Here is a 56230-nt window from a genome sequence, read left to right as displayed (position 1 = left end):
CCGCCGAGCACCGCGCCGCCGACGCGGGAGGCGTTCGCGCCGAGGCCGAGCAGGGCGTTGCCGGACTGCAGCCGGTCGGGCGGCACGACGTCGGGGATGATCCCGGTGAGCGCGGGCAGCGCGAGCGCCGTGGCGACGCCGGTGAGCGCCGCCGCCGCCAGCAGCGCGGGCATCGGCGTCCATCCGGCGAGCATCATGGCCCCGAGCGCGAAGTAGCCCGCGGCGGCCAGGAACTCGCCGGTCATCATCACCCGCTGGCGCGGCAGCCGGTCCGCGATCACCCCGCCCACCAGCATGAACGCGATCATCGGCACCGAGGCCGCGGCCATCACCATCGACAGCGTTCCGGCGCTCGCCCCGGGCAGTTCGAGCACGCCGAAGGCCAGGGCCACCGGGGCGAAGGCGCTGCCGAGGACGGAGATGGTCCGCCCGGACAACAGCAGCGCGAAGCGGCGGTCCCGGAGCAGGCCGAGATCGCGTGCGTAACCGTGCACCAAGAACCCCCTACAAAACGGTCAAAGCCTGCCATCCGGGCCCGTGTCTTGTCACTCGATAAAAAAGACGGGGCGCGGAATGTGCAGGGGTTTGGCAAGAATCGCGGCCCGTTCCTCCCGTAATTTGCTAGGTCCCTCCAGCGAAGGGGACGCGGGCATGCCGGACGAGATGTTGATCACGCGGGTGGCGCGGTGGGCGCGCGAGGTCCCGGACGCGCCGGCGTACACGTTCGTGGACCACCTCGGGGACGGCTCCCGGCGGACGTACACGTGGGCGCGGGCCGACCTCAAGGCCAGGGCGCTCGCCGTACGGCTGCGCGAGCTGGCCCGCCCCGGCGACCGGGCCGCCGTGCTCGCCCCCTCCGGACTGGACTACGTGGTCGCCGTGCTCGGCACGATGTACGCCCGGCTGGTCGCGGTCCCGCTGTTCGCCCCCGGCCTGCCCGGGCACGGTGAGCGGCTGGAACGGGCCTTCGCCGACGCGGCACCGGCAGTCGTGCTCACCACCACGCCCGCGCGGCCCGCCGTGACCGCCTTCCTGGGAGCGGCCGGGCCGCCGGTCGTCGCCGTGGACGCCGTCTCCGACCTGCTCGCCGACGAGTGGGAGCGCGAGCCGGTCGCCGCCGGCGACCTCGCCTACCTGCAGTACACCTCCGGCTCCACCCGCGCCCCCGCCGGGGTCGAGATCACGCACGGCAACCTCACCGCCAACGCCGCCCAGCTCTGGGAGGTCTTCCGCGCCCGGCCCCGCGTCTCGGCGGCGGTGCTCTGGCTGCCGCTCTTCCACGACATGGGGCTGGTCGCCACGGTCGCCATGCCGATCATGGGGGCGAACCGGGCGGTGTTCATGGACCCGGTGGCGTTCGTCATGAGCCCGGTGCGGTGGCTGCGGCTGCTGTCGGAGGAGGCCGACGCCTACACCGGCGCCCCCAACTTCGCCTACGAGTACACCGCCGCCCGCGTCCGGCCCGAGGACAAGGACGGGCTCGACCTGTCCGGGGTCCGGGTCATGCTCAACGGCGCCGAGCCGGTCAGGCCGGGCGCGTTCGCCGCCTTCGACGCCGCCTTCGCCGGGTGCGGGCTGCGGCCCGAGGCGCACACGCCCGCGTACGGGCTGGCCGAGGCCACCGTGTTCGTCGCCGCGACCGACCGCGACGAGCGGCCCGTCGTGACCGCCTTCTCCCGCGACGCCCTGCGCGAGGGCCGCGCCGTCCCCCGCGCCGAAGGTCCCGTCAGTCACCTCGTCTCCTGCGGCCGGCCGCACGGGCAGCGGGTCAGGATCGTCGGCGACGCGGGCGACCAGCCGGACGGCCACGTCGGCGAGATCTGGGTGCGCGGGCCCAACGTCGCCCGCGCCTACTGGCGCGACCCCGCCCGCACCGCCGAGGTCTTCGGCGCCGACGGCTGGCTGCGCACCGGCGACCTCGGCGTGTGGCACGACGGCCGCCTCTACGTCACCGGCCGCATCAAGGACCTCGTCATCGTGGACGGCCGCAACCACTACCCGCAGGACATCGAGGCCACGGTCCAGGAGGCGCACGAGGCGGTGCGGCGCGACCGGGTGGCGGCCTTCGCGGTGCCCGGCGAGGACACCGAGCGGCTGGTCGTGGTGGCCGAACGGTCCCGGCGCGGGCAGGGCGCCGACGCGGCCGAGGTCGAGCGGGCGGTGCGGGCCGCCGTCCGGGCCGGGCACGACCTCGCGGTGCACGACTTCGTGCTGACCGAGGCCGGGACCGTGCCCCGCACGTCCAGCGGCAAGCTCGCCCGGCGCGCCTGCCTGCGGGCGTACCTGGAGGGCGCCCTTGTTTGAGCGCGCGGGCCGCCTGGTCTACCGCGGCAGGTGGACGCTGCTGGTCCTGAGCCTGGCGGTCGCCCTCCTCGTCGCGCCGCTCGGCATGGAGCTGTTCGGGCGGATGGCCGACGGCGGCTTCGAGGACCCGCGCGCCGACTCCACCACCGCCGCCCGCTGGAACGACGACTGGTACGGCGGGCACGCCCCCGACGTCGTCGTCCTCTACCACCACCCGACCGTCAAGGCGCGCGACCCCCGCTACAGGAAAGCGGTGCACGACGCGCTGCGGGCGCTGCCGGCCGCGCACGTGGAGGCGCTCGCGACGTACTGGACGACCGGGTCGAAGCTGATGGTGTCGGAGGACGGGCGGTCGACGTACGCGCTGGTCACGCTCAAGGGCGACAAGCAGGCCGGCTATGCCGCCGTCGAGGACCGGCTGCGGCGGGCCACGAACCTCCAGGTCTCGATCGGCGGGCCGGTGCCGCTGCTCAAGGAGCTCAACGACCAGACCGCCGCCGACCTCGCCCGCGCCGAGGCCATCTCCATGCCGGTGCTGCTGGTGCTGCTGGTCGTGGTGTTCGGCAGCCTCGTGGCGGCCGGGCTGCCGCTGCTCGTGGGGGCGTTCGCGGTGCTCGGCGCGCTGGTGCTGCTGCGGCTGCTCACCGAGGTCACCGAGGTCTCGGTCTTCTCGCTCAACGTCGTCACCATGCTCGGGCTCGGGCTCGCCGTGGACTACTCGCTGTTCGTGCTCAAGGCGTTCCGCGAGGAGATCGCGGCCGGGGCGACGAGCGAGCAGGCCGTGGTGCGGACCATGGCCACCGCCGGGCGTACCGTCGCCTTCTCCGGGCTGACCGTGGCGACCGCGCTGCTCGGGCTGCTGGTGTTCCCGCAGATGTTCCTGCGCTCGATCGGGCTCGGCGCGGCGGCGGTGGTGCTCGTCGCGATGGGCGCGGCGCTCGTCGTGCTGCCCGCCGCGCTCGGCGTGCTCGGGCGGCGGGTGAACGCGCTCAGGCTCACCCCCGATCTCGGGACCGGCGGGCGCGGCGGCGGCGTGTGGCACGCCGTCGCCTCCAGCGTCATGCGCCGGCCCGTGCTCTACCTCGTCGCCGTGGCCGCCGTGCTGGTGGCGCTGGCCGCGCCGTTCCTGCACGTCACGTTCGGCAACGTGGACCACCGCGTGCTGCCCGCGGGCTCCGAGAGCCGCCGGGTGGCCGAGATCGTCGACCGGGACTTCGGGCGCAACTCCATGGCCGCGGTCGACGTGCACGTGCTCGTCGAACGCTCCTTCACCGAGGCCCCCGCCCGCCCCGGGCCGCTCGGCCAGGGGCACGCCGCGATCAGCGCCGTCACCCCCGTGACGCCCGACGACGCCGACCCCCTCGCGGCGCGGCTGCGCCGGCTGCCCCACGTCACCGGCGTGGACGTCGCCGGGCTGTCCCAGGACAACGGGGCCGTCCGGCTCGCCGTCCGCTACGACGTGGACCCCATGTCGGCGGAGGCGCAGCGCCTCGTCACCGCCATCAGGACGTTGTCGCCGCCCGAGCCGAACGTGCGGCGCGTCGTCGTCGGCGGGCCCACGGCCGCGCAGATGGACCTCATGGACAGCCTGGCCGGCCGGCTGCCGTGGATGGCCCTGGTGGTGGGGTCGGTGACCGCGGTGCTGCTGTTCGCCGCGTTCAGGTCCGTGGTGCTGCCGGTCAAGGCGCTGCTCATGAACGCGCTGTCCATCGGGGCGTCGCTCGGGGTGATCGTGTGGGCGTTCCAGGACGGGCACCTCGCGTCCGTGCTGACCTTCACCTCCACCGGGACGGTCGAGGCGACCGTGACCGTGCTGATCCTCGCCGTGGTGTTCGGGCTGTCGATGGACTACGAGCTGTTCCTGCTGTCGCGGGTGCGGGCCGAGTGGCTGCGCACCGGGGACAACACCGCCGCCGTGGCCGCCGGGCTGCAGCAGACCGGCGGGGTGATCACCAGCGCGGCGCTGCTGCTGCTCGTGGTGATCGGGGCGTTCTCGACCGCCGGGATCACCGTCGTGAAGCTGCTCGGCGTGGGGTTGTTCGTGGCCATCGTGGTGGACGCGACCCTGGTGCGGGCGCTGCTGGTGCCGGCGACGATGCGGCTCATGGGCGGGGCCAACTGGTGGCTGCCCCGGCCGTTGCGCGCCCTGCACCGGCGCGTGGACCTCCACGAGCCCGGCGGGTCCGCTGGGTCCCGGGGAACCCCGGCCCTTCCGCTGCCCGCGCCCGCCCCTCCCGCGCCCGTGCCCGCCCCGCGTGGGCACTCCTGCGACGAAGGCGGGCGGGCCCGGCCCAAGGGGGAGGGCGGGCCGCGGTGGGAGCGCATCAGCCGTGAGCGGGACCGCGTGGTGCGGGCCACCCCCGACGGGGCCGGCTGGACGTGGGTGGAGGTGGACCGGTGACCGGCCTCGCCGTGGCCCGCCCGGCGACCGGCCGGTGGCTGCTGACCGCCGTCGCCCTCGCCGGTTTCCTCACCACCCTCGACAACACGGTCGTCACCGTCGCGCTCCCCAGCATCCAGGGCGACCTCGGCGCGAGCCTCGCCGCGCTGGAATGGGTGGCCACCGGCTACCTGCTGACGTTCGCCGGGCTCATGCCCGCCGGCGGGCGGCTGGCCGACGTCTGGGGGCACCGCAGGACGCTGCTGACCGGGCTCGCCCTGTTCACCGCGGCCTCGCTCGCCGCCGGGCTGGCCGGGACGATCGGCCTGCTGGTGGCCGCCCGCCTCGTCCAGGGGGCGGGCGCGGCGCTGGTGCTGCCCGCGACGCTCGCCGTCCTCGCCGCCCAGGACGAGCGCCGGCGCTCGACCGGGGTGGCCGTCTGGATGGCGTCCGGCGCGGCCGCGCTGGCGCTCGGGCCGGTGGCCGGCGGGTACCTGAGCCAGCACGCCCACTGGAGCTGGGTGTTCCTCGTCAACGTGCCGCTGGGTGCGGCGGTCGTCGCGCTCGCCGCGGTGGCGGTGCCCGCGTCGCGGCCGGTCCGGCGGGCGCTGGACGTGCCCGGCGTGCTGGCCTCGGTGGCGTTCCTGGCCTCGGGGACCTTCGCCCTGATCCACGGCGGCGAGCACGGGTACGGCTCCCCGGCGGTCGTCGCCGCGCTGGCGGTCTGCGCGGGCAGCGGGGCGGCGTTCGCCGTGGTCGAGCGGCGGGCCGCCGATCCGATGGTGGACCTGCGGCTGTTCACGGTGCGGGCGTTCGCGGGCGGGGTGGCGGCGCAGGTGCTGTGGGGGCTCGGCGTGAACGGCGTGTTCTTCTACACGGCGATCTTCCTGCAGGGGGTGCTCGGGTTCACGCCGACCGGGTCGGGGCTCGCGTTCGTGCCGCTGGCGCTGCTCGTGGTGGTGGTCACGCCGCTCGCTCCGCTCCTGGAGCGGCGGGTGGGCGCGGGGCGTACGGTGGCGGCCGGGCTGACGCTGGTCGCGGGCGGGATGGCGGTCGCGGCGACGCTGGAGGCGGGCGACGGGTGGGGGCGGCTGCTGCCCGCCGTGTGCGCGATCGGGATCGGCTCGGCGCTCACGATGCCGCTGGGCTCGGCCGTGCTGGGCGCGGTGCCGCAGGAGCGGGCGGGGGTGGCGGGCGGGGTCTTCTCGGTCAGCAGGGAGGTGTCCGGGCTGTTCGGGATCGCCGCCGTCGGCGCGGTCGTGCAGGCGGCCGGGAGCTTCGCCACCGGGTACGCCACCGGGTTGCTCGCGGCGGCCGGGCTGGTGCTGGCGGGCGCGCTGATCGCCCTGAGGACGCTGAAGTGACGAGAGCGCGGACATGAAGGTCGCGGTGCTGGGGTTGGGGTCGCGGGGGGACACGCAGCCGTCCGCGGCGCTGGCGCTGGAGCTGGCCGGGCGCGGGCACGAGGCCGTGCTCGCGGCGCCCGCCCGCTACGCCGCTCTGGCGGGTCCCGGGGTGCGGTTCGTCCCGCTGAGCGTGGATCCGGCGACCGTCCTCGACGGCGAGGAGGGGCGGGCGTGGCTGGGCAGCGGGCCCCTGGGGTTCGTCCGCGGGCTGAGGACGGTCGTCGAGCCGCTGGCCGCCAGGCTGGTCGCCGAGGTGGACGCCGCCTGCGCGGGCGCGGACCTGGTGCTCGCCCCCGCGCTCGGCGCGTTCGGCCGGCACCTGAGCGAGCGGCACGGGATGCCGTACCGGATCCTGCAGTTCCAGCCGGGCGAGCCGACCGGCGAGTTCCCCAACCCGCTGGTGCCGCTCGCCACCCTGGGGCGGCTCGGCAACCGGGCGTCGTACGCGCTCGTGGAGCGGGCCGGCCTGCTCGTGCTCGCCCGCCTGGTGAACCGGCTGCGTGCCGAGGTGCTGGGGCTGGGGCCGCTGCGGGGGAGTCCGTTCGCGGCCGACCGCCGGGAGCGGGTGCCGGTGCTGTGCGGGGTCAGCCCGCTGGTGGTGCCGCGCCCGCGCGACTGGCCCGGGTACGTGCACCTGACCGGCTACTGGCGGCTCCCCGGCACGGGCGGAACCGCGGAGATGGAGGACTTTCTCGCGGCCGGCCCGCCGCCGGTGTTCGTGGGGTTCGGCAGCATGCCGTGCCCGGAGCGGGCGGCCGAGGAGGTCGTCGCCGGGCTGCGGCTGGCCGGGCTGCGCGGCGTCGTCCAGGGGCTGCCGGTGGCGGCGGGCGACGACCTGCTGCCGGTGGGGGAGGTGCCGCACGACCTGGTGTTCCCGCGCATGGCGGTGGTCGTGCACCACGGCGGGGCCGGGACCACCGGGACGGCGCTCACGGCCGGGGTGCCGAGCGTCGTCTGCCCGTTCTTCTCCGACCAGCCCTTCTGGGGCCGCAGGGTCGCGGCGCTCGGCGCCGGCCCTCCGCCGCTGCCCATCCGCCGGCTCGACCGGCGGGAGCTGGCGGACCGGCTGCTGGCCGCGCCCCGCCACCGCGAGCGCGCCGCCCGACTGGGCGGGAAACTGGCGGTCGAGAACGGAGTACGGACCGCGGCCGATCTCATTGAACGTCATTGATCAGCCGGATATGGTGCATATGGCCACGATCACCCCCAGGAAGTCAGGTGCCATGCGAAAGCGGCTACGGCAGCTCCTCGTCCTCGGAATCGCCCTGTCGTTCCTCGGGGTCGGCGTCCCGGCCTGGTCGGCCGACGATCCGCGGAGCTGCAACGACCTGCTGGCCGCGGACACCCCCGCGTACGTGGTCTGCACGTGGATGGCCACCCCGGAGGAGGCCGCCGACATCGCCAGGTTCTGGCTGGAGAACGACGGCCAGAACATGATCGACTCCGGCCCGCAGGGCACCGTCCGCCTCGACTGCGCCGACCCCGCCAACACGTGCCCGGTGAACGAGGACAGCGGCGGCGACGGCGAGGCCCACGACCCGGGCGACCCGGACGTCGACGGCGCCGAGGACGGCGGCACGCCGGAGTGCCAGAACGGCGAGCAGTGCTACACCGACGGCAGCGACATCAGCGCCGCCGACAAGGCCGCCGCCAGGAAGACCGCCGCGGGTCAGGCCGCGACCGCCGCCACCCCGACCGGCCTGCGCCTGTGGATCGAGACCGAGCTGGCCGACGACTACCAGGCCGGCAAGCTGGACGAGGCCGTCAAGAAGGTCGCCGCGCTGGCCGCCGCGCAGCCCGGCGTCGCCGGCATCCGCTTCACCTCGCAGCTCGGCTTCAACGAGACGTTCTCCACCGCCGACGAGATCGACACGTTCGTCGCCAAGGCCGCGACCGCGCTGCGCGCCGCCGCGCCGGGCCGCAAGCTGTCGGTGCACACGGTGGCGCCGGTGCTCGGCTGCGGCGCGAACGACGCCTGCAAGGCCGAGATGAGCAAGAAGTACCCGCTGCTCGACCCCGACCGCGTCGGCGCCTGGCTGACCAAGGGGTACGCCGACCAGCTCGCCCTGGACAACGTCCTCTTCGCGAGCGGGTACGCCACCTGGAAGATCGACGCCGCCGAGGCCCAGCGCAACCAGTCGATCCAGATCCGCGGCCGGGCCTGGGACGCCTACGCCCAGATCGCCGTCGAGGACGCCACCATCACCGGCGCGCTCACCGCCGAGCAGGTCACCCAGGTCCTCACCGAGCGCGTCGCCGCGCCGCTCCAGGAGGACGCCGCCGAGACCGTCACCCTGTGGACCCGCTGGTCGAACCCCGAGGGCCAGGTCGTCCGCGTCTACGGCGACAAGTGGGCCGCGACCCCCGCGTGGGAGCAGCTCAGGAAGCTCGGCTCGCTCCGGGCCCGCCTGGCCACCTTCTACGACCCGGCCCACCCCGAGGTCGACCTCGCCACCGACCTGAAGCGGCTGTCGGAGGCGTTCGGCCAGGTGTACCTGCACGTCGCCTGATCCGCCTCGCCCGCCGCAGTCGTTGCCCGGACGGGGCCGGCGTGAGAGTTTCGGTAACCAACGGGGGTTGACCATCTCACGCAAGGGGGCTCCGCCATGACGGAGAACTTCGCCGAACTGCCCGCGTCGCAGTCCGTGCGGCTGATCGACTTCGAAGAGGCGCGGGTGGTGCCGGGGATCGTGCCGAACACCTTCATCCTGGTCGTCAACGGCACGAAACCGTACCTGACCATGCAGGTCGAGCTGTCGCCGCTCGTGTACGTCCAGCAGCCCGACCACTGGGGGATCGAGGTCGTCGGCCGGCTGCGCGGCATCGGGCTGCCCGCGACCGCGCCCTACTCGGTGTCGCTGCCGCTCGACGGCATCCTCGGCGCCAAGGGGATCGAGGTGATCGGGGCGGGCGGGCGCAAGACGTTCGACGTCCCGTAGGCGGAGGACGCGGCGGGCCGGGGAGCGCGGTGACCGGCGCTCCGGCCCGCGTCATCCGCGCCGCAGCCCCAGCGCGCGCACGATCATCGGGTACGACCTCTTGAACTCGCGCGTCCAGTACGGCCAGGTGTGCGTGCCGTCCCCGTACAGGTGCAGGGTGTGCCTGATGCCGAGCCGCTTCAGCCGCTCACTCAGCGCCCGCGCGGTGTAGGCGGAGATCGGTTCGCCCAGGTGGGCGGGGTTCCAGGCGGCGCCGGGCGTGTCGAGCGGGCCGTTGAGCGACGTGCTGCCGCTGGAGAGGTAGAGGGACGTGCCGCGGAGGCCGGCGGCGAGCGCCAGGGGGTCGTTGGCGGCCCACACCTTCGCGTCGCGTCTCGGGTCGCCCCAGAGCGCGAGCGGGTCCTGCTTCTCGCTCGCCTGGGCGTTCATGACGACCGCCGGGATGCCCGGCAGGCGGGTGGCCATGATCCCGCTGTACGCGCCCGCGAAGCGGAACATGCCGGGGTTGGCGGCGGCGTACTTGACCGCGCCGTACGCGCCCATCGACAGCCCGGCGACGGCCCGCCGCGTACCGGCGCGGTAGCCGGCCTCCAGCAGCCGCCGCACCTCGGAGGTGTGGAACGTCGCCCACTTCGGCGGCCCGCCCCGGCCGGCGTTGTGCCAGTCGGAGTAGTTGCCCGCCCGGCCCGCCTCGGGCATGACGACGAGGGCGTCCAGGTTCGCGGTGAACGTGGCCACGTCCGTCATCCGGGTCCACGAGGTGTAGTCGTCGGCGCCGCCGTGCAGCAGGTAGAGCACCGGCCAGGTGCGCCCGGCCGTCCGCGACCAGCCTCGGGGCAGGAGCAGGCGGACCGGCGTGAGCTTGCCGATGGACGGCGAGGAGACGAGCAGGTCCAGGGTGCGCGCGTCGATCCGGCGCTCGGCGACCACGCGGGCGGGGCCGGGCAGCGCGGGCCGGCCGGGGGCGTAGCCGCCGGTGGCCGGCTCGGGGCGCGTTGGCTCGCTCTCCTCGGCGAACGACCAGTCGGGGTCGGCGGAGGCAGGGGGCGCGCAGGAGAGCAGCAGCGCCGTCGCCGCCGCCAGTGACGCCAGGGCGCGCATGGGGGCCTCCTTCGCTCGGGGTGCAGGCGACGGTAGGGGGCCGGTGAGCTCACGGCTATGAGGTGGCGCAACGAAATCGGCCGCCCGCTTGTGGCCTGACGGACAAATCCGACCGGATTGTCACGGGCGTGACAAAACACGACCGAGGAATGTTCCGTACGGTCGTGCCGCCCCTCCGGCGCTCCTCAGTAGGGTGGCCGATCACCCCGGCCCCGGCGCACTCGGGAGTGTTTCGTGGACGTACCCGATGAGAGCGAGATCCGGCGCTTCCTCATCGAGCGGCTCGGCGGGCAGGTGGATCCCGGCCGGCCGCTGGAGGAGCACGGGCTGTCCTCGCGCGAGGCCGTCGCGGTGGCGGGCGAGCTGGGCGAACTGCTGGGCCGCGAGCTGAGCCCGACGCTCGTGTGGGAACACCCGACGATCGACCGGCTCGCCCGCGCGCTGTCCGCACCCCAGCAGCCGCCCGAGGCCGCGGGGACGGCGGGGGAACCGGTCGCGGTGATCGGCGTCGGCTGCCGCTTCCCCGGCGCGCACGGCCCCGAGGCGTACTGGAAGCTGCTCGCCGACGGCCGGGACGCGGTCGGCCAGGTGCCCGAGGGGCGCTGGGAGGCGTTCGACGACGGCTCCGCGCGCACCCGCGCGGCGCTGGCGGACGCCACCAGGCACGGCGGGTTCCTCGACGACGTGGCCGGGTTCGACGCGGAGTTCTTCGGCATCGCGCCCGGCGAGGCCGCCACCATGGACCCGCAGCAGCGGCTGCTCCTGGAGACCGCCTGGGAGGCGCTGGAGCACGCCGGCCACGCCCCGCGCACGCTCTCCGGCAGCCGCACCGGCGTCTACGCCGGGCTCTCCGGCACCGAATACGCCCACCTGACCGGCGCCGACCTCGCCGCCGTGGACGCCTGGACGGCCACCGGGGCCGCGCTCAGCATCGCCGCCAACCGGGTGTCGTACCTGCTGGACCTGCGCGGACCCTCCCTGGCCGTGGACACCGCCTGCTCCTCCTCCCTCGTCGCCACCCACCTCGCCGTCACCGGCCTGCGGGCCGGGGAGTGCGACCTGGCGCTCGCCGCCGGGGTGAACCTCCTGCTGTCGCCGCTGATCACCGTGGCCTTCGACCGGGGCGGCGGCACCGCCGCCGACGGCCGCTGCAAGGCGTTCGACGCGGCGGCGGACGGCATGGTGCGGGCCGAGGGCTGCGGCGTCGTGGTGCTGAAGCGGCTCGCGGACGCCGTACGGGACGGCGACCGGGTGCTCGCCGTGATCAGGGAGAGCGCCGTCGCCCAGGACGGCCGCTCCAACGGCCTGGTCGCCCCCAATCCCGAGGCGCAGGAGTCCCTGCTGCGGCAGGTGTACGCCCGGCTCGGCCGCGGGCCCGACTACATCGAGGCGCACGGCACCGGGACCTTGCTCGGCGACCCCATCGAGGCCAGGGCCATCGCCGCCGCCGTGCCGGGGCCCGTCCTGCTGGGCTCGGTCAAGACCAACCTCGGGCACCTGGAGGCGGCGGCGGGCGTCGCCGGCCTCATCAAGGCCGTGCTCGCCCTGCACCACGGGGTGATCCCGCCCAGCCTGCACTTCCGCGAGCCGAACCCGCACATCCCGTGGGAGCGGCTGCGCGTCGTCACCGCGCCCACGCCGTGGCCGCGCGGGGAGGGCGGCGATCCGCCGCGGGCGGGGGTGTCGGCGTTCGGCTTCGGCGGCACGAACGCCCACGTCGCCCTCGACGCCTTCCCGGCCGCTTCCCAGGTCCCGGCGGCCGGCGCCAAGCACGTCTTCCTGCTCACCGACGTGACCGCGCGGCGGGTCGAGCGCCACGCCCGCGTCCTCGCCTCCTGGCTCCCCTCCGCCGCCGACCTGGGGGACGTGGCGCACACCCTCGCCAGGCGGGCCGGGCGCGGGCGGGTGGCGGCGGCCGTCGTGGCGGGCGACGCCGCCGAACTGGCCGCCGGGCTGCGCGAGGCCCGCCCGGCCGGGCCCGTCACCCCAGCGAAGGGCCCCGTCTGGGTGTTCAGCGGCTACAGCCCGCACCGGCCGTCCCTGGAGCTCTACGCCGCCGAGCCCGCCTACCGCCGCACCCTCGACCTGCTGGCCCCCATGCTGCGCGACGAGGCCGGCATCGACGTCCACGACCCCGAGGCGGCCGGCGTGGCGGTGCTCCAGCCGATCATCTTCGCCGCGCAGCTCGCCCTGGCCGAGACCTGGCGGGCCTACGGCTTCGAGCCCGCCGCCGTGATCGGGCACTCCATGGGCGAGGTGGCCGCCGCCGTGGTGGCGGGCGGGCTCGGCGTCGAGGACGGCGTACGGGTGATCTGCGCGCGGGCCCGGCTGCTCGGCGGCCTCGGCGGCGGCGGGGCCATGGCGGTCGTCGAGACCGGGGCCGAGGAGGTGCCGGACGACCTGCACGTGGCCGTGTACGCCTCGCCGGCGCAGACCGTGGTGACGGGGGAGCCTGAGCGGGTGGCGGAGTTCGCGGCCTCGGTGGCGGCGCGGGGGCTGCTCGCGCGGACGCTGACGGCCGAGGGCGCGGGGCACTCGCCGCAGGTGCGGTCACTGGTGCCGGTGCTGCGCGAGGAACTGCGCGCCCTCGCGGGGGGCAAGCCCGGCATCCCGTACTATTCGCCGGTCTTCGAGGATCCGCGCGAGGCCCCCGCGTTCGAGGGGGCGTACTGGGCGGCCGGGCTGCGCCGGCCCGTACGGCTCATGCAGGCCGTAAGGGCCGCCGCCGAGGACGGGCACACCCTCTTCACCGAGCTGGGGCCCCGCCCGCTGCTGTCCGGGGCGCTCCGCGACACCCTGCCCGCGACCGCCCGCGTCACCGAGGGGCCCTTCCACGACCAGCTCGCCGCCGTCGCCGTGGCCGTGCCGCCCCGGACGCGGGGGCGGCTCGCCGACGTGCCGCACTCGCCTTGGGAGCACGTACGGCACTGGGCCGAGCCGAAACGGCCCCCGGCCGGGCACCCGCTGCTCGGGGCGCACGTCGAGACACCGTCCTGCCACTCGTGGACCACCACGCTCGACGACCTCGCCGACGCCCCCTGGCGGCTGCCCCCGGAGGAGTGGCACCGGGACGGCCGTCCGGTGCTCACGCCCGCCGTCCTGGGCCGCCTCGCCCGCGCGGCCGTCGCAGAGGCGTATGGGGAGGCCCCCGGCGGGGCCGGGCTCCGGCAGGTGACCCTGCACGCCCACCTCCCGCTCCCCGCCCAGGTGACGCTCACTCTCGCGGACGGGCGCATCGAGCTCGCGGCGAAGAACGCCGCCGGCCGGTGGACCGTCCACGGCACGGCCGTCCTCGGCCCGGCCGGCGGGATCCCCGAGATCACCGACCTGCCCCCGGGGCCCGTCCCGCTCACCCTGGAGGCCAAGCTGCTCGGCCGCACGTGGGTGAGCGTGCCGCCACCGGGGGCGGGCCCGTCCCGCCGCGCGTGGCGCATCCTGGCCGACGAGGGGGACGCGCGGGCCGCCCGCCTCCGCGCCCTCCTCCCCACCCCTCCGGGCGAGGGGGCTCCGCCGGGGAGCGGGGCGGACGCCGGGGTCGTGGTTCTGGTGCCTCCGGGGCTCGGGCCGGCGGGGACGCAGCGGGTCGTGCTCCGGGTGGCCGAACTGGCGCGGCGGGGCGCGCGGATCGTGATCGCGACCGAGCGCGCCCAGTCCGTACGCGACGGCGACCTCGCCGACCCCGGCCCCGCCGCCCTCCGCGCCCTGGTACGGGTCCTCGCCCTGGAACATCCCGAGGTCCGGGCCCGCCTCGTCGACCACGATGACCTCGGCGCGCTGGCCAGGGAGCTGTCCGGCGACGCCGAGGACGACGAGGTGGCCTGGCGGGCGGGCGCCCGCTACGCCGCCCGCCTCCGCCCCGTGGCCCTCCCGCCCCTCCGCCACCCTGTTACCGTCCCGCCCCTCCGCCACCCTTCCACCCTCCCGCCCCTTCGCCACCCCGTCTCCGTGGCCGGTCCCGGCGCGTACATCGTCACCGGCGGCCATGGGCACCTCGGCCGCCTCACCGCCCGCCGGCTCATCGAACGCGGCGCCACCCGCGTCGTCCTGAACAGCCGCACCGCCCACCCGGAGGACACCGAACCTGCCCTCAGGACGGTCACCGGCGACCTGGCCGCGCCGGGGACGGCCGGGCGGCTGGTGGCCGCCGCCACCGAGGGCGGGCTGCGGCTGCGCGGCGTCGTGCACGCCGCCGGGGTCCTCGACGACCGCCTCATCGCCGACCTCGAACCGGACGGACTCGCCCGCGTCTGGGCCGCCAAGGTCGTCGGCGCCCAGCGGCTGCACGACGCCACCAAGGACCTCGACCTCGACTGGTGGGTGGCGTTCTCGTCGGCGGCGTCCCTGCTCGGCTCGCCGGGCCAGGCGGCCTACGCCACCGCGAACGCCTGGCTGGACGCCCTGTGCGAGCGCCGCCGCGCCGAGGGCCTGCCCGCCCTCGCCGTCAACTGGGGCCCCTGGGCGGGCACCGCGGCGCCGGCCACGCCGGGCGTCGAGCCGCTGACGGCGGCCGAAGGGCTGGAGGCGCTGGAGGCGCTGCTGCAGCGCGACCTCTCTGCGGGGGTGGTCAGGCTCGACGCCGCTCGGGCGGTCGCGCTCTTCCCGTCCCTCGTCCGGATCCCGTACTTCTCGGAGGTCGCCGAGGCTCCGCCCCTGGCTCCGCAGGACCTCGCGGGGCTCGCGCCGGACGAGGCCCTCGCGGCCGTGTCCCGCAAGCTGGGGGAGCGGGCCGCCGCCGTGCTCGGGGTGGAGCCGTCCCGGCTGGGGGACGACGTCGTCCTCACGGACCTCGGGCTCGACTCCCTGGCCGCCACCCGGCTGCGGGGGCTGATCGAGCACGACTTCGGCGTACGGGTGGCGGCGGCTCCACTGCTCAAGGGCGGCACCCTGGGCGCGCTGGCGCGGTCGGTGACCGAGGGTCTGGGCCTCGCGCCCGCTGCCGTGCCCGCTGCCGCGCCCGCTGCCGTGCCCGCTGCCGTGCCCGCTGCCGTGCCCGCCGCCGCGCCCGCCGCAGGGGTCGTCGTCGGGCCCCGGGACGCGGCCGAACGCCAGGTCACCCGCGTGCTCGCCGGTCTCCTCGGCCGCGAGCCCTCCGTCACCGAACCCCTGCCCCCCGACCTCCTGCCCAAGGCCCTGACCCTCCTCGGCCAGGACCTCGGCCAACTCCCCAGACAAGCCCCCAGCCAACCTCCAGGGCAGGAGGGCGTCACCCCCGCTGACCTCGCCGCCGCGATCAGGCGGGTGGACGAGGCCGAGGCGCGGCGGGGGGTCGTCCGGCCGCTGACGCCGGGCGCTTCCTCCGGTCCGCCGCTCTTTCTCGCTCACCCTGCGGGTGGCACCACCGGCGTGTACGCGCAGCTCGCCGCCCGCCTCCCCGTCCCCGTCCTCGGGCTGGAACGCCTGGACCAGCCGGACATCCCGGACCGCGCGGCCCGCTACGCCGAAGCCGTCCGCGCGGCCGCGAAACCCCCGTACCGGCTGGGCGGGTGGTCGTTCGGCGGGATCCTGGCGTTCGAGATCGCGCGGCTGCTCGGCGAGGACGACGTCGAACTGCTGGCCATGATCGACTCGGGCCTCCCCGACGAGGTCCAGGAGCCGGACCGCCGCCGGCTCGCCGCCCGCCGCTACGCCGCCTTCGCCGCCTACCTGACCAGGACGTACGGCACCCCGATCCCGCTGGACCGCGCCGAGCTGGAGGCGCTGGACGAGCCGGCCCAGCTCGCCCTCACCGAGGCCAGGATCGCCGGATCGGGCGTGCTCGCCACCCTGCCGCCCGCGATCCTCCGCCACCAGCTCACCTCGCACGACGACACCCGGGCCATCGAGCGCTACCGCCCCGCCGGGCCGTACCACGGCCGTGCGGTCCTCTACCGCTCCACCGAGCCCGCCCCCTGGGCCGTCGAGGACCCCAGGTACGCCCACGACGGCGACCCGGCCAGGGGCTTCGCCGCGTACGCGCCCCGCTTGGAGGTCGTCGGGATCCCCGGCTCGCACCACCTCAACCTGCTCGACCCGCCCCACGTCGAGGTCATCGCCGAGCACCTGAAGGGACTACTCCTGTGAAGACGACAGCACTCGCCGAGGCGGTGGTGGCCGGAGCCGAGCCGGCCGAGCTGGAGCGCCTGGACGTGCCCTCCGTCTACCGCGCCGCCCACCTGCGCAAGGACGAGGTCGGCAGCTTCGACCAGGACGACGAGGACAAGGACGTCCGCCGTACGCTGCACGTCGGCGAGGTGCCGATGCCGGAGCTGGCCGAGGACGAGGTGCTGGTCGCGGTCATGGCGAGCGCGATCAACTACAACACGGTGTGGTCGGCGATGTTCGAGCCGGTGCCGACGTTCGCGTTCCTGGAGCGGTTCGGGCGCAGCGACGCCCGACACGACCTGCCGGTGCACGTGCTCGGCTCGGACGCGGCCGGCGTGATCGTCAGGACCGGCCGCGCGGTCCGCCGCTGGCGGGTGGGGGACCGGGTGGTGACCAGCCCCGCGTACGTGGACGGCGAGGACCCGGTCGTCCAGCACGACGGGATGCTGGCCGGGGACCTGCGCGCCTGGGGCTTCGAGACGAACTTCGGCGGCCTCGCCGACTTCGCCGTGGTCAAGGCCACGCAGCTGCTCGCCAAGCCCCGGCACCTGAGCTGGGAGGAGGCGGCCTGCAACATGTTGTGCGCCTCGACGGCGTACCGGATGCTGGTCGGGGAGCGCGGCGCGCGGATGAAGCAGGGCGACGTGGTGCTGCTGTGGGGGGCGACGGGCGGCCTCGGCGGGTACGGCGTGCAGCTCGTCAGGAACGGCGGCGGCATCCCGGTCGGCGTCGTCGGCACCCAGGAGAAGGCCGAGCTGCTGCGCCGCATGGGCTGCCCGTACGTCGTGGACCGCTCGCAGCTCGACGGCGGCCTCGCGGACGAGAAGGGCTGGCGGCGGCTCGGCGCGGAGATCAGGCGGCAGGTGGGTGAGGACCCGGCCATCGTCTTCGAGCACACGGGAAGGGAGACGTTCGGGGCGTCGGTGTACGTCGCCAAGCGCGGCGGCGCGGTCGTGACCTGCGGCTCGTCCAGCGGCTACGCCCACGAGTACGACAACAGGCACCTGTGGATGAAGCTCAAGCGCATCATCGGCTCCCACGGCGCGAACTACCAGGAGTGCCACGAGGTGAACCGGCTGATCTCGCTCGGCATGGTCCATCCCACGCTGTCGGCCGTCTACCCCCTGGAGGGGGCGGCGGAGGCGGCCCGCGCCGTCCAGCTCAACCAGCACGTCGGCAAGGTCGGCGTGCTGGCCCTCGCCCCGTCGGAGGACCTGGGCGTCGAGGACCACGCGCTGCGCGCGCGGATCGGCGAGGACCGGCTCAGGCTCTTCCGCCGGCCCCTCTGAGGTCCTTGTTCATGGCCTGGCGGGCGCGGAGCGCGATCTCCAGCTCGAACCGGACGTCCGGGTCGGCGAGCTGGTCGCCGTACAGCTCTTCGAGCTGGCGTAACCGGTAGCGCACGGTCTGGGGGTGTACGTGCAGGCGGGCGGCGACCTCGCCGGCGCCGCGCCCGTGGCGCAGCCAGGCCAGCAGCGTCTCGGCGAGGCGGTCCTGCTGGGCGGGGCGGAGGTGGGCGAGGGGCGCGAGGCGCGCCTCGGCGAGGGCGTTGACCAGCTCCTCGTCCTTGAACACCACGAGCGTCGCCATGTGCTCCTCGCAGCGCGGCAGCCCGCGCGGCAGCACCCCGCGCCGCGACAGCTCCAGCGCCTCCCGGGCCCAGCGCAGGGACGTCGCCGCGGCGGCGAGCGGCACCGCGGGCCCGATCGCGCCCCAGTAGCCGCGCAGCCCGTGCTCCAGCATCTGCGCCTGCCCCGGGCCGCTCGGGTCGGGCACCAGCAGGCACGGCGTGGTCCGCTCCAGCCCGGCGAGCACGTCGGGCGGCAGCGCCGGCATCCGGTACGCGGCCCCCCGCCGCGCCTGCGCGGGCCCGCTGCCTCCGGGCCCGCTGCCTCCGGGCACGCCGCCTCCGGGGAGGTCGTCGAGGGCCACGCAGGCGACCGTGCGCGGCAGCCGCCATCCGGCTGCCTTGGCCAGGTCGGCGATCGCGTCGGGGCTCGCGGCCGGCTGGCTGAGCAGCAGGTCGAGCAGCCGGCCCCGGCGCCGTTCGATCTCGCCGGCGGCCCGCGCCCTGGCCTCCTCGAACCCCTCGGCGGCGGCGTCGGCGAGCTGGTCGAGGTAGACGAAGATGGTCTCGCCGAGGTCGTACAGGCATTGGGGGGACAGCCCGAGCGGGTCGGCGATCTCCGTGAGCCGCCGCCAGCCCACCCGCGCGCCGAGCCGGAGCGCGGTCTGGAGCGGCTCCAGGTTGCGGCCTTCGGCGGCCTCGCCCTTGCCGACCATGCGGAACGGCTCGGGGTCCCAGGCGGCGTCGGGGTTCTCGACGCGGTCGAGGAAGCCCTCGATGGCCTGTTCGACCGCCGTGCGCAGGACCTTGATGTAGAGCTCGTCCTCCCGCCTGGCGTACTCCGGGATGCGGTTCTGGATCTCCTCGATCACCTCTTCTGAGACCCGGCCGATGCCTGACCTGAGCGTTCTCACGAGGCCCGCGGGCGCCCGGCTTTCGCGTGCATCACTGCTGTTGGCCATCGTCCCTCCTGTCGCCATTGTGACCCAGGCGACAGGAGTTTTGTAGCAAATGCTTGCTTTTATCACATCCGGCTATGCCGGCGACGGACCGCTCACGGGGTGACGAAGGCGCCGAACTCCTCGACGTCGATGAGCCCGTCTCCGTCCTTGTCGAGCCTGCGCACGCCCTCCTGCGCCGCCTCCAGCGTCACCGGCTGGCCCAGGATCTCCATGAGCCTCACGAGCTCCTCGGCCGAGATCCGGCCGTCCTTGTCGACGTCGATGAGATCGAAGGTGATCGCGTAGTCGCTCATATGGGGGGCCTTTCTGAGTTGTCGTCGCGTTCGAACCTTAGTGGCGCGGATCGCGGCCCGTCGATGGAACGCCATTCCCCCACAAACGCCGCCCTAACGGACCTGGTCGGGGCTCTGGAGCTCGTCGAAGAAGGCGATCGCGGCGGCCGGGTCGGGGCCGACGATGCGGTCGAGCCCGGCCGCGGCGGCGTCGCCGAGCAACGTCACCCCGGGGACGTGGGCCCAGGCGTGCGGCACCGGCAGGGCGTGCAGCGGGCGGTGCGTGACGGCGTCACCGCGCCTGAGCAGGTCGAGCAGGGGTTCCGCCCAGCCGTGAGCGCGCCACGGGGCTGTCCGAGCACGACTGGCAGCGCGCCCACGGCGCCTACCTGACGCGGATGCTGGACACGGGCCGCTATCCGGCCCTGGCCAGGTTCGTCCGCGAGGGCACGGAAACGGACCCGGGCACCTCCTTCGACATCGGTCTCGACTGGATACTCGACGCCATCGCCGCCAAGCTCGCCTGATTCGCCGGAGCAGGGGTAGTCGGGGAAACCATGCGACTGACGTACACCTCTGACGTCTGGTGGAAGAACGCCGTCGTCTATTGCCTCGACGTGGAAACCTTCAAGGACGGCAACGGTGACGGCGTCGGCGACTTCCGCGGGCTCACGCAGCAGATCGACTATCTCGCCGGCCTCGGCGTGACGTGTCTGTGGCTGATGCCGTTCTTCCCGACCCCCAACCGGGACGACGGGTACGACATCACCGACTTCTACAGCATCGATCCCCGCCTCGGCACGCTGGGTGACTTCGTGGAGTTCATGCGCACCGCCCACGACCGCGGCATGCGCGTCATCGCCGACCTCGTCGTCAACCACACCTCCGACCAGCACCCCTGGTTCAAGGAGTCGCGGAAGAGCAAGAACTCGCCGTTGCGCGACTGGTACGTCTGGTCCGACAAGCCGGAGCCGGACGACCCGAGCAAGGTGGTCTTCCCCGACAAGGAGAACTCCCTCTGGGAGTGGGACAACCGTTCCAAGCAGTACTACCTGCACAGCTTCTACAAGCACCAGCCCGACCTCAACGTGGCCAACCCCGAGGTCAGGGACGAGATCACGCGCATCCTCGGGTTCTGGATGGAGCTCGGCCTGTCGGGCTTCCGGGTGGACGCCGTCCCGTTCCTCATCGAGAACGTCGACCCGAAGCTGCCCGACCCGCACGAGTTCCTTCAGGACATGCGGGCGTTCATGACCCGCCGCAAGGGCGGCTCGATCCTGCTCGGCGAGGTCAACGTGCCGTACTCGGAATTAGTGCGGTACTTCGGCGACGGTCTCGGCGACCAGGTCACCATGTGCTTCGACTTCATCAGCATGCAGAAAACCTGGCTGTCGCTGGCCCGCCAGGAGGCCGCCCCCCTCGCCGACGCCCTCCGCGAGCGCCCCAAGCCGCCGAAGGACGGCCAGTGGGCCATGTTCCTCCGCAACCACGACGAACTCACCCTCGACAAGCTGACCGACGAGGAGCGGCAGGAGGTCTTCGACGCCTTCGGCCCCCACAAGGACATGCAGATCTTCGGCCGGGGCCTGCGCCGCCGGCTGCCGACGATGCTCGGCGGCGACCTGCGCCGCGTCAAGATGGCCTACAGCCTGCTGTTCTCCCTCCCCGGCACCCCCGTCATCTTCTACGGCGAGGAGATCGGCATGGGCGAGAACCTTGAGGAGGAGGGCCGGCTCGCGGTCCGCGTCCCGATGCAGTGGTCGGAGGACGGCGGCTTCAGCCCGGCCGATCCGGTGCGCGAGATGCCGGAGGGCGCCTTCGCGCCCGACCGGGTCAACGTCGCCGACCAGAAGCGGGACACCGCCTCGCTGCTGCGCTGGTTCCAGCTCCTCATCGAGCGTTACCGGGAGTGCCCGGAGCTGGCGTGGGGGACGTACACGGTGCTGGACGCCGGGCACCACGCGGTCTTCGCGCACCGTTGCGACGCCGACGGCGCCACGGTCGTGGTCGCGCACAACCTGTGCGACACGGCGGTGGACGCCGAGCTGGAGCTGCCGGGGCTGGAGGGTCAGCAGCTCACGGACCTGCTGGTGGACGGCACGCTCGACGTGTCGGCCGACGCCAGGGTGAAGCTGCCGCTGGAGCCGCACGGCTGCCGCTGGCTGCGCGCCTCGCCGCCGGAGGTCGCGCCCGAGGACGCAAGCGTCATGTCGCAGTAGCGGGACCAGTAGTGGGATAGGCCGCCATGGCGAGGGCGGCGATCCGCCGCAGTTCGGCGGGTCCCGCCCCGTCGCGCGACTGCGTCGACATGCCCTGGATGACGCAGGCGTAGAAGGCGGCCAGCCCGGCCGTGTCGGTGCCGGCCGGGATGCGGCCCGCCGCGAGGTCGTCGTCGATGCGCCGTTTGAGCGCGGCCTTGGCCTCCTTCCTGTGGTCGCGCAGCAGCTCCTCCACCTCGGCGGACTCCGGGCCGCAGTTGACCGCCGAGGAGACGATCATGCAGCCGGGCGGGTGCCCGGCGTCGGCGTACTCGGCCGCGGCCTCCCGCAGCACGCGCTCGATCGCCTGCCGCCCGGTGGGCTCCTCGGCCAGCGCGCGGGTGGTGAAGGCGCCGTAGGTGCGCTGGTAGCGGGCGACGACCTCCTCGAACAGGCGGCGTTTGTCGCCGAAGGCGGCGTACAGGCTGGGCGGTTTGATGCCCATGGCGGCGGTGAGCTCGGCGATCGAGGTCGCCTCGTAGCCGCGCCGCCAGAACGCGCGCAGCGCCTGCTCCAGCGCGAGGTCCCGGTCGAATGTCCGCTGCCTGGCCATGCCGTCATTCTATAGCGATCGCTATGTTATGGTTCTTTTCTGTAGCGATCACTACAGAAAGGGTGAGGAGAACGATGCCCATCGCGCAGCACCCCGCGGGCCCCGTCCACTACGGCCGCGCCGGCGACGGGCCCGGGCTGGTCCTGGTGCACGGCACCGGCGGCGACGCCGCCACCAACTGGGCCCACCTCGTGCCCGGCCTGAGCGACGTCCGCACCGTCATCACCCCCGACTACGCCGGCAGCGGGGCCACCGCCGACCTCGGCGGCGAGCTCACGCTGGACCTGCTCGCCGGGCAGGTCGCCGCGGCCTTCGAGGGCCCGTCCGACCTGGTGGGGTTCTCCCTGGGCGCGGTCGTGGCCGCCGCCGTCGCCGCCGAGCGGCCCGAGCTGGTCCGGCGGCTGGTGCTCATCGCGGGCTGGACGCACCTCGCCGACGACCGGCTCGAACTCGGCCTGCGCACCTGGGCCAGGCTCGCGCGCACCGACCCCGAGAGCTTCGCCGCGTACGGGCCGCTGGTGGGCTTCAGTCCCGAGTTCGTCCGCGAGGCCGGCGTCGCGGCGCTCATGGGTGAGCCGCCGCGCGGCACCCTCCGCCAGATCGAGCTGGACCTCAGGGTGGACGTCCGCGACCTGCTCCCCAAGATCACCGCGCCCACGCTGGTCATCGGCAACACCCGCGACTACCTCGTCCCGGTCGAGCACGCCCGCGCGATGCACGCCGCCATCCCCGGCAGCGAGTACGCCGAGCTCGACAGCGGCCACGTGGTCCTGCACGAGCGCCCGGCCGAGATCACCGCGCTGATCCGCGCGTTCGTGACGCGGGAGCTTCCCGGCGCGTCGGGGGAATCGTAACCGCTGAGTAATTTGTCCCGGTTACTCTCCAGGCACATGCAGACCAAGAAGCTCGCCCTCGCCGGGGCCGCCGCGCTGACCGCGCTGGCCCTGGCAGCGCTCCCCGCCCAAGCCGGGGCCGCTCAGGCCGGGCCCGCGAAGACGGTCACCGTCACCGTCATGGGCACGTCCGACCTGCACAGCAACGTCCTCAACTGGGACTACTTCAAGGACACCGCCTACGCCGACAGCGCCGGCAACAGCGTCGGCCTGGCCAAGGTGTCCACGCTGGTCAACACGATCAGGGCCGAGCGCGGGCCGGGCCACACGCTGCTCTTCGACTCCGGCGACACCATCCAGGGCACCCCGCTCGCCTACTACTACGCCAAGATCGAGCCGATCACCGAGACCGGCAGCACCCACCCGATGGCCAAGGCCATGAACGCCATCGGCTATGACGCCGTGACCCTGGGCAACCACGAGTTCAACTACGGTCTGCCGCTACTGGCCACCTGGATCAGGCAGATGAAGGCCCCGGTGCTCGGCGCGAACGCCGTGCACGCGACGTCGGGGCTGCCCGCGTACCAGCCGTTCGTCATCAAGACCATGAAGGTCCCAGGGGAGAAGCCGATCAAGGTCGGCGTGCTCGGCCTCACCAACCCCGGCGTGGCCATCTGGGACAAGGCCAACGTCGAGGGCAAGCTGCGCTTCACCGACCTGGTCGACTCGGCGAAGAAGTGGGTGCCGGTCATCCGCGGCCTCGGCGCGGACGTGGTCGTCGTGACCGCGCACGCGGGCGACAACGGCATGTCCTCCTACGGGGGCGACCTGCCCGTCGAGAACGCCTCCGCCCTGGTCGCCGAGCAGGTGCCGGGCATCGACGCGGTGCTGTTCGGGCACGCGCACAACGACGTGCCGCAGAAGTTCGTCACCAACAAGGTCACCGGGCAGCAGGTGCTGCTCACCGAGCCGGGCCGGTGGGGGCAGCGGCTGTCCCGGCTGGACTTCCAGCTCACCAAGCAGCGCGGCAAGTGGACGGTGACCGGCAAGTCGTCGGCCACGATCAACACCAACACGGTCGCCGAGGACCCGAAGATCGTCTCGCTGCTGAAGCCGCAGCACGACACCACCGTCGCCTACGTCAACAAGGTCGTGGCCAAGTCGGCGCAGGAGCTGTCGGCGGCCGAGTCGCCGTACAAGGACACGCCGATCCTCGACTACATCCAGCAGGTGCAGACCGAGACGGTCAAGCAGGCGCTGCCGGACAACACGCTGCCGGTGCTGTCGATCGCGGCCCCGTTCAGCCGCTCGGCGGTCTTCCCCGCCGGTGACATCCGGGTCAGGGACGTCGCGGGCCTCTACGTCTACGACAACACGCTGCTGGCGATCAAGCTGACCGGCGCGCAGATCAAGGACTACCTGGAGTACTCGGCGAAGTACTTCAACCAGCTCGCCCCCGGGGCGCCGGTGGACGTGGCCACGCTCACCAACGCCTCCGGCACCCCCGACTACAACTACGACCAGCTCTCCGGCGTCTCGTACGACATCGACATCAGCAAGCCGGTCGGGCAGCGCATCGCGAACCTGACCTACGACGGGCAGCCCGTCCCGGCGGACAAGGAGTTCGTGGTCGCCATCAACAACTACCGGCAGTCGGGCGGCGGCGGCTTCCCGCACGTCACCAGCGCCCCCGTGCTCTACAACGCCCAGGTGGAGATCCGCCAGGCGCTCATCGAGCACGCCACCGCCAAGGGCACCATCGACCCGGCCGACTTCGCCGCCCCGAACTGGAAGCTCACCAGGGAAGGGGTGCCCGTCTTCTAGAGGCTTCTAAAGGTACGAAGGCCCGGTGACCCGGTGCCGGAAGGTCCACCACACCCACGCCTGGGACGCCACCAGGAACGGGAGGAGCGCCAGGACCACCGGCACCAGCACCGGGCCCGACGTGCCCGGATGCAGGGGGAGGCGCAGCCCCGCCAGCACCCCGACGGCCAGCAGCGCCGCCGCGGTCAGCGCGTACGCCCGCGCCTCCCCGCTCCCGCCCGTGAGCACGCCCGCCCGCTCGCGCAGCCTGCCGCGCAGCCGCAGCGCCGCGAACGTCAGCCCGTGCGTGCCGAACAGCGCGGCCACCACCAGCGCGGGCAGCACCGCGATCGGCCCCTCCAGCCCGAGCAGCACGCCGCTGAGCAGCAGCCCCCAGGTCAGCGCCAGCCCCCAGCTCCCGGCCACGGTCGCGCCGTCCCAGAACGCCTGCCAGCCGGGCCGCGGCAGCCGCCCGCGCAGCCACAGCCCCATGTCGCGGACCACCCAGGCCAGCACGAGCGCGACCACGAGCGTGTAGTTGCCGCTCAGCAGCTCGCCCTCCAGCTCCGGGAACAGCCCGGCGAGCACCCCGGCGGTGGCCACCAGCCACACCTCGTTGCCGAGGAAGAACGGCGCGATGGCGGCGATCACCTCGCGCCGCTCGGCCGCCGAACGCCCCAGGTACGGCAGCGCCATGCCCACCCCGATGTCGGCCCCGGCCAGCACGAGGTAGCCGAGGGCGAAGAAGGCCAGAACGAAGATCTCCATGACGGCTCCTCTAGAACGCGGGGACGGGGGCGGGAGCGGGCTCGGCCGGCCGGGCGCCGAGCGCGACCGCGCCGGGACCGCGCCGCGCGTGCCGGGCCAGCAGCCAGTAGTTGACCGCGACGAGCGCCGCGAACACCGCCGTGAACGCGGTCAGCGACAGCCGCACCTGCCCCGCCGTCAGCGGCGACATGGCCTCGGCCGTGGTGAGCAGGCCGTACACCGCCCACGGCTGGCGTCCCATCTCCCGGAACACCCATCCGGCCAGCATCGTGACGAACGGCACCGGGATCATCAGCGTCAGCAGCCAGTGCCAGAGCCGGAAGGACCGCACGGCCGGCCGGAACGCCATGAGCAGCACGCTCAGCCCCGCCACCAGGGTCATGACCAGCCAGAGCGCCATCATCAGCACGCCCGCCACCCGCACCGCGCCCACCGGCGGAAGGTAGTCGCCGGGCCCGTGCAGGGCGGCCATCGCCGCCTGCGTCTCGGCCATCAACTCCGGCCGGTCCGCCCACACCGCGTTCTTCGACGGCTGCAGGTAGGCGAACTGCATCCCGCCGAACGCCACCGTGAACAGCGCCGCCGGCAGCGCCAGCCCGAGCCCGAGCCGCAGCGACTTGCGGAAGAGGTCCTGCTCGGCGGTCCGCCGCCGCAGGTGGTAGGCGCTCACCCCGGCCATGAAGAACCCGCCGGTGACCAGCGCCCCGCCGAGGACGTGCCAGAACGCGAGCTGCGCGGCCGGGTTGCCGACCATCGCCCCGAAGTCGGCCAGCCGCAGCGCCCCGCCTTCCAGCACGTGGCCGACCGGGCGCTGCAGGAAGCCGTTCGCCACCATGATCCAGAACGCCGAGGCGTACGCGGTCAGCGTCACCACCCAGATCAGCGCCAGGTGCGCCCACCGGTTCAGCCGGTCCCAGCCGAAGATCCACAACCCGAGGAACGTCGACTCGACGAAGAACGCCACCAGCGTCTCAAGGGCCAGCGCCGAGCCGAACACGTCGCCCGCGTACTCGGCGAGCCCGCTCCACGCCAGCCCGAGCTGGAACTCCATGACCAGGCCCGTGACGATGCCCATCGCGTAGTTGATGAGGTAGAGCTGGCCCCAGAACCGGGTCATCCGCAGATGGATCGGGCTGCCGGTCACCGTCGCCCGGGTCTGGAGCACGGCCACCAGGGTCGCGAGACCCAGGGTGAGCGCGACGAAGAGAAAGTGCGCGCCCGCGGTGAGCGCGAACTGCAGGCGAGCGAGATCCACCGTTTCCATGCCGGCAAGCCTCCGGTCACGGCACCGGCCGCCGCGTCACGCCGGGGCTGGATCTCCGTGTACGACACGGGATGCAGGCGGGTCCCTTGGCGTACCTCTCAGGTGGTAAGCCAGCCCGGCGTGATCATCCCGGCTTCGTAGGCGAGCACCACGAGCTGCGCCCGGTCGCGCGCCGCCAGCTTGGTCATGATGCGGCTGACGTGCGTCTTCGCCGTCGCAGGGCTCAGCACCAGCCGGGCGGCGATCTCGTCGTTCGACAGCCCGGCCGCGACCAGTGTCAACACCTCCCGCTCGCGCTCGGTCAGCGCGTTGAGCCGGGGGCCGGGGTCGGGCCGCTTCACCCGGCCGGCGAACTCGGCGATCAGCCGCCGGGTCACCGACGGCGAGATCAGCGCGTCGCCCCTCGCCACCACCCGGACCGCGTGGATGAGCTCGGCCGGCTCGGTGTCCTTGACGAGGAAGCCGCTCGCGCCCGCCCGCAGCGCCCCGTAGACGTAGTCGTCCAGGTCGAACGTGGTCAGGATGATCACCTTGACGCCGTCGAGCCGGGGGTCGCCGGCGATCCTGCGGGTGGCCTCCAGGCCGTCCAGCTCCGGCATGCGGATGTCCATGAGCACGACGTCGGGCCGGTGCTCGCGGGCGCCGGCCACCGCGACCTCGCCGTTGGGGGCCTCGGCGACGACCTCGATGTCGTCCTCGTCGCTGAGAATGGACCGGAACCCCGCCCGTACCAGGGTCTGGTCGTCGGCGAGCAGCACGCGGATCATCGGACTCCCTCGATCGGCAGGCGGGCTTCCACGCGGAAGCCGCCCTCGGGGCGTGGGCCGGCCTCCAGGGTGCCGCCGAGCGCGGTGGCGCGCTCGCGCATGCCCCGGAGGCCGAAGCCGCTGCCTCCGTCGTACGTGACACCGGGGCCGTCGTCCTCCACGCGGACGACGAGCTCCCCGTCCCGGCAGACGGCCGAGAGCCGGGCCTCGGCCGCGCCGGAGTGGCGGGAGACGTTCGTGAGCGCCTCCCTGATGATGCGGGCGGCGGCGAGGTCGACCTCGGTGGGCAGCGCGTCGAGCGGCCCGGCCAGCTCCGTGCGCACCGTCAGGCCCGAGGCGGCGACCAGCGCGTCCATCCTGGCCAGGCTGTCGGCCGGCGCGGTCGGCACGCCCTCGTCCACCTGCCGCAGCACCCCCAGCGTGGTCCGCAGCTCCCGCAGCGTCTCCTTGCTGGTGTCCTTGATCGTGCGCAGCGCCCGCTCGGCCTCCTCGGGCCGCTTCTTGAGCCCGTGCAGCGCCGCCGCGGCCTGCACGTTGATCATGGAGATGTTGTGCCCGAGCACGTCGTGCAGCTCCCTGGCGATGCGCAGCCGCTCCTCGCTCGCGCGCCGCCTGGCCTCCTCCTCCTTGCTGTGCTCGGCGTCGGCCGCCCGCCGCTCCGCCTCCAGCAGGTATGCCCGCCGCGTCCTCGTCACCCCGCCGAACGCCACCGCCGCCACCACCCAGCCGCCGATCGCGACGAACATGGAGTCGTCCACGTGCCGGGTGCCGCCGGCCTCGCCGAGCCCCATGGCCAGCAGCAGCGTGCCCCCGGTGGCGATGGCCGCGGTGAGGTGCCCGAGGTCGGCCGCCGTGTAGAGCGCCACGAACGCCAGCACCAGCAGGGGCCCGTCGAGCCGCCCCCACGGGTAGTAGACGGCCACGCAGAGCGCGACCACGATCAGCGCCGCCACCGGGAACCTGCGCCTGGCCAGCGTCGCCGCGCTCGCCACGAGCGGCAGCAGCACGTCCAGCGGGTTGGGCGGCCGCGGCGGGGAGAGCAGCGCCGTGATCACGGTGCCCGCCGCCACGACGCCGACCGCCGCGAGCGACGCCATCGTGCTGGTGGAGGGCTTTCGCATGCCTCCCATTCTGTACGGGTACCGTCCGTGGATGAGCACTAAGGATGAGTTGCGCCGGCTCGACGAGGACCTGGCCCGGCTGCGCGCCGAGAACCAGGACATCCGCGCGCAGATCCGGGACATGGGCGCGACCGACCAGATCGAGAAGGCCGCGGTCATCAGCCAGGCGGACGAGCAGGTCGAGCTGATCGCGGAGCTGGAGCGCCGCCGCGACACCCTGGTCGCCCGTCTGGAGGAGGAGGGGTCAGCGTAGCGAGGCGCCGACCTCGTGCAGATGGCCCAGCGCCTGCCGGTAGGAGGCGAACAGGCCGGTCTGCAGATAACTGACGCCGATCTCCGCGCAGTAGCTCTCCACGATGGGCTGGGCGTGGCGCAGGTTCGGCGCGGGCATGTTCGGGAACAGGTGGTGCTCGATCTGGTAGTTGAGCTGGCCGAGCAGGACGTCGCGGACCGGACCGCCCCGCACGTTGCGCGAGGTGAGCACCTGCTTGCGCAGGAAGTCGAGCTTGTCCTCCTTGGTGAGCACGGGCATGCCCTTGTGGTTCGGCGCGAACGTGCACCCCAGGTAGAGCCCGAACAGCCCCTGGTGCACGGCCAGGAACGCCAGCGCCTTGCCCGGCGGCAGCATCGCGAAGACCGCGCCGAAGTAGGCCGCGAAGTGCGCCGCGAGCAGGCCGAGCTCCTGCCAGCGCCGCCGCGCCCCCGGCTTGAGCAGCGCCTTCACGCTGGCCACGTGCAGGTGCCAGGCTTCGAGCGTGAGCAGCGGCAGGAACCAGAACGCCTGGCGGCGGGCGATGAACCTGGGCAGGCCGCGGCTCCTCTCGACCTGGTCCGCCGAGAACACGATGACCGCGGGCGAGACGTCCGGGTCGAGGTCCTCGTGGTTGGGGTTGGCGTGGTGGCGGTTGTGCTTGCTGTTCCACCAGCCCCAGCCGAGCCCGACCGCGAGGTTGCCGAACAGCAGGCCGGCGAGGTCGCTGGGCGGGCGGGTCCGGAAGACCTGCCGGTGGCCGAGATCGTGCGCGAGGAAGCCGAACTGGCTGAAGACCACCGCCAGCAGCGCCGCCACCAGCAGTTGCAGCCACGAGTCTCCCACCAGGACGAACAGCGTCCAGGAGGCGACGTAGACGGCGACCAGGACGCTCATCCGGACCGCGTAGTAGACGGGACGCCGGTCCAGCAGACCGGCGTCCGCTATGCGACGGGCTAGTCGGGCGAAGTCGCTTCCCCGAGTGTCCAGCGTGCCAGGACTGGCCACAGGTCTCCCTTCACATGGGTTGGTTGCTGCCACCCTGACGTATCGGACACCAGGAGGGAAGCCGGGCAGAGCCTAGGAGCCGGCGGAGAGCCGGTCGAAGAGCTGGAGCGCGGCTTCGCGTACCTCCTCCGGGGAGAGCCCGTCCAGGGTCTCCCTGGCCTGCGTGATGTCGCGGGTGGTGGCGAGCGTGATGGCCACGGACGAGGCTGCGGCGCGGTCGATCGATCCCGTCGGGGCGGCGTCGGCCAGTTCCTGGGCGCTCGCGGCGAGGTCGAGGTTGTCTCTCAACGGATCTCCTCGGATGGACGAAGACGGTCGCGGATGGACGCGGACCCTTCGGTAGATTCCCGGCTCGCCCATTCTTGCAGTGCGCGCCCCCGACGGGTGGTCAGCCTCGCAGCGGGTCGTGGCCTACGGTCATCTGCGTGCGCCGTGACTCGTCGTCGGTCCGGTCGCCCATGGTCTCGACCAGCTCGACGACCTGCCGCATCACGTCGAGGTCGGCCCTGGTGAGATCGCCCTTGCGCTTGCCCAGGACGTGCAGCACGCCCCGCCCGAGCTCGTCGATGCCGAGGTCGGGGTCGGGCGGGAAGCCCTCCTCGTCCGAGGCGGCCGTCAGCAGGTAGGAGCGCAGCTCCTCCGAGTTCATGTTGACCGCGCGGTGGAACTCTTCCCAGAGCAGATCGGTGTCAACGCCTTCAGTCATGTCGGCCGCCTACCCCGCAGACCTGGCGTTACGCGCCTCGGAAAATCGTCCGGATTCATTCCGGTACGGAGGTATTCGACCGCGGGCCCGCGCGCTCTGTGTGGTCGGACTGCCGCGAAGGAGGGGGCGGCACGTGTCGCGGACCCCGGCCGCGCGGTCTGCCAGCCGCAGGACCGGCCCGCGACACGTGCCGGGACGCACCGGAACGCTACACAGGGGCCGGGCCGGTGCTCCCACGCGGCGTCAGCGCGGCCGCCTGGTCCTCGTACGGAGGGACGCTCTCCCCGGCGATCAGCGCGAGCAGCCGCTGCGCCGCGTGCGCCCCGTAGGCCGCGATGTCGCGGGTCAGCGCCGTCAGCGGCGGCCGGACGACCCGCGACAGCGGCGAGTCGTCCCAGGCCACCACGGACAGGTCGCGCGGCACCTCGACCCGCATCTCCTGCGCCACCGAGAGCCCGGCCACGGCCATGATGTCGTTGTCGTAGATGATCGCCGTCGGCCGCTCGGGCGAGCTGAGCAGGCGGCGGGTGGCGCGGGCGCCCTCCTCGCCGGTGTAGTCGGTGTGGACCGTGACCGGCTCGGCGACCCCCTCGCACGCCTCGGCGAAGGCCCGGTCGCGCAGCGCCGTGTGGACCAGCTCGGGCAGCCCCGCCACCCGGGCGATGCGCCGGTGGCCGAGCGCCACGAGGTAGCCGACGGTCTCGCGCACGGCCTGCCCGTCGTCGGACCAGATCGCCGACAGCGAGCCCGACTCCGACGGATGCCCGATGACCACGGCCGGCATGCCGAGCCGCTCCAGCTCGCCGACCCGGGTGTCGGAGGTGTGCAGGTCGACGAGGAAGACGCCGTCGATGCGGCTCTCGCCCCACCAGCGCCGGTAGACCTCGCTCTCCTGCTGGTGGCTGGTGACGACCTGGAGCAGCAGCGCGTACGACCGGTCGGCCAGCACGCCCTCGATGCCGCTGATCAGCTCCATGAAGAACGGCTCGACGCCGAGGACGCGGGCGGGACGGCAGAGCGCGAGCCCCACGCAGTCGGCGCGGGCCCCGTTGAGCGCCCGCGCGGCGCTGTTGGGCCGCCAGCCGATCTCCTCGGCGATGGCGACGATCCTGGCCCGTGTCGCCTCCGACACGCCGGGCTGCCCGTTGAGCGCGTAGGACACCGCCACTTTGGAGACGCCCGCCCTGCTGGCGATGTCGGCGATCGTCGGTCGCTTCACGGACTCCCTCTCTTGACCTGGCTCCCGCTCTGAACCGGGTAACCGCCTCTACTGTAGGCCACCCGGCGCAGACCCCCGTTAACCGGTCAAGCCATATGCCAGGGCCGCGCGTCCTGCGTCTCCTGCGCCTCCGCCGCCACCCGCAGCGCGAACGTGGGCCGCTCGGCCCCCTCGACCGGCCCGAGGTAGACGTGCCCGGTCAGATGACACCAGGCCGGCAGGTCGACGGGCGCGGCCGGATCGGTGGCGATCACATGGATCACGGCCCCGGGGCCCGCGCGGCGCACGTGACCACGCAGCTCGATGAGAAGCTGCACGCACAGCTTGCCACTGCCGTCGACAACGAGATCAGCCATACCTCCAGCAAACCATCCCCCGAGACCGGTGCACGCCCACCGCAGAGTCCGTCCGCCTCCATCGCGGGGAGCTCTGACCCGCCGGCACCGCGAGCGGGCGATGTCGAGGACCGGCTGCGCTCACTGAGGCCGGCGTGGGTGCGGGACATGACCAGGCCGACGCCCCCATCAGTCGATGTCAGGAGCGCGATGTGATTTGATGGCGCCAGAGCCTGGGTCAGAGGCTCTTACGCGCTAGTTACTTGCACGGAACGGGGTATGACCTCAGAATCCGGGAGGTGATCACCTATGCTGCTGAGCTTTCGCTTCGCCAACCACAGATCATTCAGAGATGAGCAACAACTCAATCTTCTCCCGGTTTACGAGGAAGAGAGTGTCAAGAAATTCCCGTTTCTCCCGGTAATGGCGATCTTCGGGGCCAACGCATCGGGTAAGTCCAACGCGATCACCGCTTTCACCTACATGCGACGTATGGTTACTTCGTCCGATCGTGACTCGGAGCCGGACACGGGAGTGGACAGGTCGCCCTATCGCCTTGATCCCGAAATCGCCCTGGAGCCCTCACGATATGTGATCGACATATCGCTGAGCGGAGTGCGCTACACGTACGGATTCACTGTCGACGATGACGAAGTTCTTGAAGAATGGCTTTACAGCTATCCGCTGAGAAGACGACGTGTCGTTTTCGAGCGTACCGGTCAGGATTATCGTTGGGGCGAGGAGTCGGAGAAGACCCCACTCGTTCAGCTGCCGAAACTGACAGCACCCAACGTGCTGTTCCTGACCTTCGCGGCACGTGCCCGGCAGGAGCTCATTCTGCCGATCTATAACTGGTTCTTGCGTGACGTCAGGACAAGTTTCCAGCAGCAGCGCCTGGTGACGAGCCGAAGTCTCATGAACTACATCGATCGACTGGATGACCCGACGCGCCGGGACATCATCGTCGGCTTGGTGAAAGCGGCCGACCTGGGTCTTCAGGACATCACGCTCAGCGCGCTCACTGATCCGTCGCCGGAGCAGCTCGACCTGGATCTCTTCAGCGACGCCGAGATCGCGCGGGTCTTCCGGCCAGAAAGAGAGGCGAGACGCATCCTGTTCAGTCACGCCGGAGCGCGTGGAAACGTCCTGCTCGAATGGGGTGAGCAGTCGACCGGGACCCACCAGCTTCTCGACCTGGCGCTGAAGGCCGAACAATCCCTGCGCAGCGGCTCCTTGCTGCTGGTGGACGAGATCGACTCGAGCCTCCACCCCGTGCTGACCGCGAGCCTCATCAGACTGTTCCAGAATCCGGCGGTCAACAAAAGCGCCGCGCAACTGATACTCACGACGCACGACGCCACTCTGCTCGGTTCCATCCAGGGCGGTGAGGTGCTTCAACGCGATCAGATCTGGTTCACCGAGAAGGGTGGCGACGGCGCCTCGACTCTGTTCCCTCTGACCGACTTCCATCCGCGCAAGCAGGAGAACAGGCAGCGAAGGTATCTCAACGGTAGCTACGGGGCCATTCCGGTCATCTCCGACGAGCTGTTCGTGAAGGCGCTCACATCCCGGGGGGACATGGGTGAGACAGAAGGAGACACCTAAGTCTCCCCGCCAGGGCGTGCAGCTGGGACAAGGGCGCGAAACTACCCTGAGAAGGCGGAAAGCTTACCGGAACAGTGCCCTGACCGTGCTGATACTCACCAACGGCGTCAAAACCGAGAAGCAGTACTTCGACGCCCTCAGGAAGCATGCATGGGGTAATCCGTTCCATGTGAGCGTCAAGAATTGTGCTCCGATCGCACTGGTCGAGTCCGCGATGGCCGAGAAGTCCAACGCCTGTGGGATCGGGATGGCTCTGTCGCAACCGTGCTTCGAAGTCTGGCTGATCCTGCACAAGAAGGACTTTCGGAAGAGTGCTCACCATGCCAAAGAGGTCGAAGCCGAGCTGAGCAAGATCCTCCCTCGCTGGGACAAGTCGACTCTGCGTATGGAAGATTTCTGGGAAGGCATAGAAGACGCGATACGCCGGGCCAAGGCCCTGGGCGAGCCTCCGGAGAGCAATCCGTCGACCGCGGTCTGGGAGGTCATGGAGGTTCTGCGGGCCTCAGCCGAGGAGCCGTCCTCGTCCTGAGGCGGCTGCTCGGCGCGGCGTTACTCAAAGGATCACCCTGTTGCCGACAGGCATGGACGAAGGACGCGTGTTCGCGTTCCTGGCCGAGCATCGGGGGTGTTGCTTCCGGCGTCGGCGGCTACACGGGACGAGGCCGCCAGGCACATGATCGGCCCGCTGGCCCTCATCGCCGGCCAGGACGCCGAACCCGCCGACGGCACCGGCGGGCGGTGACGTATCGCCCGCCGCACCGCACCTGATCGGATCATCTCCACCGCCGATGTGGAGGCGCGCCACATTCAGTAGAGGCCACAGCATGGAGGTGCTCCAGCCGGCCGCTGCCCGCAGCAGGCCGGCGACGCATACGGAGAACTGCGACTACCAGCTGGAAGAACCGCGAGATCCGAGGCCCGCGCGCTGCCCCGGCGCTTCAGCGACGCCGGCAGGTGACTGACCAGGAAGAACACCAGTACGCCTTATCGGCCGGGATCGAAGACGGCCGGCCCGCGCAGCGCGCCCGACCAGGCCAGGCGCTGGGCATGCGGCGAAGCCGGTCCGTGAGATGAGCGAAGAGTATCCGGACATCGTAGTAAGAAATACTATTGACAATTCTTCTGTCGCCTTAAGCGCTCATACTGCTCGGTGCGACGTTTCGGGATGCCGTCTTCCCGGTGTTACTGTCCGTTCGAAACGGTTCGGCATTACGGGGAGCGCATGTGCAGCCGTACTATCAGCCTGGCCCGCCGCGCCCGTCACGACGCAGGCGCACGCTCCTGATCATCGGCGTGGTGACGGTGGCCGCTCTGCTGCTGTTCGCGGGCGGCACCGTCGTCGCGCTGCGCGTCTTGACCGCGCTGCCGTTCTTACCGAGGCCCGCCCCCACCGGTGAGGCCGGTGGGAACGAGGCCGACGCCGTGGCTGAGGCGCAGCTCGCCGACGCCGTGGCGAGGACCGCCGGCCTGCCGGGCGTCAGGTACAAGGGCAAGATGGGCGACGGCACATCCGTGGACATCACGGTCAGCCATGGGGGGTCCAGCCGCGGCACGATGACCGTCGGCGACGACAAGGTGCAGTTCCTGGTGGTCGACGGCAAGACGTTCATCAAGGCGAAGGCGAAGCTCTGGCGTTCCAGCGGCGCCTCGCCGGAGTCCGTCGAGAAGTTCGCCAAGAGCTGGGTCCAGGTGCCGAAGAACAGGTTCCCGCTGCACCCGATCGGCACGCCCCAGGCGTTCGCGAAGGACATGGCCCGGGCGCGGGTCGTCGGGGTGCCGACCACGGTCGGTGGCGTGCCCGCGCGCAGAATCGTCAGCCCCTCAGGGAACGTCTACATGTCCACGTCCGAGCCGCCCCGGCTGCTCAGGATCGAGCTGGGCGGAGGAGTCCTGGACCTGGTGCCGCTCGACGGCGATCAACTGGAGGACTTCCTCGACGGGCTCAAGAAGGACGTGCGCGGGCTGAAGAAGGCGGTCAACTCGCAGGTACGCTTCAATGCCCGCTCCGCCGCGCGGTTGTCGCCGTGCAACAATTTCGGCTGCACCGCGCACGTCACCATCAGCAACTCCCTCACTGTGCCCCAGGGCGCGTCCAGGGCGCGGATCACCGCGGACATCACGATCAGCTTCGCGCTGGACGGCCGGCCGGTCGGCTCCTGCACCAGATCGGTGTCCATGCGAGCGAACGGGCAGGCCACCGTCTCCTGCGGAGTGACCTACTCGGCCAGGACGGACCGCAACCACACCGTGCGGGCGGTCGCCCGCGGGCTGGCCCGGGCAGTGGTCGCAGCCGACCTGCGGCGCATGGCCGACGGGCTGGACAAGGAGCGCGACGAGAGCCCGGCGGCCTGTGACCTGGCCTCCAGCCTTTTCGACGGGCCGGTCACGGCGCCCGCCGCCTTCACCCTGCACGACCCCAGGCCGGCCGAACGCTGCGGTTACAAGGGCAAGCTCAAGGACGAGAACCTCCCGGTCTCGGGGAAGGTCCGCTACATCCCGCGTCCCGACTACCCGCTCAGCCGCGTACGTTCCGAGGGCCTGCCCAAGGGCCCCAACGGCCGAGGGTTCCGCGACAAGTTCGACAACGTCTGGGTGAAGGGCCCGGCCCGCAGCCGGCGGGCCCTGTCCAAAGGCGCGACATGGGAGTGGGACGTCCAGCTCACCAAGGAGAACAGGCGTCGCTACAGATGGCTGTGCGAGCAGGAACGCAAGAAGAACATCACGCACCTGAACGTCACGCCGGACGGCGAGATCTCCCATGTCGTGTGTGAGTGAGCGGCACGTCGAGCGACGCCGTCGCGCTTCCGGCGCGTCCCGATCATCCGCTGTCCGCGCCGGTGCTCCGGCGCGGACAGCCCCGGCTGTTTCGAGGACTGGGCCCGCCCTGATGCCGCGGTCAGGCGCACCACCAGCGGATGCCCTGGTACTGGCGGCCGAAGCGCTGCCACCACGAGGTTCTGCTTGAGTGCGCGGACACGGTCAGGCAGTCGGAGTCCGGGCCGCGCCGCTTGATCTGGTAAGTGACGGCGTAGCCGCAGTTGTTGGTGACCCACAGGTTGTGGGTCACCTTGCCGGTCCAGTGGTGGGTGCTGACGCACCAGGAAGCGGCGGCGGCCGTGCTGCCCTCAGCGGGGGCGGCGGTCAGGCCGCCTACGGTGATGGCGCCGGCGACCACGGCTGTACCGAGCTTGGCTGGGATGTTCATGGCCTTCCTCCCTCATCCGTTCATCGATGAGGGGAAGGTATGCCGCTGTGTGTTGAGGATCCGCTGACGCCCGCGGAGGGCAGGCGCTGGGTAGGTCACTCAGGCCGAGCCCGCTCAGGGGTCAGGAGACGCCGGGTGGGGAGGTGGAGTCGCGGATGACGAGTTGGCAGGGCATCTTGTGGACGCCGGGCGTCGCCTTGCCGTCGATCGCGGCGAACAGGTGCTGGGCCGCCGTCCGGCCCAGTGACTCCAGGTTCATGTCCACGGTGGTCAGGGCCGGGCGGGTCTCGGTGGAGAGGACCTCCCAGTTGTCGTAGCCGACGACCGCGATGTCGTCGGGCACCCGCCGGCCGCGTTCGCGGGCCGCCTCGACGAAGCCGGCGGCGATCTGGTCGCTGCCGCAGAAGACGGCGTCGATCTCGGGCTCGGACATCAGCAGCATCTCGGCGGCGTGCCGGCCCCAGCGTTGCGACCACGGGCCGGAGAGGGTCTGGCCGGCCTGGGGGATGCCCGCCGCCTCCAGGGCGAGGCGGGCGCCCTCCTCGCGGTCGCGGGCGGCCTTGTAGTGGGTGGGGCCGGTGACGTGCGCGACGCGGCGGCGGCCGAGGGCGAGCAGGTGGTTGACGGCCATGGTGGCGGCGCCGACGTCGTCGGGCACGAACGAGACGTCCTCCGGGTCCTCCGACGGCCCGTAGGCGTAGACGACCGGGACCGGCAGGTCCTTGCTCACCGACGGCCGCGGGTCGGTGCTCTCGCCGACCACGATGAGCCCGTCCACCCGGCGGGAGAGGAGGGCCCGCAGGTGGTGCTGCTCCCTGATGGCGTCGCCGCGGGCGTCGCAGAGCAGCACGGCCATCTCGCCGGCGCCGAAGGCGTCCTCGGCGCCGAGCAGCACCGGGATGCCGAACCGGCCGACGCTGTCGGAGGTCAGCAGCCCGACCGTGCGCGTCTGGCCGGACAGCAGCCCTCTGGCGAGGGCGTTCGGCTGGAAGGAGAGCTGGGCCGCGGCGGCGAGCACCCGCTCGCGCGTGGCGGCCCGTACGTCCTGCCGCCCGTTCAGCGCCTTGGACGCCGTGGCGATCGACACCCCCGCCAGCGAGGCCACATCGTTGATGGTCGCCCGCTTAGTCGCCATGCTTCGAAACCCTTTTCGATCGCTGTGAACTGCTTAGCACCCTAGCACCCATTGACAGAGGTCCGTGTTTCTTCTACGTTTCCGAAAACCTTTAAGTCCAGGAGCACATCATGAGACGAAGCCTGGCCGGGATCTCCCTTCTCGGTGTGTTAGCGCTCACAATGGCGGCCTGCGGAAACAGCGGGAACGGCGACGGCGGGGGCTCCCAGGCCGGCGCGGGCCCCGTCACGATCACCATGTGGACCCGCGCCGCCACGCAGACGCAGAGCGAGCGGCTGGTCCAGCAGTACAACAAGACCCACAAGAACCAGGTCAAGCTCACCGTCATCCCGACGGACAACTACCAGCCGCGCATCGCCGCCGCGGCCGGCGCGAAGCAGCTCCCCGACGTGTTCGCGGCCGACGTCATCTTCGTCCCGAACTACACCTCCCAGGGCCTGTTCCTGGACATCACCGACAGGGTGGCGGCCCTGCCGTTCAAGGACAAGCTCGCGCCCTCGCACATCAGGCTCGGCACGCTCGACAACCGCATGTACACGCTGCCGCACACCCTCGACCTGTCGGTCTGGTTCTGGAACAAGGACCTGTACGAGAAGGCCGGCCTCGACCCCGAGCAGGGCCCGAAGTCGCTGAGGGAGTTCGCCCAGCAGGCCACCGCCGTCCAGGAGAAGCTGGGCGGGGACGGCAAGGTCCACGGCACGTTCTTCGGCGGCAACTGCGGCGGCTGCTACGTCTTCACCTTCTGGCCGTCCGTCTGGGCCGCCGGCGGCCAGGTCATGAACGCCGAGGGCACCCAGTCCCTCAACGACCAGCCCGCCATGACCGAGGTCTTCAAGATCTGGCGCGAGCTGTACGAGAAGAAGGTCACCGGCCCGACCGCCAAGGAGGAGCAGGGCCCGACCTGGACGGGCTTCTTCCCGAAGGGCGAGATCGGCGTCATGCCGATGCCCTCGACCACGCTCGGCCTGATGCCGAAGGAGATGAAGATCGGCGTCGCCCCGATCTCCGGCCCCGACGGCGGCGAGTCGACGTTCGTCGGCGGCGACTCGATCGGCATCAGCTCCACCACCAAGAACGCCGACGCCGCCTGGGAGTTCCTGTCCTGGACGGTCGGCGACGAGGCCCAGGTCGAGGTCATGGCCAAGAACAAGGACGTGCTCGCCCGCACCGACCTGGCGGAGAACACGTACTCGGCCGAGGACCCGCGCGTGGTGCTGATCAACTCGCTGGTGGCCAAGGGCCAGACCCCGTACGCCCTGCGCTTCGGCCAGACCTTCAACGACCCGCAGGGCCCGTGGCTGCGCTACGCCCGCGAGGCCGTCTTCGGCGACGCCTCCAAGCTCCCGCAGCTCAACGCCGAGATCACGAAGTCGCTCCAGCAATGACGCTGACGATGACCCGTTCCGGGCGGCGGGCGGCCCGCGGCGCGCCCTCCGCCCGGTGGCGGAGCAGGAGGATCCAGGGCTGGCTGTACGCGGCCCCGACGGCCGTCATCGTGGGCGTGCTCTTCCTCGCGCCCCTGGTGCTGGTGGTCTGGATGTCGCTCAACCGCTGGCCCCTGCTCGGCGACCCGGCGTTCAACGCGCCGGACAACTACACCAAGATCGCCGACAATCCGCTCTTCGCCGACGCCGTGGTCTTCACGCTGAAGTACACCGTCCTCACCACCGTCCTGCTGTCGGCGGTGGCGCTCGGCCTCGCCCTGCTGGTGCAGGACCGCAGGCCCGGCATCGGGTTCTTCCGGACCGCGTTCTTCCTGCCGGGCGCGGTCGGCTTCGCCGCGGCCGGCCTGCTGTTCTACGGCATGCTGAACAACGACTTCGGCCCCATCGACCCGATGCTCCAGGCCGTCGGCCTCACCAGCGAGCCGGTCAAGTGGATCGGCTCGCCCAACATGGCGCTGTTCTCCACGATCACGCTGGTGATCTGGCGCTTCGCCGGGTTCAACATGCTCATCCTGCTCACCGGCCTGCAGGCCATCCCCACCGAGGTGTACGAGGCCGCCCGCAGCGACGGCGCCAACCGCCGGCAGGTCTTCACCCGGATCACCCTGCCGCTGCTGCGCCCGACGCTGGCCCTGATGCTCATCCTCAGCGTGACCGGCTCACTGCTCGCCTTCGACCAGTTCTTCGTCTTCACCAACGGCGGCCCGGACAACAGCACGGTGTCGATGGTCATGGTCGTCTACCGGGACGCCTTCTTCCGTTTCGACCTCGGCGGCGCGGCGGCGCTGTCGGTCGTGCTGCTCGTGGCCCTCGTCGGCCTCAACACCTTCATGATGCGGAGGCTGCGATGAGCCGGTACCTCACGCTGTCGGCGCTGGCGGTGCTGTTCCTGTTCCCGCTGGTGTGGAGCGGTTACGCCTCGCTGGAGGACCCGTCCAACTATGTGGAGATGGCCGCCTTCGGCGAGGGCGTCGGCACGTACGCGGCCAACAGCGTGCTCGTCTCCGCCATGACCGTCGCCGGCACGTTGGTCGTCTCGGCGCTCGGCGGCTACGGCTTCGCCCGCTTCGACTTCCCCGGCAAGAACGTGCTGTTCCTGGCCACGCTGGCGATCCTCATGGTGCCGTACGCGACCATCCTCATCCCGCTCTACGTGCTGCTCGGCTACCTCGGCCTGCAGAACTCCCTCGTGGGGCTGTCGCTGGTGTTCGTGATGTTCCAGCTCCCGTTCGCGCTGTTCATGATGCGCAACGCGTTCGAGGCGCTGCCGCGCGAACTGGAGGAGGCGGCGCTGGTGGACGGCTGCGGCACGTTCCGCGCCTTCTCCAGGATCCTGCTGAAGGCGGTGCGGCCGGCGCTGGTCACGGTGGGGCTGTTCGCCTTCCTCGCCTCGTGGAACGACTTCTTCGCGCCGCTCATCCTGCTCAACGACGGCGCGTCGTTCACGCTGCCGGTGGCCGTGGTCAGCATGACGCAGCGCGCGTTCGGCGCCGTCGACTACGGCATGCTCCAGGCCGGCGTCATGGTCATGGCCGTCCCCTGTCTCGTCCTGTTCATCGTGCTGCAGCGCCACTACGTGCGCGGATTCATGTCAGGAGCTCTGCGTGGCTAATCCCGTCCTGCCCTCCTCGGGTGTCCTGTCCCCCCTCGGCCTCGACGCCGTACGCCTCTCGCCCGGTTTCTGGGGCGACCGGGTGGCGCTCAACCGTGAGGTCACGATCGCCCACTGCCAGGAATGGGAAGAACGCGAAGGCTGGATCGGCAACTTCCGGGGCGAGCGCCCGAGGCGGGGCCGCGAGTTCAGCGACTCGGAGATCTACAAGCTGCTGGAGGCCATGGCCTGGGCGGACCATCCTGGGCTGCCCGCGCTGGCCGAGGTCGTGGCGGGCGCGCAGGAGGGCGACGGCTACCTCAACACCCGCTGGTCCGGCAGCCGCTACACCGACCTGGAATGGGGCCACGAGCTGTACTGCTACGGCCACCTCATCCAGGCCGGGGTCGCCCGGCTGCGCACGCACGGCGAGGACCCGCTGACCCGGGTCGCGGTGCGGGCCGCCGACCACGTGTGCCGCCGTTTCATGGAGGGCACGCAGACCTGCGGGCACCCGGTGATCGAGATGGCGCTGGTCGAGCTGTACCGGGCGACGGGGACCGAGCGCTACCTGGAGATGGCCCGCCGCTTCGTCGAGCGCCGCGGCCTGCCCGCGCTCGCCGACATCCCCTTCGGCCGCGCCTACTACCAGGACGACGTGCCGGTCCGGCAGGCGCAGGTGTTCCGCGGGCACGTCGTACGGGCGCTCTACCTGGCCTCCGGCGTGGTGGACGTGGCCGTCGAGACCGGCGACGAGGAGCTGCTGAAGGCGGTCGAGGCGCAGTGGGAGCGCACGGTCGCCCGGCGTACGCACCTGACCGGCGGCATGGGCTCGCGCCACACCGGCGAGTCGTTCGGCGAGGACTACGAGCTGCCGCCCGACCGGGCCTACAACGAGACCTGCGCGAGCATCGCCTCCGTCATGCTGTCGCACCGGCTGCTGCTGGCGACCGGCGACGTGCGCTACGCCGACCTGGCCGAGCGGACGCTCTACAACATGCTGGCGACCGGCGTCGCGCTCGACGGCCGCTCGTTCTTCTACGCCAACCCGCTGCAGGTGCGGGTGCCCGCCGTGCCGCTCGACGGGGTGAACCACGCCCCCGAGGGCGGGCTGCGCTCGCCCTGGTTCGACGTGTCCTGCTGCCCGAACAACATCGCCCGCACGCTGGCCTCGCTGCCCGCGTACGTCGCCACCGCCACGGCGGACGGCATCCAGATCCACCATCCGACCCCGGCCGAGATCCGGCACGGCGAGCTCGCGGTCAAGGTGGAGACCGGCTACCCGTGGGACGGCGCGGTGACGGTCCGGGCGCTGACCGGCGGCAGGGGCCGGATCGCGCTGCGCGTCCCCGCGTGGGCGGCCGGCGCGCGGCTCACGCACCGCGGCGAGGTCCGCGAGGTCGCCCCCGGGTACGCGGTCGCCGACGGCCCCTGGCGGACCGGCGACGAGCTGCGGCTGGAGCTGCCGATGGCGCCGCGCTGGACGTACCCGGACCGGCGCGTGGACGCGCTGCGGGGCAGCGCCGCCGTGGAGCGCGGGCCGCTGGTCTACTGCGCGGAGTCGGTGGGCGACGAGCCGCCGCTCGGCGACCTCGCCGCCCGGGTCGCCCCGCCCGTGGAGCACCACGTGGACGGGGTGGTCGAGCTGGAGGTCGCCGCGTCGCTCGGCGGCGGCGGCGAGCCGTCGGGCTGGCCGTACGGCGGCGCGCCGGACGGGCGTCCCTCGGGTGCGGACGCCGGTCTGCGGCTGGTGCCGTACCACCGGTGGGGCAACCGGGGGCCCGCGACCATGCGCGTCTGGCTGCCGGTCGGCTGAGGGGACGATCAGCGTCCAAGAGGCCCTATATTGTCCTGGCCCTATGGGTTCATGGGGCCAGGGCATAATGCGTTCTGCCGGATCCCTGCTGCCGGACCACTGCTGCCGGATCCGGAGGACGGAGGGCACATGAGCGGCCGACTCGCCGACGACATCGGGAGGGCCACGCCCGCGCGGCTGGTCGCCGTGTTCATGGCCGCCGTCTCGCCGGTTCTCGGCGTCGCGTCCTGGCTGGTGTGGGCCGGGCTGCCGGCCGAGTGGACGCCGGAGCAGACCGTCTCCCCGCAGTCGGCGGTCGCCCTGACCTTCCCCGCCGTGGGCGCGTTCCTCATCGTGCACCGGCCGCGGCTCAACATGGCCTGGCTCATGTGCGTCGGCGGGCTCGCGGCGGCGGTCAGCGACCTGTCGGACGCGCTGATGTTCCGCGCCGCCGCCGCGGGCGACCTGGCCCTCGCCGGCTGGATGCGGTTACCGTCGAGCCTCGGGTGGGCGGTGTGCGGGCTGACGCTCACTATGCTGCTGCCGCTGTACTCGCCCGACGGGCGGCTGCCGTCGCCGCGCTGGCGGCCGGCGCTGCTGCTCGGCTGGGCGGCGATCACGCTCACGTTCGTGCGCGGCACCTTCAGGGAGCCGCCGCCGGCGGCGGGCTACCCGTTCCCCGAGGTCATCCCCAACCCGCTGGCCGTGCCGGCGCTCACCCCCCACCTCGACACGCTGTCGGTGATCGGCTGGACCGGCATCTACGTCGCCATGGCGCTGGCCGCGCTCTCGCTTGCGGTGCGGATGCGGGGGGCCGGCCCGGTGCTGCGGCGGCAGATCGGCTGGCCGCTGCTGGCCTTCACCGGCTACATCGTCTTCCTGGTCGTCGCCGCCTTCACCGAGAAGCTGCTGTGGGCGGCGATCGTGTGGGCGGCGGCGATCCCGTTCGCGGTGGCGTTCTCGGTGATGCGCTACCGGCTCTACGGCATCGACACGGTCATCAGCCGCGCCTTCGTGGCGGCCGGCGTGGTGGCCGTGGTCAGCGCCGTCTACTTCGGCGCGGGCGCGCTGTCCAGCCTGGTCGTCTCCGGCTACGGCCAGGTCGCCGGGGTGGCCGCCGCGCTGTTCGCCGGGGCGTTCTTCCAGCCGCTGCGCCGCCTGCTCCAGCGGGCCGTGGACCGGCTGCTGTACGGGTCCGTCGGCGACCCGGCCCTGCTCGCCGAACGCCTCACCCAGGCCGTACGCCGCGGCGACCCGGCCAACGCGCTCACCGCCGTGGTCGGGGTGCTGCGCGACGGGCTCGCGGTCGAGGGCGTGGCCGTCGAGGTGGCCGACGGCGAGCCCCGCTACGTCGAGAGCGGCCGGGTGGGGGAGGCCCCGCGCGAGGTGCCGCTCATCTGGCACGGGGAGCGGGTGGGACGGCTGCTCGTCGGGCCGCCCGGGCCGCGCAGGTTCCCCGCCGCGCACAACGAGCGGGTGCTGGCCACGCTCACCCCGTACGCGGCCGACGTGGCCCACGCCGTGCGCATGGCCGCCGACCTGCAGCGCTCGCGCGAGCGCATCCTCACCACGCGCGAGGAGGAGCGCCGCCGCCTGCGCCGCGACCTGCACGACGGGCTCGGCCAGACCCTGTCGGCCATGGCCATGACCCTCAACATGGCGCGGCTCAGCCTCGCCGACTCCCCGGAGACCGCTGACGAGCTGCTGCGCGAGCTGCACACCGGCATGGCCGCCGTCACCGGCGACATCCGCGAGCTGGTCTACGGCCTGCGCCCGCCCGCGCTCGACGACCTCGGCCTGGCCCGCGCCGTACGCGACCTCGCCGAGCGCTCCTCGCCGGGCATCGCGGTCGAGGCGGAGGTCGAGGGCGACCTGAGCCGCCTGCCCGCCGCCGTCGAGGTGGCCGTCTACCGGATCGTCCAGGAGGCCCTGACGAACGTCCGCAAGCACGCGGCGGCCACCACCGCCCGGGTGGTGCTCCAGCGGGAGCGGTCGGGGCTGCGGGTGCTCGTCTCCGACGACGGCAAGGGCCTGCCCGAGTCCGTACGCTCCGGCGTCGGGCTCGGGTCGATGCGGGAGCGGGCGGCCGAGCTGGGCGGCATCTGCGTGGTGAGCGGCGAGCCGGGCGGGGGCACCCGGGTCGAGGTGATGTTCCCGCTCCTCACCGCTCCGTCCGAAGCGCTGACGTAGGGCCCGGTCGGCGGGGACCGGGCCCTCCGCGCGTCAGGAGGCGGCGCAGGTGTAGGAGGAGACCGTCGCGGTGTCGCCACCCGGACGGGCCACCTGGAAGCCGAAGCCGGCCGAGCCGTTCGGGGCCAGGTTGCCGTTGTAGCCCGCGTTCTTGGCGGTGACCGTCTGGCCGCTGACGCTCACCGTGGCGTTCCACGACCCGGCGAGGGTGTGGCCGGCGGGCAGGGTGAAGGTGACCGTCCAGCTTGAGGTGGCGGAGGTACCGGTGTTGGTGACCGTGACCGGCTGCACCACGTAGCCGCCGCCCCACTGGCTCTGCACCGTCCCGGCCGCCGTGCAGCCGCCGCCCGGTCCGCCGCCGGACAGGGTGGTGAACGTGGTCGTCGCGGAGCTCGCGGAGGTGTTGCCGGCGACGTCGCGGGCGCGTACGTACACCTGGTACTGGGTGGCGGCCGACAGCCCGGTCAGCGTGATCGAGTTGGTCGCCGACGCCCCGAGCAGCGTGTCGTTCGCGCCCTGCTCGCGGTAGACGTCGTAGCCCGCGACGCCCGAGCCGCCGGTGTCGGTGGAGGCCGTCCAGGACAGGGTGGCGCCGGAGGAGGTGACGTTCGCGGCCGACGGGGTGCCCGGCGTGGTCGGCGGGGTCGTGTCGGTGCCGCCGCCGCTGAAGAACGTGGCCTCGCGCGAGGTGGCGACGATGCCGTTCGCGCCGTTGAAGATGCGCTGGCCCCAGGAGGTGAGCTGGGCGGGGTTGAAGTCGGTGACCATGTCGAGGTACTCGACGCCGCCGCCGTTGCCGCTCCACGACCAGCCGATGTAGCCGAGGGCCCGCTGCTGGGCCTGGGCCATGATGGTGTCCTCGTCGGGGTCGCCGTCGGAGTGGTTGAAGCCGAACTCGCCGATGATCAGCGGCAGGCCCGCGCTCTGGAAGGCGTCGAGGTAGGCGGTGATCTCGGCGGCGGTGTCGAAGACGCCGTACATGTGGATGGCGAAGACGGTGTTGTGCTGCGGGTCGGCGGCGGCCACGGTGGCGGCGTTGTCCCGCATGGTGAACTGCCAGTCCTGGCCCCAGTTGGGCGCGTCCACGACGAGCAGGTGCTGGAAGCCGAGGCTGCGCATGCGGGTGATGGCCGAGGAGGTGGCGCTGGTCCAGCCGGAGACGTTGTTGTTGCCGTACGGCTCGTTGCCGATGTTGATGATGATGAAGTCCTCGGTGCCGGTGAGCGCGCTCTTCACGCTGTTCCAGTAGGTGACGGCCTGGTCCAGCGTGTACGCGCCGCTCTGCTCGCCGTAGCCCGTGGTGTCATGGTTTTCGAGCACGCATATTAACCGGTTCTGCCTGCACAGCGAGACGACGTTGGCCACGTCGGAGGCCGAGTTCGGCGTCCACCGGCCGCCGCTCAGCACCACGCGGACGGTGTTGGCCTTGAGCGCCTTGATGTCGGCGAAGGCGCTCGTCTGGCTCGTGTACCACGTGTGCGCGTGGCTGACGCCGCGCATCACGAACGCGTTCCCGTTGGCTTCCACGATCTTGGTGCCGCTGACCCGCAGCCCGACCGCGGCGTGCGCGGGGGCGGGGACGGCGAGCATCGAGACGAGGAGCGACAGGAACGCCGCCGCCACGAGCCCGATGGGTTTCCTCATGGGGGTCCCTTCTCCAGTGTTAACCGGTTAGGCACACCGTGCTGGGAAACCGCCCTCATGTACAGCAATCGGCCGCCGCGGCGGCGTATGCGCTGGACGCCGCTGAAACTTTCAGCTCTCCCGCAGGGTGGGCAGCCCGGCCGCGATGGCGCGCAGCCCGCGCACGAGCGTCGGCACGAACGGCGGGCACGAGGCGGCCAGCTCGGGGTCCTGGGCGTAGACCTGGGCCAGGACGGGGGAGGGGTTGGCGGCGGGGTAGAGCATGCCGGCCAGGCCCGCGGCGGACGCGGCGAGTTCAAGCCCTTCGGCCGGGGTGAGGCCGGCCGCGGGCGCGATCCTGGCCCCCAGCTCGCCCACGGTGCGGACCACGGTGCGCTTGAAGGCGTGCGCGGCCGCGACGGAGACGTTGTGCTCCAGGCTGGTGGAGGTGTTGCCGAGCAGGTCGCAGAAGAGGGGGCGGGCGGCGAGCGTCTCGGCCAGCGTCGTCACGACGGCGTCCGGGTCCGCCGTCTCCGGGAGGCGCTCGGTGACCGCCGCCGACCAGGCGAGCCATTCCTCGGCGGCGAGCTGGAGGTAGATCTCCTCACGGGTGCCGAAATAACGCACGATGTTGGACTTCGCCAGTCCCACCGCCTCCGCGACCGCCCCCAGACTGACCGTACGCACACCGGAGGCGGCGGCGAGCTCGCGGGCGGCGTCGAGGATCGCCTGCCGCCGCTGCTCCTTGTGCTCAGGCCGCCTGGCCCGGAGGAATGCCGATCGCGTCATGTCGCTGCCAGCATACTGGCGGCACTTAAAAGAACAACGTTCTCTTGTTAAGTGGACACCGTTCTGTTAGCGTCCCCGTCGTGACCGAGATACGGATGCGGGTGAACGGCGCCGAGGAGAAGCTCGACGTCGAGCCCTGGGTGAGCCTCGCCGACCTGCTGCGCGACCGGCTGGGCCTCACCGGGGTGAAGAAGGGCTGCGACCAGGGCGCGTGCGGCGCGTGCACGGTCCTCGCCGACGGCACGCGGATCAACTCCTGCCTGGCCCTCGCCGTCCAGTACGACGGCAAGGAGATCACCACGATCGAGGGGGTGACCCCGCACCCCCTCCAGGAGGCGTTCGTCCGCCACGACGGGCTCCAGTGCGGCTACTGCACCCCCGGCCAGATCTGCTCGGCCATCGGCATGCTGGCCGAGCACGCCGCCACCGGCGCGGCCCCCGCCGCGCTCGACGAGACCGAGATCAGGGAGCGCATGAGCGGCAACCTGTGCCGCTGCGGCGCCTACAACGGCATCGTGGACGCGATCAAGGACGTGACCCGATGAGACCCTTCGCCTACCTCAAACCCGCCGACGTGGACGAGGCCGTGCTCGCGGTGGCCGCCGACCCCGGCGCCCGCTTCCTCGGCGGCGGCACCAACCTGGTGGACCTCATGCGCGAGGGCATCGAGCGACCCGCCACCGTCGTGGACCTCACCGCGCTGCCCCTCGACGAGGTGCACGACCTGCCCGGCGGCGGCCTGCGCGTCGGCGCCCTCGTCCGCAACAGCGCCCTCGCCGCCGACCGCCGCGTCGCCGCCCGCTACCCGATGCTCGCCCAGGCCATCCTGGCGGGCGCGTCCGCGCAGCTCCGCAACATGGCCACCGTGGGCGGCAACCTGCTGCAACGCACCCGGTGCCCCTACTTCTACGACCGCGAGTCGGCCTGCAACAAACGCGAGCCGGGAGCCGGCTGCGACGCGATCGGCGGCTTCAACCGCTCCCACGCCGTCCTCGGCGGCAGCGGGAGCTGCATCGCCACCCACCCGTCGGACATGTGCGTCGCGCTCGCCGCGCTCGACGCCGTCGTGGAGGCCCGCAGCGTGCGCGGCGTCCGGCGGATCCCGATCGCCGAGTTCCACCTGCCGCCCGGCGACACCCCGCACGTCGAGACCGCCCTGGCCGCCGACGAGCTGATCACGGCCGTCGAGCTGCCGGCCGTCCCGGTCGCCGCCCGCTCCCGCTACCGCAAGGTGCGCGACCGGGCGTCGTACGCGTTCGCGCTCGTCTCCGTGGCCGCCGCGCTGGAGGTCAGGGACGGGACCGTCGTCGACGTGCGCCTGGCGCTGGGCGGCGTGGCCACCACGCCCTGGCGGGCCAGGGAGGCCGAGCGGCTGCTGCTCGGCGGGCCGGCCAGCGAGGAGGCGTACCGGCGGGCCGCCGAGGCCGAGCTGGCGCCCGCCGAGGTACGGCCCGGCAACGCGTTCAAGACCGGGCTCGCCCGCGCCACCGTCGCGGCCACGCTGCGCGACCTGGGGGAGGGGATCGCCGGGACGCCGCGCGACCTGACCGACGAGGAGGGGACCGCATGACCACGACCGAGACCGAGCGCGCCACCACCACGGCCACCTACGTCGGCAAGCCCGTCGACCGGGTGGACGGCCGGGCCAAGGTCACCGGCGAGGCCCGCTTCGCCGCCGAGCACCACTACCCCGACCTGGCCCACGCCGCCCTCGTCCACGCCGCCGTCGCCCGCGGCCGGATCACCGCCATCGACACGGCGGCGGCCAGAGCCGTGCCCGGCGTGATCGACGTCCTCACCCACGAGAACGCCCCGGCCATGAAGCCGCCGCCGAAGTTCAGCCCGCTCGACCTCAGCACGATCGTCTCGGCCACGTCCGTCAACTACCTGGCGACGGACGAGGTGCACTGGAACGGCCAGCCGGTCGCCGTCGTCGTCGCCGAGACCCCGGAGACCGCCCGGCACGCCGCCGCCCTCGTCCGGCCGGCCTACCAGGAACTGCCCGCCGTGCTCGACTTCGCCGCCGAGGAGCCGAACGCCGTGCCGCAGAAGGGCAACCTGCTGCAGGAGAGCGAGGCCGACAAGGGCGACGCCGAGGCGGCGCTGAAGGCCGCGCCGGTCGCGGTGGACCTGCGCTTCACCACGCCGCCCTACCACCACAACGCCCTGGAGCCGCACGCCACGACCGCCGTCTGGGACGGCGACCTGCTCACCGTGCACGAGGGCACCCAGAACATCGCCTGGCTGCGCGGGCACCTGGCGGCGCGGTTCGGGGTGCCGGAGCGGAGCGTCCGGGTGCTGTCGCCGTACGTGGGCGGCGGGTTCGGCGGCAAGGCCATGGTGTGGGCGGGGACGCTGCTCGCCGTGCTGGCCGCGCGCGCGGTCGATCGTCCCGTACGCCTCGCGCTCAGCCGCGCCGCCGTCTACCACACGGTCGGCGGGCGCACCCCCAGCACGCAGCGGGTCGCGCTCGGCGCGGACACCGACGGGCGGCTGACCGCGATCGTCCACACCAGCGTCTCCAGGACCGGGCGGATCGGCGGCATGCCCGAGCCCGTCACCGCCGCCACCCGCCACCTCTACGCCGCCCCCAACATCCGCCTGCGCCAGCACCTCGTCCAGCTCGACCTGCTCGCGAACACCCCCATGCGCGCCCCCGGCGAGGCCATCGGCACCTTCGCCGTCGAGTCCGCCATGGACGAGCTGGCCTGGGAGCTCGGCCTCGACCCCGTCGAGCTGCGGCTGCGCAACGAGCCCGAACGCAACCCGGTGGACGGCAAGCGGTTCTCCCGGCGGCTGCTGCGGGAGGCGTACGCGCTCGGGGCCGAACGCTTCGGCTGGCGCGACCGCGACCCGCGCGCCGGAGCCATGCGGGACGGGCGCTGGCTGGTCGGCATGGGCGTCGCGACGGCCTACCATCCGGCGTTCGTGCTGCCCGCGAACGTGAGCGTACGCCTCGGCGCGGACGGCCGGGTCGTGGTGCGCTGCGGGCTGCAGGAGATGGGGATGGGGGCGGCGACCGTCCAGGCCCAGATCGCCGCCGACGAGCTGGGGGTGCCCCTGGAGTCGGTGCGCGTCGAGTACGGCGACTCCACGCTCCCCGGCGCGCCCGGCGCGGCCGGCTCGACTCAGACGGCCAGCATCGCGGCCGGGGTCGTGGCCGCGTGCGACAAGCTGAAGCGGACCGTGCGGCGGCTGGGCCGGGGCGCTCCTGGAACGTACGCGGAGATCCTGGCCCGCGCCGGCCGCGACCACGTCACCGTCGAGGTGAAGGCCAACATGCCCGTGTTCATGGTGCGGACGCTGCTGGAGCGGCGGCGGCTCGTGAAGGCGGCCTGCGGGGTGCACTTCTGCGAGGTGCGGGTGGACCGGGACACCGGCGAGATCCGGGTCTCGCGCTGGCTCGGCGTGTTCGACGTGGGCCGGATCGTCAACGCCAAGACGGCGGCCAGCCAGCTCCGGGGCGGGATCGTCATGGGGCTCGGGATGGCGCTGTCGGAGGAGACGCTGGTCGATCCGCGCACCGGCCGGATCATGAACCCGAGCCTCGCCGACTACCACGTGCCCGTGCACGCCGACGTTCCTCGCATCGACGTCCACTACCTGGACGAGCCGGACCCGACGATGCCGCTGGGGCTGGTCGGGATCGGGGAGGTCGGCATCACGGGGGTGGCGGCGGCGGTCGCGAACGCCGTCCGCCACGCCACGGGTGTGCGCGTCCTCGACCTGCCGATCACCCTCGACAAGGTGTTGCCGAGCTAGCGGGTCAGGACGGCGAACAGTCCGTGCTCCCGGACGCCGTCCGGCAGGGTCCAGGCGCCGGCGACGTGCCCGATCGCCCCCTCGGGGACGTCGGCCGGCCCCAGCACCCGCTGCAGCCGCAGGACCAAGCCCTCCGCCGCCTTCAGCTCGGTGCCCTCGTGGTCGTCCACGGCCGTCGAGAAGCGAGGAAGGACGTCGCCGTTGAAGGCACGGCTGACCTCCCGGTCGACGGTGTCGGTGACGTTCTGGTCCTGGGCCTGGACCCGTCCCTCGATCAGGGCCGCGAGCTGGGCGAGCAGGACCGGGTCGTGGCAGCCGTCGTACGCCCATCGCCGCCCCAGCACCCCGTGCTCCATGGTGCCGACCAGTGCGTGCTCCGCCCCGTCCAGCGGCGCGCCTCGGTAGGTGAGCGGCACCAGATAGGCGGCCGGGCGCACGCCCGAGACGTCGGCGACCGCCATGAACTCGATCCCGACCTCGCCCTGCGGGTCGTCCAGCCGGAACCCGCCGGCCTTGGCCAGTTCCGGCACACCACCGCCACCCTGGTACCAGGGGCGGGTGGGCAGCCAGGCGGTGAGCAGTTCGAGTTTGGTGGGTTTGAGGCTTGTGTGGTGGATGACGGCCATGAACGGGGATTCTCGCACGACCGCCGCGCTAGCTGCCGCCTTCAGGCGGATTCGTCCGATGCCGTGAGCGCGGCGGCGGCCAGTCCCGCCGCGCGGGCCGCCGCGGCCGCCGCCTCGCGTGGACTCACCATGGCGACCGCCGTGGCCCCGTCGATCAACACGAGAAGCTGCTCGGCCAGCAGCCCGGCATCCGCCGCCCCCGCCTCTTCGGCAAGTCCGCGCAGGTACGCGCGCAGCCGCTCCTTGTGCCGCCGCACCACATCCCGTACGGCCGCCGAGTCCGCGCCCAGCTCACCATAGGCGTTGACGAACCCGCACCCACGGAAGCCGTCCTCCCCGAACCACCGCTCCAGCCACTCGAACACCGCCGGAATCGGGTCAGGCCGATCGGCCACATAGCCGGTGAGCGACGACATCCAGCGCTCGTCCCGCCGCTCCAGGTACGCCACCACCAGCGCCTCCTTCGACGGATAGCACTGGTAGAGCCGCTTCAGCGACACGCCGGAGGCGGCCCGGACCTCGTCCATGCCGACGGCCCGCACGCCACGTCGGTAGAACAGGTCCCCAGCCGCGCCGAGAACGCGCTCCGCGTGCTCCATGACCACCTCCTTGCTTCGGAGAACGAGCGTTCTCTAGGATACGGGAGAACGCTCGTTCTCCGCTCACCTTCACCAAGGAGGCCCCATGACCCGCCCACCCGTCCCGCCCTTCACCGAGGAGACCGCCCGCATCAAGGTCCAGGCCGCCGAGGACGCCTGGAACACCCGCGACCCCGACCGCGTCGCCCTCGCGTACACGGAGGACTCCGTCTGGCGCAACCGCCACGAGTTCCTCCAGGGCCGCGACGAGATCAGGGAGTTCCTGCGCCGCAAATGGGACCGAGAGCTGGACTACGCCCTGCGCAAGGATCTGTGGGCGGTGTCCGGGGACCGCATCGCCGTACGCTTCCAGTACGAGAGCCGCGACCCCTCCGGCCAGTGGTGGCGCAGCTACGGCAACGAGCTGTGGGAGTTCGACGAGAACGGGCTGATGCGGCGGCGCGAGGCCAGCATCAACGACGTACGCATCGAGGAGTCGGAACGCCGCCTCTTCGGCCCCCGCCACGACCCCGAGCCGCCGCTGCCGCTCAGGTGAGGCGGATCGACAGCAGCGACTTGCCCACCGTCGTCCGCGCCGCCAGCGCCCGATGCGCGTCGGCGGCCCGCTCCAGGGGGTAGACGGCCCCGATCGCGGGCCGCCACCGCCCTTCCGCCGCCCGGCGCAGCGCCAGCTCCAGTGGTTCGAGCACCTCCGCCGGCGCGGGCGGCCCCTCCATCAGCGGGAAGTGCAGCCGTACGCCCCGCCGCGCCGCCGCCTCCTGGTCGGGCGTGGTGAAACCCTCGCCCGTCCCGTACGTGACCCACCGCCCGCCGTCGGCCACGGCTTCCGCGGTCTCCGCGCCGAGCGCCCCGCCCGCCCCGTCGTACGCCAGCGAGACCCCGCCGCCGGTGAGCTCCCGCACCCGTTCGACCCAGTCCGGCCGCGTGTAGTCGACGCCCGCCTCCGCGCCCAGCTCCTTCGCCAGCGCCAGCTTGTCGTCACTGGACGCGGCGGCCACCACCCGCGCCCCCGCCTCGGCGGCGAGCTGCACCAGCAGCGACCCCGCCCCGCCGGCCGCCGCCGACACCAGCACCCATTCCCCTTCCTCGGGCATGCCCAGCCGGGCCATGCCGAGCGCGGTCACGCCGTCGTGCACGAGGGCCGCCGCCGGCTCGTACGCCAGCCCGTCCGGAATCGCCACAATCTCCTCGATTCCGGCGACGACCCGCTCGGCGTACCCCGTGGACGTCCGCGCGACCACCCGCCGCCCGACCCACGCCGGATCCACGCCCTCGCCGACCTCCAGGACCTCGCCCGCTCCGCCGCCGCCGGGCACGTACGGCAGCTCCCGAGGAAAGAACTCCTGCCCCCACCCGGCACGCAGCAGCGTGTCCAGGAAGATCACATCCGCCACCGCCATCCCGACCACCACCTGCCCCGGACCGGGCTCCGGATCGGGCATCTCGACAGGGGCCAGCACCTCCGGCCCGCCAAACGAACCCACCTGAATCGCACGCATCGAGGACGACCGCCTTTCTTCGCGGGAAGAACCATCCTCGCCAGTCTTCAACCTCAACCAATATCGAGGTCAACCCGCGGGCTTCAGAACTTCGCGCGCCGCGATCGCCGCCCCCCGCGCCCCCGCCATGTCCAGATCAGGAACCAGCGCGAACACCGCCGCCTCCCGCTGCTCGGCCCGCAGCGCGGTATGCGCCCGCACCCGCCCCAGCAGCCAGTCCCGGAACCGCGCCCCGGCCACCACGACACCCCCGCCCAGGAAGTACGCGTGCGGATCGGTGAAGTTCGCCGCGACCGTGAACAACATCCCCAGCGCCTTGGCCTGCTGATCGAACACACTCAACGCCAGCGGATCCTCACGCTCGGCGTACCCGCGCAACGCCCTGGCCGCCACCGGTAACGGCTCGGCCGCCAGCGGATGATCCGGATACCGCCCCAGCCAGTACGGCAGCAGGTTCTTCTCGATCCCGGTCAGCGAGGCCAGGCTCTCGACATCGCACACGTTGCCGCAGTTGCACGCCGGCAACCCTTGCCCGTCCTCCAGCACGCCACCCGGCGGAAGCGGAATGTGCCCAAGCTCGCCCGCCATGCCCGCCGCCCCCCGGACGACCTGGCCCGCCTCGACCACCCCGCCCCCGAGCCCCGTCCCGACAATCGCCGACACCGACGACCGCCGCCCCGCCTCCTCCGCACCGAAGTAGGTGTGATGGGCGTACAACGCCGCCGCATTGGCGTCATTGCTGTACACGACCGGCACCTGCAGCAAATCCTCCAGCGCCGTACGAATGTCGAACCCGGCCCACTCCGGATGCACGAAGTTCGTCGACCCACGGGACGAGATGACCCCGTACGCACTCGCCGGCCCCGGCGTGTCCAGCCCCACCCCCGCCACGGCCGCCCGCTGGACGTTCGCGACCTCCAGCACCTGCTCCATAGCCTCCGCCAACGCCCGCAGCGCCGCCTTCGGCCCCTCCCGCACCAGGCTCGGCGACTCGACCATCCCAGGGACGAGGAACCGGCCCGCGTCATCGAGAACGGTGGCGTTGTTGGCATTCCCCCCGTTGTCGAGCCCGACGACGTACCACGCCTTGGAGCCCATACCCACCACCCCTCACCCCATCCAACCCTTCCCGGACACCGCACCCCCCAGCATCGCCGTCCCCTGCCCCACCAACAAGACACCGGCCCCGCGCTCTGCGAACGGCGAGGCGCCACGGCCCGCCGCACCGCTCCTACCTGGCCGTCATCGTGCCTGACCCAACAGGATCCGATGAAAGGTGTCCCGGGCGACGGTCGTGCTCGTCCAAGCCGTTTCGAGCACCGTCCCCGCAATCCGATCGCTCCGCCGTACGAAGCCCTGCCCGGCGACATGACAGAGCTCGTACACGACGCCCCGACACTCACACGTATGCGCGACCACGCGAACGCGCCGCGTCCGGTTACTGGGCACCTGCCAGCTCAAAACGAGATGCCCGGGCTTTGCCCGCTCATCGTGCCGACCGTGGTAGTCGGTGAACTCGTCCCACCGAATCACCAGATCCTCCCCTCGAAGATCGCGGCCAGGTTCTTGACCGCGATCTCCACCCGCGCCAGCACCAACCCCTGCACGTGCTCTCCATCCGCAGGCAGCCGGTAGCCATGCTTTTCGAGCACGTCCCGAATCTCAGCGGCCAGCAGGGGCGTGAACCGCGGATCTGTGCTTGTGTTGCCCAAGGGTCGGACCTCCTGTGTCCGATCAAGGGCCCGCCTCGACGCTTGCCCCGCCGAGGCGGGCCCGTTTGGCCTACTTCCTGGCTTCATGTCCTTGACGTGGTCTCATGACTATCGACCCGCGCAGCGTGTCCCTTCCGACAGTGCACCGACCGAGCTGTGGGTTCGGATCTCGCGGTCGGAGCTAAGCAATCAGTCAGGTGCCTCAGCTCGCAGATCGTTCCAGTGGTAGCCACAATCCGGAGGAGGAGGGCCCTCAAAGGTACGAAGAAGGTCGATCTCCAGATCACACAGCTGTTGATCTTGCGAAAGCGCGTGGTACGCCATGGCCTTATTCATCGCGCTGACCATGTCGCGTGCCTCCACGACCCAGGTGTACGGTGCTTCGCCATCGAACCGCTCAGTCCCGGCGACGGTCACGGTGAACGTCCTTATACGACTCAATCCGGTAGCCGGTGGCGATCCGCAGCTACGGGGCACGCGCTTGCTGAATGTTCCAGCCATGAGTGCAGAGTACGTCAACCTTCCTAGTCCTACCTAGAGATTCCTAGGGGTACCTCCAGGAAGGTGAGGGAACCTTTAGGTTCCTATCGTTACCTATATGGACTTCAAGCCCGATGAGCTCCGCTGGCAGGCGGTGGCAGACGAGATCCGACGCAGGATCGCCGACGGGGTCTACCGGCCCGGCATGCCCGTCCCGGGCGAGCCGCGCCTGGCGGTCGAGTTGGGCGTGTCCAAGGGAACCGCGCGCCGCGCGCTG

Annotated in this window: 51 protein-coding genes (2 of these 51 cut by a window edge); 26 read left to right on the top strand and 25 right to left on the bottom strand. The window is 72.4% G+C overall.

Going from position 1 to position 56230, the window contains the following annotated elements; genetic code table 11:
* Positions 1 to 494, bottom strand: partial view of an MFS transporter gene (locus Nocox_RS38935; RefSeq protein ID WP_157383100.1) — the 5' portion only. 748 nt of this gene lie to the left of the window's left edge; 494 of the gene's 1242 nt are visible here — the first part of the coding sequence; it begins with the start codon at positions 492 to 494; its stop codon lies beyond the left edge, outside the window.
* Between the two features lie 157 nt (positions 495 to 651).
* Here Nocox_RS38935 and Nocox_RS38930 point away from each other — a divergent pair, with 157 nt between their 5' ends.
* The 6 genes from Nocox_RS38930 (at position 652) to Nocox_RS38905 (ending at position 9029) form a co-directional block, all read left to right on the top strand.
* Positions 652 to 2304, top strand: coding sequence for a fatty acyl-AMP ligase (locus Nocox_RS38930; RefSeq protein ID WP_020543625.1), 1653 nt, complete (start codon positions 652 to 654; stop codon positions 2302 to 2304).
* Positions 2297 to 4705 (top strand): MMPL family transporter, encoded by a 2409-nt coding sequence (locus Nocox_RS38925; protein WP_020543624.1) that lies wholly within the window; start codon positions 2297 to 2299, stop codon positions 4703 to 4705. Before Nocox_RS38930 ends, Nocox_RS38925 begins: the two co-directional genes overlap by 8 nt.
* On the top strand, positions 4702 to 6048 hold the full coding sequence (locus Nocox_RS38920; RefSeq protein WP_219495545.1) for an MFS transporter: 1347 nt from the start codon (positions 4702 to 4704) through the stop codon (positions 6046 to 6048). Before Nocox_RS38925 ends, Nocox_RS38920 begins: the two co-directional genes overlap by 4 nt.
* A gap of 13 nt (positions 6049 to 6061) precedes the next feature.
* The gene (locus tag Nocox_RS38915; protein ID WP_020543622.1) at positions 6062 to 7261 is read left to right on the top strand and encodes a glycosyltransferase; all 1200 of its coding nucleotides are present in this window, start codon (positions 6062 to 6064) and stop codon (positions 7259 to 7261) included.
* 52 nt (positions 7262 to 7313) lie between these two features.
* Positions 7314 to 8600 (top strand): hypothetical protein, encoded by a 1287-nt coding sequence (locus Nocox_RS38910; RefSeq protein WP_020543621.1) that lies wholly within the window; start codon positions 7314 to 7316, stop codon positions 8598 to 8600.
* A gap of 96 nt (positions 8601 to 8696) precedes the next feature.
* A complete protein-coding gene (locus Nocox_RS38905; protein WP_020543620.1) occupies positions 8697 to 9029 on the top strand; it encodes a hypothetical protein in 333 nt (110 codons plus the stop codon).
* Between the two features lie 51 nt (positions 9030 to 9080).
* Here Nocox_RS38905 and Nocox_RS38900 read toward each other — a convergent pair whose 3' ends face one another.
* Positions 9081 to 10130 carry an alpha/beta hydrolase gene (locus Nocox_RS38900; RefSeq protein ID WP_020543619.1) on the bottom strand — a complete coding sequence of 350 codons (1050 nt, stop codon included), beginning with the start codon at positions 10128 to 10130 and terminating at the stop codon, positions 9081 to 9083.
* Positions 10131 to 10364: 234 nt separating this feature from the next.
* On the opposite strand from Nocox_RS38900, the gene Nocox_RS38895 reads away from it, so the two are divergent.
* Both Nocox_RS38895 and ccrA read left to right on the top strand, forming a co-directional pair.
* A complete protein-coding gene (locus Nocox_RS38895; RefSeq protein WP_020543618.1) occupies positions 10365 to 16190 on the top strand; it encodes a type I polyketide synthase in 5826 nt (1941 codons plus the stop codon).
* Positions 16187 to 17500, top strand: coding sequence for a crotonyl-CoA carboxylase/reductase (gene ccrA / locus Nocox_RS38890; RefSeq protein WP_020543617.1), 1314 nt, complete (start codon positions 16187 to 16189; stop codon positions 17498 to 17500). Before Nocox_RS38895 ends, ccrA begins: the two co-directional genes overlap by 4 nt.
* On the opposite strand, the gene Nocox_RS38885 is transcribed toward ccrA, so the two are convergent.
* From Nocox_RS38885 to Nocox_RS38875, 3 genes are all read right to left on the bottom strand, one after another.
* Positions 17475 to 18650 carry a PucR family transcriptional regulator gene (locus Nocox_RS38885; RefSeq protein ID WP_020543616.1) on the bottom strand — a complete coding sequence of 392 codons (1176 nt, stop codon included), beginning with the start codon at positions 18648 to 18650 and terminating at the stop codon, positions 17475 to 17477. The genes ccrA and Nocox_RS38885 overlap by 26 nt on opposite strands.
* Before the next feature lie 182 nt (positions 18651 to 18832).
* Positions 18833 to 19033 (bottom strand): EF-hand domain-containing protein, encoded by a 201-nt coding sequence (locus tag Nocox_RS38880; RefSeq protein ID WP_020543615.1) that lies wholly within the window; start codon positions 19031 to 19033, stop codon positions 18833 to 18835.
* A 93-nt stretch (positions 19034 to 19126) separates the two neighbouring features.
* Positions 19127 to 19270 carry a hypothetical protein gene (locus Nocox_RS38875; RefSeq protein ID WP_020543614.1) on the bottom strand — a complete coding sequence of 48 codons (144 nt, stop codon included), beginning with the start codon at positions 19268 to 19270 and terminating at the stop codon, positions 19127 to 19129.
* Positions 19271 to 19362: 92 nt separating this feature from the next.
* On the opposite strand from Nocox_RS38875, the gene Nocox_RS38870 reads away from it, so the two are divergent.
* Both Nocox_RS38870 and Nocox_RS38865 read left to right on the top strand, forming a co-directional pair.
* Positions 19363 to 19539, top strand: a complete 177-nt coding sequence (locus tag Nocox_RS38870) for a TetR/AcrR family transcriptional regulator C-terminal domain-containing protein (RefSeq protein WP_084685694.1) — start codon at positions 19363 to 19365, stop codon at positions 19537 to 19539.
* 30 nt (positions 19540 to 19569) lie between these two features.
* The gene (locus Nocox_RS38865) at positions 19570 to 21231 is read left to right on the top strand and encodes an alpha-amylase family protein (protein WP_020543612.1); all 1662 of its coding nucleotides are present in this window, start codon (positions 19570 to 19572) and stop codon (positions 21229 to 21231) included.
* On the opposite strand, the gene Nocox_RS38860 is transcribed toward Nocox_RS38865, so the two are convergent.
* A complete protein-coding gene (locus Nocox_RS38860) occupies positions 21218 to 21823 on the bottom strand; it encodes a TetR/AcrR family transcriptional regulator (protein ID WP_020543611.1) in 606 nt (201 codons plus the stop codon). The genes Nocox_RS38865 and Nocox_RS38860 overlap by 14 nt on opposite strands.
* A 74-nt stretch (positions 21824 to 21897) precedes the next feature.
* Between Nocox_RS38860 and Nocox_RS38855 the strand changes: the two genes are divergently transcribed.
* Positions 21898 to 22677, top strand: coding sequence for an alpha/beta fold hydrolase (locus tag Nocox_RS38855; RefSeq protein ID WP_020543610.1), 780 nt, complete (start codon positions 21898 to 21900; stop codon positions 22675 to 22677).
* Positions 22678 to 22713: 36 nt separating this feature from the next.
* Positions 22714 to 24480 (top strand): bifunctional metallophosphatase/5'-nucleotidase, encoded by a 1767-nt coding sequence (locus Nocox_RS38850; protein ID WP_020543609.1) that lies wholly within the window; start codon positions 22714 to 22716, stop codon positions 24478 to 24480.
* Between the two features lie 6 nt (positions 24481 to 24486).
* Here Nocox_RS38850 and Nocox_RS38845 read toward each other — a convergent pair whose 3' ends face one another.
* From Nocox_RS38845 to Nocox_RS38830, 4 genes are all read right to left on the bottom strand, one after another.
* Positions 24487 to 25227 carry a cytochrome d ubiquinol oxidase subunit II gene (locus Nocox_RS38845; RefSeq protein ID WP_020543608.1) on the bottom strand — a complete coding sequence of 247 codons (741 nt, stop codon included), beginning with the start codon at positions 25225 to 25227 and terminating at the stop codon, positions 24487 to 24489.
* Between the two features lie 10 nt (positions 25228 to 25237).
* Positions 25238 to 26491 carry a cytochrome ubiquinol oxidase subunit I gene (locus tag Nocox_RS38840; protein ID WP_020543607.1) on the bottom strand — a complete coding sequence of 418 codons (1254 nt, stop codon included), beginning with the start codon at positions 26489 to 26491 and terminating at the stop codon, positions 25238 to 25240.
* A 98-nt stretch (positions 26492 to 26589) separates the two neighbouring features.
* A complete protein-coding gene (locus Nocox_RS38835; RefSeq protein ID WP_020543606.1) occupies positions 26590 to 27258 on the bottom strand; it encodes a response regulator in 669 nt (222 codons plus the stop codon).
* Entirely contained in the window at positions 27255 to 28379 is a 1125-nt protein-coding gene (locus Nocox_RS38830; RefSeq protein WP_246649682.1) for a sensor histidine kinase, read from the bottom strand. The genes Nocox_RS38835 and Nocox_RS38830 overlap by 4 nt, the downstream gene beginning before the upstream one ends.
* 31 nt (positions 28380 to 28410) lie before the next feature.
* Here Nocox_RS38830 and Nocox_RS38825 point away from each other — a divergent pair, with 31 nt between their 5' ends.
* Complete coding sequence (locus Nocox_RS38825) at positions 28411 to 28632, top strand: hypothetical protein (protein WP_157383099.1); 222 nt, start codon at positions 28411 to 28413, stop codon at positions 28630 to 28632.
* On the opposite strand, the gene Nocox_RS38820 is transcribed toward Nocox_RS38825, so the two are convergent.
* The 5 genes from Nocox_RS38820 to Nocox_RS38800 form a co-directional block, all read right to left on the bottom strand.
* Positions 28624 to 29526: a fatty acid desaturase family protein gene (locus Nocox_RS38820; protein ID WP_020543603.1), complete on the bottom strand. Its 903-nt coding sequence runs from the start codon at positions 29524 to 29526 to the stop codon at positions 28624 to 28626. The two genes, Nocox_RS38825 and Nocox_RS38820, sit on opposite strands and share 9 nt — an antisense overlap.
* Before the next feature lie 183 nt (positions 29527 to 29709).
* Complete coding sequence (locus Nocox_RS38815) at positions 29710 to 29925, bottom strand: hypothetical protein (protein ID WP_020543602.1); 216 nt, start codon at positions 29923 to 29925, stop codon at positions 29710 to 29712.
* Positions 29926 to 30025: 100 nt separating this feature from the next.
* The gene (locus Nocox_RS38810) at positions 30026 to 30343 is read right to left on the bottom strand and encodes a DUF3140 domain-containing protein (RefSeq protein ID WP_020543601.1); all 318 of its coding nucleotides are present in this window, start codon (positions 30341 to 30343) and stop codon (positions 30026 to 30028) included.
* 208 nt (positions 30344 to 30551) lie between these two features.
* Positions 30552 to 31562 (bottom strand): LacI family DNA-binding transcriptional regulator, encoded by a 1011-nt coding sequence (locus Nocox_RS38805; RefSeq protein WP_020543600.1) that lies wholly within the window; start codon positions 31560 to 31562, stop codon positions 30552 to 30554.
* Between the two features lie 86 nt (positions 31563 to 31648).
* Positions 31649 to 31918, bottom strand: coding sequence for a sulfurtransferase TusA family protein (locus tag Nocox_RS38800; RefSeq protein WP_020543599.1), 270 nt, complete (start codon positions 31916 to 31918; stop codon positions 31649 to 31651).
* A 288-nt stretch (positions 31919 to 32206) separates the two neighbouring features.
* On the opposite strand from Nocox_RS38800, the gene Nocox_RS38795 reads away from it, so the two are divergent.
* The 3 genes from Nocox_RS38795 (at position 32207) to Nocox_RS38785 (ending at position 36277) form a co-directional block, all read left to right on the top strand.
* Positions 32207 to 33502, top strand: coding sequence for an AAA family ATPase (locus Nocox_RS38795; protein WP_020543598.1), 1296 nt, complete (start codon positions 32207 to 32209; stop codon positions 33500 to 33502).
* 85 nt (positions 33503 to 33587) lie between these two features.
* Positions 33588 to 34031: an RloB family protein gene (locus Nocox_RS38790; protein ID WP_020543597.1), complete on the top strand. Its 444-nt coding sequence runs from the start codon at positions 33588 to 33590 to the stop codon at positions 34029 to 34031.
* A 695-nt stretch (positions 34032 to 34726) separates the two neighbouring features.
* Positions 34727 to 36277 carry a polymorphic toxin type 17 domain-containing protein gene (locus tag Nocox_RS38785; RefSeq protein WP_020543595.1) on the top strand — a complete coding sequence of 517 codons (1551 nt, stop codon included), beginning with the start codon at positions 34727 to 34729 and terminating at the stop codon, positions 36275 to 36277.
* 121 nt (positions 36278 to 36398) lie between these two features.
* Here the strand turns inward: Nocox_RS38785 and Nocox_RS38780 are convergent, their stop codons facing one another.
* Both Nocox_RS38780 and Nocox_RS38775 read right to left on the bottom strand, forming a co-directional pair.
* A complete protein-coding gene (locus Nocox_RS38780; RefSeq protein WP_020543594.1) occupies positions 36399 to 36707 on the bottom strand; it encodes a hypothetical protein in 309 nt (102 codons plus the stop codon).
* A gap of 121 nt (positions 36708 to 36828) precedes the next feature.
* Complete coding sequence (locus Nocox_RS38775; RefSeq protein WP_026214409.1) at positions 36829 to 37842, bottom strand: LacI family DNA-binding transcriptional regulator; 1014 nt, start codon at positions 37840 to 37842, stop codon at positions 36829 to 36831.
* A gap of 110 nt (positions 37843 to 37952) precedes the next feature.
* Here Nocox_RS38775 and Nocox_RS38770 point away from each other — a divergent pair, with 110 nt between their 5' ends.
* The 5 genes from Nocox_RS38770 (at position 37953) to Nocox_RS38750 (ending at position 44863) form a co-directional block, all read left to right on the top strand.
* Positions 37953 to 39227, top strand: coding sequence for an ABC transporter substrate-binding protein (locus Nocox_RS38770; RefSeq protein WP_033409249.1), 1275 nt, complete (start codon positions 37953 to 37955; stop codon positions 39225 to 39227).
* Complete coding sequence (locus Nocox_RS38765) at positions 39224 to 40138, top strand: carbohydrate ABC transporter permease (RefSeq protein WP_020543591.1); 915 nt, start codon at positions 39224 to 39226, stop codon at positions 40136 to 40138. Before Nocox_RS38770 ends, Nocox_RS38765 begins: the two co-directional genes overlap by 4 nt.
* Positions 40135 to 40899 (top strand): carbohydrate ABC transporter permease, encoded by a 765-nt coding sequence (locus tag Nocox_RS38760; protein ID WP_020543590.1) that lies wholly within the window; start codon positions 40135 to 40137, stop codon positions 40897 to 40899. The genes Nocox_RS38765 and Nocox_RS38760 overlap by 4 nt, the downstream gene beginning before the upstream one ends.
* Positions 40892 to 42694 (top strand): glycoside hydrolase family 127 protein, encoded by a 1803-nt coding sequence (locus tag Nocox_RS38755; protein ID WP_020543589.1) that lies wholly within the window; start codon positions 40892 to 40894, stop codon positions 42692 to 42694. Before Nocox_RS38760 ends, Nocox_RS38755 begins: the two co-directional genes overlap by 8 nt.
* Positions 42695 to 42823: 129 nt before the next feature.
* On the top strand, positions 42824 to 44863 hold the full coding sequence (locus Nocox_RS38750) for a sensor histidine kinase (protein ID WP_020543588.1): 2040 nt from the start codon (positions 42824 to 42826) through the stop codon (positions 44861 to 44863).
* 33 nt (positions 44864 to 44896) lie between these two features.
* On the opposite strand, the gene Nocox_RS38745 is transcribed toward Nocox_RS38750, so the two are convergent.
* Together Nocox_RS38745 and Nocox_RS38740 are read right to left on the bottom strand one after the other, a co-directional pair.
* Positions 44897 to 46507 carry a cellulase family glycosylhydrolase gene (locus Nocox_RS38745; protein ID WP_020543587.1) on the bottom strand — a complete coding sequence of 537 codons (1611 nt, stop codon included), beginning with the start codon at positions 46505 to 46507 and terminating at the stop codon, positions 44897 to 44899.
* Positions 46508 to 46618: 111 nt separating this feature from the next.
* A complete protein-coding gene (locus Nocox_RS38740; RefSeq protein WP_020543586.1) occupies positions 46619 to 47275 on the bottom strand; it encodes a TetR/AcrR family transcriptional regulator in 657 nt (218 codons plus the stop codon).
* A gap of 95 nt (positions 47276 to 47370) precedes the next feature.
* Here Nocox_RS38740 and Nocox_RS38735 point away from each other — a divergent pair, with 95 nt between their 5' ends.
* From Nocox_RS38735 to Nocox_RS38725, 3 genes are read left to right on the top strand one after another with little or no spacing between them, the layout of a single operon-like run.
* Entirely contained in the window at positions 47371 to 47820 is a 450-nt protein-coding gene (locus Nocox_RS38735) for a (2Fe-2S)-binding protein (protein ID WP_020543585.1), read from the top strand.
* Positions 47817 to 48845 (top strand): FAD binding domain-containing protein, encoded by a 1029-nt coding sequence (locus tag Nocox_RS38730; RefSeq protein WP_020543584.1) that lies wholly within the window; start codon positions 47817 to 47819, stop codon positions 48843 to 48845. Before Nocox_RS38735 ends, Nocox_RS38730 begins: the two co-directional genes overlap by 4 nt.
* On the top strand, positions 48842 to 51037 hold the full coding sequence (locus Nocox_RS38725; protein ID WP_020543583.1) for a xanthine dehydrogenase family protein molybdopterin-binding subunit: 2196 nt from the start codon (positions 48842 to 48844) through the stop codon (positions 51035 to 51037). Before Nocox_RS38730 ends, Nocox_RS38725 begins: the two co-directional genes overlap by 4 nt.
* On the opposite strand, the gene Nocox_RS38720 is transcribed toward Nocox_RS38725, so the two are convergent.
* Positions 51034 to 51663 (bottom strand): maltokinase N-terminal cap-like domain-containing protein, encoded by a 630-nt coding sequence (locus Nocox_RS38720; RefSeq protein WP_020543582.1) that lies wholly within the window; start codon positions 51661 to 51663, stop codon positions 51034 to 51036. The genes Nocox_RS38725 and Nocox_RS38720 overlap by 4 nt on opposite strands.
* A 41-nt stretch (positions 51664 to 51704) precedes the next feature.
* Positions 51705 to 52262: a TetR/AcrR family transcriptional regulator gene (locus tag Nocox_RS38715; RefSeq protein WP_020543581.1), complete on the bottom strand. Its 558-nt coding sequence runs from the start codon at positions 52260 to 52262 to the stop codon at positions 51705 to 51707.
* Between the two features lie 85 nt (positions 52263 to 52347).
* On the opposite strand from Nocox_RS38715, the gene Nocox_RS38710 reads away from it, so the two are divergent.
* Positions 52348 to 52797, top strand: coding sequence for a nuclear transport factor 2 family protein (locus Nocox_RS38710; RefSeq protein WP_020543580.1), 450 nt, complete (start codon positions 52348 to 52350; stop codon positions 52795 to 52797).
* Here Nocox_RS38710 and Nocox_RS38705 read toward each other — a convergent pair.
* The 4 genes from Nocox_RS38705 to Nocox_RS38695 form a co-directional block, all read right to left on the bottom strand.
* Positions 52790 to 53704 (bottom strand): zinc-binding dehydrogenase, encoded by a 915-nt coding sequence (locus Nocox_RS38705; protein WP_246649681.1) that lies wholly within the window; start codon positions 53702 to 53704, stop codon positions 52790 to 52792. The genes Nocox_RS38710 and Nocox_RS38705 overlap by 8 nt on opposite strands.
* 126 nt (positions 53705 to 53830) lie before the next feature.
* On the bottom strand, positions 53831 to 54859 hold the full coding sequence (locus Nocox_RS38700; protein WP_020543578.1) for an ROK family protein: 1029 nt from the start codon (positions 54857 to 54859) through the stop codon (positions 53831 to 53833).
* A gap of 431 nt (positions 54860 to 55290) precedes the next feature.
* Positions 55291 to 55413 (bottom strand): hypothetical protein, encoded by a 123-nt coding sequence (locus tag Nocox_RS43840; RefSeq protein WP_281426312.1) that lies wholly within the window; start codon positions 55411 to 55413, stop codon positions 55291 to 55293.
* Between the two features lie 249 nt (positions 55414 to 55662).
* Positions 55663 to 55890 carry a hypothetical protein gene (locus Nocox_RS38695; protein ID WP_157383098.1) on the bottom strand — a complete coding sequence of 76 codons (228 nt, stop codon included), beginning with the start codon at positions 55888 to 55890 and terminating at the stop codon, positions 55663 to 55665.
* A 181-nt stretch (positions 55891 to 56071) separates the two neighbouring features.
* On the opposite strand from Nocox_RS38695, the gene Nocox_RS38690 reads away from it, so the two are divergent.
* On the top strand, positions 56072 to 56230 hold the 5' portion of the coding sequence (locus Nocox_RS38690) for a GntR family transcriptional regulator (RefSeq protein ID WP_020543575.1). Its footprint extends 93 nt past the window's final position; the window shows 159 of its 252 coding nt (coding positions 1-159); it begins with the start codon at positions 56072 to 56074; the stop codon falls past the right edge of the window.

The sequence above is a fragment of the Nonomuraea coxensis DSM 45129 genome (assembly GCF_019397265.1).
Taxonomy (GTDB): domain Bacteria; phylum Actinomycetota; class Actinomycetes; order Streptosporangiales; family Streptosporangiaceae; genus Nonomuraea; species Nonomuraea coxensis.
The sequence above is the reverse complement of the archived record's forward strand: the minus strand, read 5'-3'. Positions and strand labels throughout refer to the sequence as shown.

Bases quoted from the DNA above. Each gene is read 5' to 3' on its own strand.
- Nocox_RS38930 (WP_020543625.1), top strand. From the start codon at position 652: ATGCCGGACGAGATGTTGATCACGCGGGTGGCGCGGTGGGCGCGCGAG.
- Nocox_RS38915 (WP_020543622.1), top strand. From the start codon at position 6,062: ATGAAGGTCGCGGTGCTGGGGTTGGGGTCGCGGGGGGACACGCAGCCG.
- Nocox_RS38910 (WP_020543621.1), top strand. From the start codon at position 7,314: ATGCGAAAGCGGCTACGGCAGCTCCTCGTCCTCGGAATCGCCCTGTCG.
- Nocox_RS38905 (WP_020543620.1), top strand. From the start codon at position 8,697: ATGACGGAGAACTTCGCCGAACTGCCCGCGTCGCAGTCCGTGCGGCTG.
- Nocox_RS38900 (WP_020543619.1), bottom strand. From the start codon at position 10,130: ATGCGCGCCCTGGCGTCACTGGCGGCGGCGACGGCGCTGCTGCTCTCC.
- Nocox_RS38880 (WP_020543615.1), bottom strand. From the start codon at position 19,033: ATGAGCGACTACGCGATCACCTTCGATCTCATCGACGTCGACAAGGAC.
- Nocox_RS38865 (WP_020543612.1), top strand. From the start codon at position 19,570: ATGCGACTGACGTACACCTCTGACGTCTGGTGGAAGAACGCCGTCGTC.
- Nocox_RS38860 (WP_020543611.1), bottom strand. From the start codon at position 21,823: ATGGCCAGGCAGCGGACATTCGACCGGGACCTCGCGCTGGAGCAGGCG.
- Nocox_RS38855 (WP_020543610.1), top strand. From the start codon at position 21,898: ATGCCCATCGCGCAGCACCCCGCGGGCCCCGTCCACTACGGCCGCGCC.
- Nocox_RS38850 (WP_020543609.1), top strand. From the start codon at position 22,714: ATGCAGACCAAGAAGCTCGCCCTCGCCGGGGCCGCCGCGCTGACCGCG.
- Nocox_RS38845 (WP_020543608.1), bottom strand. From the start codon at position 25,227: ATGGAGATCTTCGTTCTGGCCTTCTTCGCCCTCGGCTACCTCGTGCTG.
- Nocox_RS38840 (WP_020543607.1), bottom strand. From the start codon at position 26,491: ATGGAAACGGTGGATCTCGCTCGCCTGCAGTTCGCGCTCACCGCGGGC.
- Nocox_RS38835 (WP_020543606.1), bottom strand. From the start codon at position 27,258: ATGATCCGCGTGCTGCTCGCCGACGACCAGACCCTGGTACGGGCGGGG.
- Nocox_RS38830 (WP_246649682.1), bottom strand. From the start codon at position 28,379: ATGCGAAAGCCCTCCACCAGCACGATGGCGTCGCTCGCGGCGGTCGGC.
- Nocox_RS38825 (WP_157383099.1), top strand. From the start codon at position 28,411: ATGAGCACTAAGGATGAGTTGCGCCGGCTCGACGAGGACCTGGCCCGG.
- Nocox_RS38820 (WP_020543603.1), bottom strand. From the start codon at position 29,526: ATGAGCGTCCTGGTCGCCGTCTACGTCGCCTCCTGGACGCTGTTCGTC.
- Nocox_RS38810 (WP_020543601.1), bottom strand. From the start codon at position 30,343: ATGACTGAAGGCGTTGACACCGATCTGCTCTGGGAAGAGTTCCACCGC.
- Nocox_RS38800 (WP_020543599.1), bottom strand. From the start codon at position 31,918: ATGGCTGATCTCGTTGTCGACGGCAGTGGCAAGCTGTGCGTGCAGCTT.
- Nocox_RS38795 (WP_020543598.1), top strand. From the start codon at position 32,207: ATGCTGCTGAGCTTTCGCTTCGCCAACCACAGATCATTCAGAGATGAG.
- Nocox_RS38780 (WP_020543594.1), bottom strand. From the start codon at position 36,707: ATGAACATCCCAGCCAAGCTCGGTACAGCCGTGGTCGCCGGCGCCATC.
- Nocox_RS38775 (WP_026214409.1), bottom strand. From the start codon at position 37,842: ATGGCGACTAAGCGGGCGACCATCAACGATGTGGCCTCGCTGGCGGGG.
- Nocox_RS38770 (WP_033409249.1), top strand. From the start codon at position 37,953: ATGAGACGAAGCCTGGCCGGGATCTCCCTTCTCGGTGTGTTAGCGCTC.
- Nocox_RS38765 (WP_020543591.1), top strand. From the start codon at position 39,224: ATGACGCTGACGATGACCCGTTCCGGGCGGCGGGCGGCCCGCGGCGCG.
- Nocox_RS38760 (WP_020543590.1), top strand. From the start codon at position 40,135: ATGAGCCGGTACCTCACGCTGTCGGCGCTGGCGGTGCTGTTCCTGTTC.
- Nocox_RS38750 (WP_020543588.1), top strand. From the start codon at position 42,824: ATGAGCGGCCGACTCGCCGACGACATCGGGAGGGCCACGCCCGCGCGG.
- Nocox_RS38745 (WP_020543587.1), bottom strand. From the start codon at position 46,507: ATGAGGAAACCCATCGGGCTCGTGGCGGCGGCGTTCCTGTCGCTCCTC.
- Nocox_RS38740 (WP_020543586.1), bottom strand. From the start codon at position 47,275: ATGACGCGATCGGCATTCCTCCGGGCCAGGCGGCCTGAGCACAAGGAG.
- Nocox_RS38735 (WP_020543585.1), top strand. From the start codon at position 47,371: ATGCGGGTGAACGGCGCCGAGGAGAAGCTCGACGTCGAGCCCTGGGTG.
- Nocox_RS38730 (WP_020543584.1), top strand. From the start codon at position 47,817: ATGAGACCCTTCGCCTACCTCAAACCCGCCGACGTGGACGAGGCCGTG.
- Nocox_RS38725 (WP_020543583.1), top strand. From the start codon at position 48,842: ATGACCACGACCGAGACCGAGCGCGCCACCACCACGGCCACCTACGTC.
- Nocox_RS38720 (WP_020543582.1), bottom strand. From the start codon at position 51,663: ATGGCCGTCATCCACCACACAAGCCTCAAACCCACCAAACTCGAACTG.
- Nocox_RS38715 (WP_020543581.1), bottom strand. From the start codon at position 52,262: ATGGAGCACGCGGAGCGCGTTCTCGGCGCGGCTGGGGACCTGTTCTAC.
- Nocox_RS38710 (WP_020543580.1), top strand. From the start codon at position 52,348: ATGACCCGCCCACCCGTCCCGCCCTTCACCGAGGAGACCGCCCGCATC.
- Nocox_RS38705 (WP_246649681.1), bottom strand. From the start codon at position 53,704: ATGCCCGATCCGGAGCCCGGTCCGGGGCAGGTGGTGGTCGGGATGGCG.
- Nocox_RS38700 (WP_020543578.1), bottom strand. From the start codon at position 54,859: ATGGGCTCCAAGGCGTGGTACGTCGTCGGGCTCGACAACGGGGGGAAT.